Annotated in this window: 34 protein-coding genes and 1 tRNA gene; 27 read left to right on the forward strand and 8 right to left on the reverse strand. The window is 60.4% G+C overall.

The annotated features are described in order from the left end of the window. Positions 1–150: 150 nt before the first annotated feature. The 5 genes from DXD16_RS07445 (at position 151) to DXD16_RS07465 (ending at position 5,281) form a co-directional block, all read left to right on the forward strand. Positions 151–1,185, forward strand: a complete 1,035-nt coding sequence (locus DXD16_RS07445) for an SIS domain-containing protein (protein ID WP_117655658.1) — start codon at positions 151–153, stop codon at positions 1,183–1,185. An 81-nt stretch (positions 1,186–1,266) separates the two neighbouring features. After that, a complete protein-coding gene (locus DXD16_RS07450) occupies positions 1,267–2,040 on the forward strand; it encodes a PTS sugar transporter subunit IIC (RefSeq protein ID WP_117563725.1) in 774 nt (257 codons plus the stop codon). Then, on the forward strand, positions 2,040–2,888 hold the full coding sequence (locus tag DXD16_RS07455) for a PTS system mannose/fructose/sorbose family transporter subunit IID (RefSeq protein WP_192924133.1): 849 nt from the start codon (positions 2,040–2,042) through the stop codon (positions 2,886–2,888). The genes DXD16_RS07450 and DXD16_RS07455 overlap by 1 nt, the downstream gene beginning before the upstream one ends. A gap of 552 nt (positions 2,889–3,440) precedes the next feature. Beyond that, a complete protein-coding gene (locus tag DXD16_RS07460) occupies positions 3,441–4,106 on the forward strand; it encodes a PilZ domain-containing protein (protein ID WP_158551649.1) in 666 nt (221 codons plus the stop codon). A gap of 5 nt (positions 4,107–4,111) precedes the next feature. Continuing rightward, positions 4,112–5,281 carry a hypothetical protein gene (locus tag DXD16_RS07465; protein ID WP_117655660.1) on the forward strand — a complete coding sequence of 390 codons (1,170 nt, stop codon included), beginning with the start codon at positions 4,112–4,114 and terminating at the stop codon, positions 5,279–5,281. Between the two features lie 48 nt (positions 5,282–5,329). On the opposite strand, the gene DXD16_RS07470 is transcribed toward DXD16_RS07465, so the two are convergent. Next, on the reverse strand, positions 5,330–5,842 hold the full coding sequence (locus DXD16_RS07470) for a hypothetical protein (protein ID WP_117655661.1): 513 nt from the start codon (positions 5,840–5,842) through the stop codon (positions 5,330–5,332). Between the two features lie 399 nt (positions 5,843–6,241). Here DXD16_RS07470 and DXD16_RS07475 point away from each other — a divergent pair, with 399 nt between their 5' ends. After that, positions 6,242–7,039, forward strand: coding sequence for a hypothetical protein (locus DXD16_RS07475; RefSeq protein WP_117655662.1), 798 nt, complete (start codon positions 6,242–6,244; stop codon positions 7,037–7,039). Positions 7,040–7,121: 82 nt separating this feature from the next. After that, a complete protein-coding gene (locus DXD16_RS07480) occupies positions 7,122–8,072 on the forward strand; it encodes a hypothetical protein (protein WP_117655663.1) in 951 nt (316 codons plus the stop codon). Between the two features lie 89 nt (positions 8,073–8,161). Here the strand turns inward: DXD16_RS07480 and dcm are convergent, their stop codons facing one another. Next, positions 8,162–9,424, reverse strand: a complete 1,263-nt coding sequence (gene dcm, locus DXD16_RS07485) for a DNA (cytosine-5-)-methyltransferase (RefSeq protein WP_233502670.1) — start codon at positions 9,422–9,424, stop codon at positions 8,162–8,164. Positions 9,425–9,565: 141 nt separating this feature from the next. Between dcm and DXD16_RS07490 the strand changes: the two genes are divergently transcribed. Beyond that, positions 9,566–11,071, forward strand: coding sequence for a Sau3AI family type II restriction endonuclease (locus DXD16_RS07490; protein ID WP_158606178.1), 1,506 nt, complete (start codon positions 9,566–9,568; stop codon positions 11,069–11,071). Positions 11,072–11,164: 93 nt separating this feature from the next. Here the strand turns inward: DXD16_RS07490 and DXD16_RS07495 are convergent, their stop codons facing one another. Beyond that, on the reverse strand, positions 11,165–12,514 hold the full coding sequence (locus DXD16_RS07495) for an ATP-binding protein (protein ID WP_158606179.1): 1,350 nt from the start codon (positions 12,512–12,514) through the stop codon (positions 11,165–11,167). 44 nt (positions 12,515–12,558) lie between these two features. Further along, positions 12,559–13,257, reverse strand: coding sequence for a DUF5710 domain-containing protein (locus tag DXD16_RS07500; RefSeq protein WP_117655666.1), 699 nt, complete (start codon positions 13,255–13,257; stop codon positions 12,559–12,561). 407 nt (positions 13,258–13,664) lie between these two features. On the opposite strand from DXD16_RS07500, the gene DXD16_RS07505 reads away from it, so the two are divergent. Beyond that, positions 13,665–14,678 carry a hypothetical protein gene (locus DXD16_RS07505; protein ID WP_117655667.1) on the forward strand — a complete coding sequence of 338 codons (1,014 nt, stop codon included), beginning with the start codon at positions 13,665–13,667 and terminating at the stop codon, positions 14,676–14,678. Between the two features lie 362 nt (positions 14,679–15,040). On the opposite strand, the gene DXD16_RS07510 is transcribed toward DXD16_RS07505, so the two are convergent. Beyond that, positions 15,041–15,115 (reverse strand) — tRNA-Val (locus tag DXD16_RS07510). A 231-nt stretch (positions 15,116–15,346) separates the two neighbouring features. Between DXD16_RS07510 and DXD16_RS07515 the strand changes: the two genes are divergently transcribed. The 11 genes from DXD16_RS07515 to glmM all read left to right on the forward strand — a co-directional run bounded on the left by DXD16_RS07515 (position 15,347) and on the right by glmM (position 29,439). After that, positions 15,347–16,231 (forward strand): hypothetical protein, encoded by an 885-nt coding sequence (locus DXD16_RS07515; RefSeq protein ID WP_117655668.1) that lies wholly within the window; start codon positions 15,347–15,349, stop codon positions 16,229–16,231. 11 nt (positions 16,232–16,242) lie between these two features. Next, positions 16,243–17,079, forward strand: coding sequence for a hypothetical protein (locus tag DXD16_RS07520; RefSeq protein ID WP_117655669.1), 837 nt, complete (start codon positions 16,243–16,245; stop codon positions 17,077–17,079). A 13-nt stretch (positions 17,080–17,092) separates the two neighbouring features. Next, complete coding sequence (locus DXD16_RS07525; protein ID WP_117655670.1) at positions 17,093–18,079, forward strand: hypothetical protein; 987 nt, start codon at positions 17,093–17,095, stop codon at positions 18,077–18,079. Between the two features lie 2 nt (positions 18,080–18,081). Then, the gene (locus DXD16_RS07530; protein WP_117655671.1) at positions 18,082–18,885 is read left to right on the forward strand and encodes a hypothetical protein; all 804 of its coding nucleotides are present in this window, start codon (positions 18,082–18,084) and stop codon (positions 18,883–18,885) included. 60 nt (positions 18,886–18,945) lie between these two features. After that, positions 18,946–19,695 carry a signal peptidase I gene (locus DXD16_RS07535; RefSeq protein ID WP_117655672.1) on the forward strand — a complete coding sequence of 250 codons (750 nt, stop codon included), beginning with the start codon at positions 18,946–18,948 and terminating at the stop codon, positions 19,693–19,695. Beyond that, the gene (locus tag DXD16_RS07540) at positions 19,688–21,397 is read left to right on the forward strand and encodes a hypothetical protein (protein WP_117655673.1); all 1,710 of its coding nucleotides are present in this window, start codon (positions 19,688–19,690) and stop codon (positions 21,395–21,397) included. The genes DXD16_RS07535 and DXD16_RS07540 overlap by 8 nt, the downstream gene beginning before the upstream one ends. Before the next feature lie 69 nt (positions 21,398–21,466). Next, positions 21,467–23,704: a DUF2357 domain-containing protein gene (locus tag DXD16_RS07545; protein WP_117655674.1), complete on the forward strand. Its 2,238-nt coding sequence runs from the start codon at positions 21,467–21,469 to the stop codon at positions 23,702–23,704. Then, positions 23,704–24,414 carry a signal peptidase I gene (locus DXD16_RS07550; RefSeq protein WP_117629006.1) on the forward strand — a complete coding sequence of 237 codons (711 nt, stop codon included), beginning with the start codon at positions 23,704–23,706 and terminating at the stop codon, positions 24,412–24,414. Before DXD16_RS07545 ends, DXD16_RS07550 begins: the two co-directional genes overlap by 1 nt. Positions 24,415–24,539: 125 nt before the next feature. Further along, positions 24,540–25,562: a DMT family transporter gene (locus tag DXD16_RS07555; RefSeq protein WP_199408161.1), complete on the forward strand. Its 1,023-nt coding sequence runs from the start codon at positions 24,540–24,542 to the stop codon at positions 25,560–25,562. Between the two features lie 149 nt (positions 25,563–25,711). Further along, a complete protein-coding gene (locus DXD16_RS07560; RefSeq protein WP_117655675.1) occupies positions 25,712–28,024 on the forward strand; it encodes a DUF4012 domain-containing protein in 2,313 nt (770 codons plus the stop codon). Between the two features lie 83 nt (positions 28,025–28,107). Then, on the forward strand, positions 28,108–29,439 hold the full coding sequence (glmM, locus tag DXD16_RS07565; RefSeq protein ID WP_117655676.1) for a phosphoglucosamine mutase: 1,332 nt from the start codon (positions 28,108–28,110) through the stop codon (positions 29,437–29,439). A 226-nt stretch (positions 29,440–29,665) separates the two neighbouring features. Here glmM and DXD16_RS07570 read toward each other — a convergent pair whose 3' ends face one another. Further along, positions 29,666–31,240 carry a carboxypeptidase M32 gene (locus DXD16_RS07570; protein WP_117655677.1) on the reverse strand — a complete coding sequence of 525 codons (1,575 nt, stop codon included), beginning with the start codon at positions 31,238–31,240 and terminating at the stop codon, positions 29,666–29,668. A 504-nt stretch (positions 31,241–31,744) separates the two neighbouring features. Here DXD16_RS07570 and pheS point away from each other — a divergent pair. The 6 genes from pheS to DXD16_RS07600 all read left to right on the forward strand — a co-directional run bounded on the left by pheS (position 31,745) and on the right by DXD16_RS07600 (position 39,341). After that, positions 31,745–32,821, forward strand: a complete 1,077-nt coding sequence (gene pheS / locus DXD16_RS07575; RefSeq protein ID WP_055250566.1) for a phenylalanine--tRNA ligase subunit alpha — start codon at positions 31,745–31,747, stop codon at positions 32,819–32,821. A gap of 180 nt (positions 32,822–33,001) precedes the next feature. Further along, positions 33,002–35,455, forward strand: a complete 2,454-nt coding sequence (gene pheT / locus DXD16_RS07580) for a phenylalanine--tRNA ligase subunit beta (RefSeq protein ID WP_117655678.1) — start codon at positions 33,002–33,004, stop codon at positions 35,453–35,455. A 246-nt stretch (positions 35,456–35,701) separates the two neighbouring features. After that, complete coding sequence (gene cbiM / locus DXD16_RS07585) at positions 35,702–36,784, forward strand: cobalt transporter CbiM (protein WP_117655679.1); 1,083 nt, start codon at positions 35,702–35,704, stop codon at positions 36,782–36,784. Then, the gene (locus tag DXD16_RS07590; protein WP_117655680.1) at positions 36,762–37,598 is read left to right on the forward strand and encodes an energy-coupling factor transporter transmembrane protein EcfT; all 837 of its coding nucleotides are present in this window, start codon (positions 36,762–36,764) and stop codon (positions 37,596–37,598) included. The genes cbiM and DXD16_RS07590 overlap by 23 nt, the downstream gene beginning before the upstream one ends. A gap of 44 nt (positions 37,599–37,642) precedes the next feature. Further along, on the forward strand, positions 37,643–38,413 hold the full coding sequence (locus tag DXD16_RS07595) for an energy-coupling factor ABC transporter ATP-binding protein (RefSeq protein ID WP_117655681.1): 771 nt from the start codon (positions 37,643–37,645) through the stop codon (positions 38,411–38,413). A 79-nt stretch (positions 38,414–38,492) separates the two neighbouring features. Then, positions 38,493–39,341 carry a hypothetical protein gene (locus DXD16_RS07600; protein ID WP_117655682.1) on the forward strand — a complete coding sequence of 283 codons (849 nt, stop codon included), beginning with the start codon at positions 38,493–38,495 and terminating at the stop codon, positions 39,339–39,341. On the opposite strand, the gene DXD16_RS07605 is transcribed toward DXD16_RS07600, so the two are convergent. Together DXD16_RS07605 and pyk are read right to left on the reverse strand one after the other, a co-directional pair. After that, the gene (locus tag DXD16_RS07605; protein ID WP_147326470.1) at positions 39,338–40,411 is read right to left on the reverse strand and encodes a hypothetical protein; all 1,074 of its coding nucleotides are present in this window, start codon (positions 40,409–40,411) and stop codon (positions 39,338–39,340) included. The genes DXD16_RS07600 and DXD16_RS07605 overlap by 4 nt on opposite strands. Before the next feature lie 422 nt (positions 40,412–40,833). Then, on the reverse strand, positions 40,834–42,294 hold the full coding sequence (pyk, locus tag DXD16_RS07610; RefSeq protein WP_117637393.1) for a pyruvate kinase: 1,461 nt from the start codon (positions 42,292–42,294) through the stop codon (positions 40,834–40,836). A gap of 442 nt (positions 42,295–42,736) precedes the next feature. Here pyk and DXD16_RS07615 point away from each other — a divergent pair, with 442 nt between their 5' ends. Beyond that, positions 42,737–45,418, forward strand: a complete 2,682-nt coding sequence (locus DXD16_RS07615) for a cation-translocating P-type ATPase (RefSeq protein WP_117655684.1) — start codon at positions 42,737–42,739, stop codon at positions 45,416–45,418. Positions 45,419–45,566: the final 148 nt, after the last annotated feature.

The raw sequence follows: 45,566 nt of genomic DNA on the forward strand, positions 1-45,566 counted from the left end.
CCCTAAGAGCAAACCACCCCTTTTAGGGGTGGTTTTGATTAAAGAAAAATCAAAAAAAATCTGAAATAGTTCTTGCATAGTTAGTTATATAAAGTATTATAACGTCATGGGATGAATGAAGGGTTCATCCAAGTGAGTTAGGAGTAAGGGATGTTCAATTTCGATGAGCCTCGTTACGAGAAGGTTGTGAGCGATGCCCTCGCTCTCCGTCCTCAGATTGAGGCTGCCGTGGACGAGGTCTGCGAGCAGGGTTATTCCAACATCTTCTTCATCGGCTGCGGCGGCACCTGGGCCCACACGCTCCCGATGAAGTATTGGGTCGAGACCACCACGGCCGACGTCGATGTCCACTGCGAGATCGCCGCAGAGTTCCTCGCCTGCCCGCCCAAGACCTTCAACAAGGATTCTGTCTGCGTCTTCTCCACCCGTACCGGCACCACCCCCGAGATCATTGAGGCTGCCAAGTTCTGCCAGGAGCAGGGCGCCCGCACGCTGATGTATGTCTCCAACGACAACACCCCGGCCACCGAGTACGCCGATTACAAGTTCTTCAGCTTCGCCGAGGACGACGTTCTGTGCGAGGCCATCTACACCTACCAGATCACGCTGGTCGCCCGCTTCCTCAAGAACGCCGGCGCCTTCCCCAAGTACAACACCTTCATGGAAGAGTTCGGCAACATCGCTCCGTACCTCATCAAGGCCAAGGACGCTCAGGACGAGCGCTGCGCCGCCATGGCCGAGGACTTCAAGGACACCGATTACCACATGGTGATTGGCTCCGGCATGCTCTGGGGTGAGGCCTACGACTACGCCATGTGCATCCTCGAGGAGATGCAGTGGATCAAGACCAAGTCCATCCACGCCGCCGAGTTCTTCCACGGCACCATCGAGCTGTGCGAGGAAGGCACGAGCCTCATCATGCTCTACGGCGAGGATGACACCCGTAAGCTCATGGACCGCGTGGACAACTTCACTCACATGCTCGCCGACGAGAAGGGCGTCAACGTCCGCGTGAACAAGTTTGACACCGCCGAGGTCGAGCTGCCGTTCAGCGACCCCGAGTTCCGCAAGATCGTTTCCCCGATGGTCACCTACACCATCACCGAGCGTCTGAGCTGCCATCTCGAGCACGTCCGTAACCACCCGCTCACCACGCGTCGTTACTATCACCAGATGAACTACTAATCCTCTCAAATTGCTGCGGTTGTCTGCAGGCGAGCTGCGCAGAATGCCTCGCCTGCAGACCTGTTTCTGGGGTTGATCGAAATGGTTGTCCAGTATCTTCTAGTTGCACTGGTCGCATTTATTGCGTCCATGGACGAGCAATTATTTGGCATTACGATGCTTGGTCGTCCGCTGTTTACGAGCCTGTTTGTCGGCTTGATCCTTGGCGATGTCCAGCAGGGCGTTATCGTCGGCGCTGCTTTGGAGTCCATGTTCATGGGCGCCATCATGGTCGGCGCGGCGGTTCCTCCCGAGGTCTATGCCTCCGGCGTGCTTGGCTGCGCGTTTGCCGTCATTACGGGTACGGGCACGGCAACTGCAGTCGCGCTCGCCCTTCCCGTCTCCGTCTTCCTTCAGGTGTGGCGCAACTTCTGCTACGCCGTTCCGGGTGCCTTTGCCTGCAAGAAGATTGAGACCGCTCTGGCAAATCGCGATCTTGCCAAGGCGAATCTGTACCATCTGACCATCGTGCCGCTGTCGATTGGCATTCCGTCTGCACTGCTGGTGTTTGGCTCGCTGTTCTTTGGTGCCGACCTTATCAACAATGCGCTCAACGCGATTCCGCAGTTTGTGATGGACGGCCTCAACGTTGCGTCCGGCGTCATGGTCTGCATCGGCTTCGCTCTTCTTATCAGGACCATGGGCGATAACAAGCTCCTTCCCTGGCTGTTCCTGGGCTTCATTATGGTCATCTACCTCAAGATGGACGTGGTCGGCGTCGCCGCAGCTGCCATTTGCGTCGCGCTGCTCCTGGCCTTCCGCGAGGGCTCGTCCGGTCCGCAGACGGTTGCTGCAGATGAAGAGGAGGACTTCTAATGGCTATCCAGAACACCGACCTCAAAGAGGCCAAGAAGGACGCGATTATGACTCCCGATATGTATCGGAGCATGTTCCTTCGCCAGTTTACGAGCCAGTGCTCGCAGTCGTACGACAAGATGATGGCAATGGGCTTCATGTACACCATTCAGAAGCCCCTGCGAAAGATCTATCCCAACGACGACGATTACTATGCGGCGCTCGATCGCCATACCGAGTTCTTTAACATCACGCCTCATGTGCTTCCGTTTGTAGCCGGCCTAACGGTTTCGATGGAAGAGCAGGCGGCTGCCGATAAGAACTTCGACACGTCCTCGATTAACGCCATGAAGGTCGGCCTTATGGGACCGCTTTCCGGCATCGGCGATTCGTTCTACTGGGGTACGTTCCGCGTGGTTGCCGCCGGCATTGGTATTGGCATCGCTTCGACGGGCAACCCGCTCGGCCCCATCGTGTACGCGCTCATCTACTCCGTGATTAACTTTGCAACGCGTATCGTCGCCGCCCATCTGGGTTACGACTTGGGAACCAAGTTTTTGCAGCAGTCCGAAGAGAGCAACCTTATGTCTCGCATGACGCATGCTGCCGGTGTTCTCGGAATGACCGTTATCGGCGCCATGATTGCGGCACAGGTCTCGCTGTCCACGGCTTTGACCTTTGACGTGGGTGGTTCGGAGATTGTCCTGCAGGATCTGTTCGATTCGATCTTTCCCGGTCTGCTGCCCTTGCTGGCAACGTTCGCTTGCGTTGCCCTCTATAAAAAGGGCGTCAAGACCATTTGGATCATCTTGGGCATCTTCGCAATCTGCATCATCGGAACGGGCTTGGGAGTGTTCGCGGCGGCGTAATGTTGACTGCAATGCTCGCGCGTTGGATAACTAACTGACCGTTTGAAAACGGGGCTCGGCGTAAGGCCGGCCCCGTTTTTTATTTGAGGGATTTTCCGACCGTCCAAAAAATCACACTCGTCCATCACTCACGCATCTCTCATCTCTCATTCGTCACTAATACGAGAGATAACAGAAAGACGAGAGATAAATATGAGAGATAACAATGCTGCAAGGTGGCTAGGGGATCGAGTCAAAGTTCCCGTATACATGAGTTTACCTGCGCGAACGTGATTTGCTTGAACCGATAACGGCATTTTTGTCTCTCATCTCTCACTCATCTCTAAGCTGAAAGATAAATGAGAGATGGCTGAGAGACAGACAGACGGTCTGTCGGGGGACATGCATCGCTGCCAGATTGATGCCGCGCACAGAGCGGCTGCGCGTTCACCCGTGCCCCACATCCCGCCATTTCGCGCACTGCCCACCGAAACCTGCGGCAAAGCAGTTACAATAGCCCAATGTGCATCGCGCACGACGATGATATCGGCGCCCGCGACTAGGGGAGAATACATGGCAGAGCAACAGATAACGCCGGGGACTAAGCTTCAGGTGGCATTCGACGTGCCCATGGGCCAAAAAACCGACTTCAACATGCTCGCCACGTACAAAGAGGACCTGGACGAGGCGTACTTTCTTATGAGCGCGCCCATGCTTGCCGGCAAGCCGCTGCTCATGGACGAAAACCAAAAGCTGCTGCTGCAGTACAAAGTAGGCGAGGAGACGTTCGTGCTCGCCGGCTATCCCGAGGCAGTCGAGAAAAAGGGCATCCGCACCTATTGGAAAATGCGCAAAGTCGCCGAGCAGCGCAGCTTTGTCAAGCGCCGCGACGAGCGTTTTAAGGTCGCCATGCGCCTGACCTACCAGCGCGACAACGCGCCGACCCCCGAGCCCGAGGACGCCATGACCATCGACGTCTCGGCCGGCGGTCTGGCTATCTACCTCAACGATTACCCCGACGTGGGCGAGGCCCTGGCCGTGCAAATGCCCACGATCCGCCTGCAGGGCGAGCGCCACGAGCTGCCCGAGCAGCTGGGCATCGTGTGTTGGGTGCGCCGCGCGCCCAAGGGCAGCCTGTACCGCAACGTCTGCGGCCTGCAGTTCCGTTACGCCGACGACATGGAGCGCGAGCTCGTCAAAGAATACGTCGGCTACATCCGCGCCAAATATAAGCTCTGATCGCCATGGCACTGTTCAAGCGTAACGACAACAAAGATCAAGCTGCCGAGGATTTGGCCGAGGGTTTGACCGAGGACCAAGCCGAGGACGCGCTACAGGACGCTCCCGGCGCTAACGCCGAGGACGCGCCCGGCGAGGACTCCGCGCCCGACCAGCCCCCCGCCTCCCGCAAGCGCTTCGGCAAGCCCAAGTCCAAGCCCAAACCCAAACCCAAGCGCAAGCCCAAGCGCGACTTGCGCGGCGTGGTGCGCATCGAGGAGCTGGAGCAGGCGCTGGCCGACCAGGACCTCGACGACATCGACCCCGACGCGGTCGTGTCCATGTACATGCCCAAGCGCCGCATGGAGCGCATCGGCACGGCGCTGCTGCGCATGGACAAGCTACAAAAAGCCCTCGTGGTGCTGGCGCTTGCCTTTGGCGTGCTGTTTGCCCTGTCGTTTATGCAGGAAAACATGGGTAACTTCACCATCAACCTCAACCGCCTGGAGCTGTTCCGCCGCGGCGTGGCCATTGCCGACAATGGCGACTTTAACAACGCCACCGCGCGCCTGGCGGCCGACGCCGTGGACAACGGCACCAATATCGCTGCCGACGACCTGCCCGACAACCTGGATAACATCGACGGCAGCCACAACGGCAAGAACTATGTGGCGTACACCTTCTATATCCGCAACGCCGGCAAGACCGATCTGGGCTACAGCGCCAAGCTCAAGGTGGTCAGCGCCAGCAAGGGCGTGGAGAAGGCGGCGCGCGTGCGGGTGTACCGCAACGGCGAGCCCACCACCTATGCGGCGGCAACGGCCGACGGCAGCCCCGAGCCCAACACCGAGCCGTTTGCGTCCAAGGACGTGGTGACGACCATTAGCCACAAGAACTTTCGCGTGGGCGATGTGGACAAGTACACCGTGGTCATTTGGCTGGACGGCGACGACCCGGAGTGCGTGGACAAGATCATCGGCGGTGCGGTGGAGTTTGGCTTTGACTTTGATTCGTCCGAGACCGACGACTCGAGCCTGTTCATTAAATTCGTGCAGGATATTGCCGACACCCTGACCGGCAACGACCCCATTAGCGCGAGCGGCAACGAGGCGCCCGATTACTACAAGGAACACAACGTGACCTGGAGTAACCGTCGCAACCAAAAGAACTCGCCCGCGGGGGACGGGGACAAGTAGAACGAAGAAGCGCCGGGCCGGGAGTGATTTCCCGACCCGGCGCTTTTGTTATGCGGAGGCGTTGTCGGCGGAGGTAGCGCCGTTGCCAGCGGCGTCGTCCAGCAAGAACAACCGCAACGCGAGCTTGATCGCGTAGCCCGGTTTGACCTGCACCGGATCTCTCATGCGCTCGCCCAGGTCGCCGCAGTAGGCATAGATGTCGCGGATCAGATCCGCGCCCGAGAGCGTGAACATGTAGCCCGCGTCCGAAAGCGCGTTGGGCGCTGCGGGCAGCCCCGCGGCCGCACAAAAGCTCGCGAGGTCGGAGCCCATGACGGCCTTGTAGTCGATCGCGGCGCCACGGTCCCGGGCGGTCTGCTCCTGCTCGCGGGCATATGACAACGCCGCCGCCAGCACAAAGCTGGGTGTGGGCGCGTTGACGTCGTCGGTGGTGGCGACGAGCTTACCGGCCGCTCGCGTGACCAGCCAGGCAACTTCGCGCTGACAACGAACGGCTTTGCGCGTCACCGGCTTGATCGATCCGGCAGAAACGCTTCCCTTGGGTTGATTGGCGGCAGCCATGGGGCCCTCCCAACAAATAGCGAGCTAAGCAGGTAAAAATACACGTTCTGCACCAGTATAGCGAGTGGGGAAGGGCTAGGGGCAAAGCTCGGCGAGGGGTGTGAATATGCTGGCATGGCGCTGCGGTCGCAAACCTTAAGAGGGACTTATAACTTTGCGGGAGCGCGTAGCCAGATAAGGTAAACAGCGTTTGCACAGTTCCATACCCAAGTCCAAGGTAGACCCATGAATCTGCCGGAATGTAGGCTCCCGAAAACTCATAAGGAAATCGTAAGAATTATGGTATCCTCAATTCCAAATTTTAAGGATGGGCAAGCAACATCCAACACGAAAGCACGGGCTCCCCTTCCGGGCTTCTCGGGGGTCATCTGGGATGAATGGGGAAAGAAAGGGGTCCGTATGGATACCAAGGCATTAAAGAAGCAGATGGGCGCCGCCATCGCCATGGTGCTGGTAGCAGCCGTAGCATTGGGCTCTGCCACGTTCGCATGGTTTGTGACGAACAGCAAGGTTGACGCCACCACGAGCACGATTTCCGCTCAGTCGAACGCGGCGTTTATGACCATCACGAATGGTACGACGGGCGCAAGTGGGGTTGATACCACTACAGTCGCTACTAATGTCGAGAAGAAAGCTCTCTTCCCCGCGACTTACGGCGAGGAAACCGGTGCCACTAAGGGACAGTGGATGACTGGTTTCGGTAAGGGTCTTGATGACGGTACGCTTAATAGTACACTCGAGCTTTGCAAGGACCCGAACAATGCCGAAACCGCTGGATCTACTGCTGCAGCAGTGAAGGGCAGCTATGCGCTTCAGCAGGACTACAACATCAGCTCTAAGGGTCAGAATCTGACTAATCTCGAAGTTGATAAAGTCGAAGTTTCCAAGAATGCAGCGTCAAACTCTGAGCTCATGAAGGCCTTGCGCGTGCTGGTTACGAACGATAGCGGGAACACTTGGGTAGTATACGGACAGAAGGCGAACTCGACTGAGTTCGAGGTTAAGCTTACTTCTGCCGATCAGAATGCCGCTGTAACTCTTGGCAATATCACCGCTGGTCAGGATACTGCAGTCCATGTTTACCTTTACTACGAGGGTAAGGATGCTGTAGTTAAAACCACGAATCTTGAGAATAACCAGTTGACCGATACTGCAAAGATGACGGTTTTCTTTAAGGCTCAGGCAGCCAACAAATAGTCTGTGTTTGTACGCTGGCTTAATAGGGCAGGTTCCCAGCCCGGGATCCTGCCCTTTTCCGTAACGAAGGGAGGCGACGGGTATGCACGATTCAGTAAAGAGGCTCAAGGTTCAGCTTGTTGGGGCAGCGTTGACCGTCGTCGTCTCGGCGGTGGCGCTTTCTGCGACTACCTACGCATGGTTTGCCGCCAATAATAGGGTTCATGCAACTACGAGCACCATCTCCGCTCAAGCGAATGGCATGGTACTCCAAATCGTTGAGGGTGACACACCCGACCACGGCTCCGATACCTCCACGGTTGCTTCTGCAACCGGTCACGAGATTAGCCCGTCATCGACGAACGATGCCAAAAACTGGTACGTTCCCCAAGGCTGGCAGGGTGTTAATGTGAGCACCTATCAAAAAGTCGACACATCCATTTCGGGTGAGGCTCCCGGTAAGTACACCATTCAGGGCAACGATTACTATGCATTCACCGCTGCGAATTACACGCTGTATACCGTGGCGAACACGGGCGTTGCCGACGTGTATTTGGACGCGAGCAACGGCTCGCCCATTACGATTACGCAGCATGGCGGCACGCAGGAATGGTTCGATAAAATCAAAGGCAGCCTGCGCGTGGGCATTGTGATCAACGGTGTGTTGCGCGTTGTCTATGCGCCAACTGCTCCCTCGACAACCGATTCGGGCAACGACGTGGCTACCGTTGCAGGTTGGTCGTGCGTCGACTCCGAATCTCTAAACAAGGTTGTTGCTCCTACGTATTTACACCTTTCTGGCACCGATTCGCTTGATCAAAACGGCGATAACTGGGGTGCCACGAAAGCGGGCGAAGCCTACATTAAGCCGAACGGCAACGCGCAAAAGGTCGCTTCGAGCGTCAATTACAGCGGCACGAACATGAAAGTTGTCGTTTGGATGGAGGGCACCGACAGCGATTGTCAGAATATGTCTGGCCTCGATGTGGGCGAAGGAAGCCCGACCTTTGACGTAACGGTCAGCTTGGTCGGCATCGTAGCCGATTCAAAGTAGTGTAAACGCTGCTAGCAACTTTGATAAAAGACGAGGGCCAGTTCAGAATCGAACTGGCCCTCGTCTTGTTTGTGCCAATAGTGGTTCGACTACAGCCCGTACACCTCAACCATGGCTTCACCAATACGGTGAGGCACGCCGGTGACAAGCGCGTTGCCCATGCAGAAGGCTCGATGGCCATCGGTCATGCCGGTGTCGGTCCAGCCCTTCGGGAATCCCTGGAGCTGGTCGAGTTCGTCGGGAACAAGACGACGGAAACGACCGTCGGGGCACTCGATGACATGCTTAAAGCGGCTGGCTCCCGTGCCGCCTTCGCCCGTGAGAATCGTACGGCTTGGTTTGTCGATAGCATCCGGGAAGCTCATGGCACCCTCTGAATACGTATACGTAAAACCGGTTTTCTTATTGGTGCGCTCTTCGCGTTTGCTGCCCTTGAGGTAGCGCCAATCGGGAAGCTTTTCGTCAGAGATGTAGAACTGCTCCGGAACATTCGCCTCGTCGACAAGCACATCGCCAAGCACGCGGCGCTGGCCGTGATAGTCCTCAGCGAAGTCGCAGGTCAAAACGTGGCAGCCTTGCATGACACCGGCATTCTTGAACTGGGAAGTCTTCTGTCCAACGCCAAAACGAGTCGAGTTTTCATAAGGATCAGGCAGAACATCGAGCTCGGCCATTTCGTCAGGATAGATGGCGGGGAAGGCCTTGGCCATGACGCCGTTGTGCATGCGATCGACAAGATCAACCTTGCCGGCGTTCTTCTCGCAGAAGATGTAAACGCGCTTGCGACGCTGGGGGAAACCGTATTCCGCGGAGTTGACCACGCGCCATTCGACGGTGTAGTCGAGGTCGGCAAGGCAGCTCAAGATGATGGCGAAATCGCGACCGCGCTGAGATGCGGGCGACTTGAGCAGGCGATCAACATTCTCAAAGAGCCCGAAGCGGGGCTTCTTCATCTCGAGGAAGTGATAGATGTCCCACCAAAGGACACCTTTCTTGCCCTCGATGCCGTGTGCCTGATTAAGCGGACGTGCGACGGAGTAATCCTGGCAAGGGAAGCCGCCAACGACCATATCGACGTCGGGGATTTCAATCTCGCCGGCTTCAGCTTGTTCCATGACTTTATTGATATCTTCGTTGACTACGGAATCCTCGCCAAAGCGGTCCATATAGCAACGTGCCGCGAACTGACGGGCCTTGGTTCCGGGCGGTTCCCACTGGTTGGCCCAAATGGTGCGAAAGGGGCCGGCGGGCTTCATGTAAAACTCGGGATGACGCGGGTCGGCATAGCCTTCAAGACCCAGACGAAATCCGCCGACGCCCGCAAAAAGCTCGGCAATGTTAATCTCAGACACGTTTCTCCAATCGCTGCTGTGTCCGTTTATGGTGCTCACAACAATAACCGATCGAGCGGACAAGATCAAGACCTCAATTTGATGGAGGAAATTGCTGCCCTGAACTACCATGGGGCTAACTGCGACTTTCGGAGGTACCTCATGTCCAAAAAGCACCTCGATTTCAAGCGCATGCTTGATGATACCGATTTTTCTGACCCCTCTAGCATCGAGCGGTATGCTGCCAATCTCGACGGGATGACGTTTCGCGATATTCTCGAGCTTGGCATTGCGCCGGAGGGAGAGAGTGCGCCCAAGGACTTTGGGTCTAAGAAGTACAAGGGCGGTATGGGAACCCTGATCGAGGAGCGTTACTTTGGCTACAAGGCCAACAGCGATGATCGACCGGATTTTCCCGAGGCGGGCGTCGAGCTCAAGGCAACATGCTTCGACGTGCTCAAGGATGGCCGCAAATCTGCTGGCGAGCGTCTTGTCTTGACGATGATTCCCTACGATCGTCCCGTTTCTCTCGACTACGACAGTTCGCATCTCAAGACCAAGCTCAGCAATATCCTGCTGATTTACTACGGCCGCGATCGTTTCATCGATAAATACGACCAGCGCATTGAGCGCGCGGTCATGGTTCGTCTGCCCGAAGAGGACATGAAGATCATTCGCGCTGACTACGAGAAGATCATTTCGTACATTCAGGATGGTCGAGCGGACGAGCTATCGGAGGGCATGACCACCTACTTGGGCGCCTGCACAAAGGGTGCAACCGAAGCGACGATGTGGGTTGACCAGTATTACGAGTATTTCAATACCGATACGGGTGAGATTGAACGTCGTCGTGCAAAGCGTCGCGCTTTTTCACTCAAGCGCTCGTACATGGACTATGTACTTCACACCTATGTTCTCGGTGCCCCGCGTGTCGGCGAGAGCATCGTTCAGGCTGGCGACGAGTCCGTTGATTTCGAAAGCTATGTAACTGGACTTATCGAGCGACACTATGGCGAAACCGATCGCCAGATTGCGGAGCAGTGCGGCCTGGAGTATACGGGCAACAAAGCGCAATGGACAACACTCGTTTATCGAATGCTCGGCATTAAAAACAATGCCGCCGAGGAGTTCGTTAAAGCAGGGATTAGCGTCCGTGCTTGTCGCGTTAATAAGAGGGGGCATATTGAGCAGGCAATGTCTTTCCCTCCGTTTGAGTTTAAGCAGCTAATCAACGAGGATTGGGAAACGTCTTCCTTCCGTGCGCGCCTTGAGACCAACCGTTTCTTCTTTGTCGTGTTCCGTGAGGACCACGAGGGGGAGTGGCGTCTTGACCGCTGCCTATTCTGGGCAATGCCGGCAAACGAAATCGAGGGTCCCGCAAAGGCTTGCTGGGATGAGACGCGAAAGGCCATTCGCGAGGGCGTTGAGCTCAATCCGTATCGGGATGCAAGCGGAAAGCTCAAGGTGACCAACAATCTGCCCGGTATGGCCGACAATCCAATCGTTCACGTTCGCCCGCATACGTCGAAAGCCGCGTATAGATTCGCCGATGGAACTGAAATCGGCGATATCGCGAAGAACGCCTACGAGTTGCCTGACGGACGCTGGATGACCAGGCAATCGTTCTGGTTCAACAAGAGCTATCTGGAGCGCATCCTGGGGCTGTAGCCTCCGAGACAGTTGCTCGGCAGCCAAGCCCTTTGGACTTAAAACTTCAAAAGTGCTGATAGGCGGGCCTTCGGTCTTTTTGAATTGCCCGCCCTACGCCCGCAACGCTCCAATGGGGAACACGTAGACGTCGTGTTCGGCATCGTAGCGGCAGAAGGGCGAGGTCGCGGTAACGACGGCGCAGAACTCCGGCTGAGGGTTGCGTGCGGCAGGGTTCAGGGCGACCTTGCGACGTAGGCGTTCGATGTTGTGGATTCCGTCGCTTACCTTGGATTCGCCTAGTTTGATTTCTATTGCTGCCCAGCGGCCATCGTTCAGTTCGATTATGGCGTCAACCTCGAGCCCGTCGGAATCGCCGTAGTAGTGGAGCGAGCCTGGGTGCGAGCCGGGCAGGCATGTGGTGTAGACGCTTAGATCATGAATGCACAGAGACTCAAAAAGCAAGCCAAATGTCTGGCCGTCTGCAAGGAGCCTCTCGGGATTCATTCCGAGCGCGGCTGCGGGAATGGAGGGGTCGACGAAATAACGTTTTGGCTTGGTGCGCAGGCGAGACTTGGCGCGGACGGGTGCATCCCAGCCGGGAAGATTTACGATCGCATACATGCTCTCCAGCATATCGAGGTAAAACGCCACGGTCGAAGTTGCTGGCTGGGCGTCGCTGTCGCCCAGCGATGCGTCTAATGCGATGGTATTGAGCGTGGCTGAGGTCGCAACGTTGCGTGCAAGCGAGGACACAATGCGTCGCGCCGTGGACCCAATGCCTCCTTTTTGTGGAACGCTAACTTCGTACATGGCGTCAAGATATTGGTTAACGACCTCTGCGGCCATCTGAGAGTTCGCCCCGACAAGCGCCGGCCATCCCCCGCAACAAATTGCGTCGGCCAGCATCGAGAGCGAACCTGTATAGGCGGAAGGTTCGAATGATCCATCGAATAGGTTTTTCAGCGAAACGGACCCCGTCGAAAGTCCGCGTTCCCAAAGCGTCATGGTGCTCATGTCGAGACGCGCTATGCGACCGGCGCCGCTGTGGGTAACAGAATTCTTAGCCGGCGTTGACGATCCAGTGAGGATAAAGAGGCCCTTCTCGCCGCCGGATGCATCTACGGCGCGGCGCGTGGCATCCCATGTTGCGGGGGTCTCCTGCCATTCGTCGATGACGTGCGGCTTATTGCCCTGAAGGGCGAGCGAAGGATCGGCTTCGACCAACGACTTTACGTTTGGGTCGTCAAGATGGATGACACTCTCGCCGAATGCGAGTGCGGTCCATGATTTACCGCACCATTTGGTGCCCCGAATCTCGACAGCCCCAAATATCTGGAGCAGTGTTTGCAGCCGTTCGTCCAAAAGGCGAGGACGGTAGGATTTGGGCCGTTCCGAACCATAAGAAATCATAACTAGATAAACCTCGCTATCTGGGCATACTCGATTTTCGAGGATAATCATACTTGATTTTCGAGGATTTCCGCACTCGATTTTCGAGCTTTGCCCTACAGGTAAATCCCATCGCATAGGGGTTTGTGGAACTGGGTGTGGTGGTCGCGTGCCCAGGTAAAGAGCGCCTGGTCAAAGTTGTCCTGGCTGGCGGGGATGCCAAAGACGCCGGCGACTTCCACGCGCACGAACTCCAGCGCGGGCAGCTTGTTGATGGCCGTGAGTGCAAACGGCGACGTGGGCTCCTCGAACAGGTAATGGCTGCCTTGCAGCGCGCCGCAGGCGGTGCAGGTGCTAGCGAGCGATACGGTCTTGGTGGTGCGCGACGTTACGGGCTTGTAGCCGCAGCGCTCGCGCAGGTAGTCGCGGATCTCGGCCGGCACGCAGCCCAGCGCGGGGACGATGACTATGGCGTTGGCGCGGGCGGTGTCGATCGCGATGTGCCCCGCGTCGTCCATGGCGAGTGCAGCGCTGGGCACAGCCTTGCTGCCCGAGTCCTCGGCCACCCGATACGGAATGCCAAAGGCCGCGACCGTCGTCTGCTCGTGGCACTTCCAGCATTCGCGCTTGCCCAGTACCAGATAGATGTAGGGCGCGCTGGGGTCGGAGCGATCCACGCCGGGCAGCCACGCGGCAAAGGGCTCGGGGTTGACGCCATCGGGCACGTACCAGATCTTCTTGACCCGGTCCCATTTGGCGCCCAGGGCCTTGGCCTTGTCTTTGTGCGAAAAGGGAACATCGAGCTCGGTGCGCATGGCGGCTCCTTTGTGCGGCTTGCGGTGCATGTGCTCCAAGGATACCCCAGCGCTGGGTGTGTGGTCGCTAAACGAGCATTTCGACCGTCCGAGAAGTCGCGGAGCATTTTGGCGAGGGCGTGCCGTCAAGCAAATGGGCAAGTGTTTGGTCAGCTTTTGCTCAGTTGAGCGGCAACCTTGCCAAAAGCTTGACGGATTTGCATTTAGACGTCGACGAATGAACACTTTGGGCGCGCTGCGGCTAAAAACCGCTGGTCGTTTGCCGAAAACTCGCCAGGGTCGCGAGTCGCCGCCGACGCGCGTGCTATCTTCGCGCCATGGGTTACTTTATCGTTTCACATAACGCTGCGTTGGCGCTTTTGGCGCACCTGCCGAACCCTCGTTTTGGGGATTCGGAACCAGAGGTCGTGTCGATTGCAGGTGCCTGTGCGCTGTTGGACCAAGAGGCGCAGGACTTTATCGATCGCTATGATCTGGGGATCCAAACGCTGGATTTGCTGGTGCCATCGCGTGCCGACCGTCGGCAGAGCAAGCATGTTAAGACGCACCTGTGCACCAACGAGCTCCCGGCGGGCTCGTTTATCTCGCTGGGCCACTGGATGGGCGACCTGGATGCGTATGTGTGCTCCCCCGAGCTGGCGTTTGTGCAGGTTGCGCACGACAGCTCTGCGGCCGAGACCATCTATGCCGGCTATGCCATGACATCGAACTACCGGTTGGATAACCTTGCTCCCGGTGGGGTGACAAGCAGGGATGGGGGCATGCGCGATGGCAGGCTCACGACGAAGGAGCTCATTGCGGCTTATATCGAGGCGTCCCCAAAGGTGAGGGGGCTTGCGAAAGCAAAGGCGCTGCTTGCGTATGTGATCGAGGGGTCGCGCTCTCCGAGGGAGTCGGGTCTGTGCATGTTTATGTCGCTGCCTGCGCGCTACGGCGGGTACGCATTGGGCAAGGCCGAGCTCAACAAGAAGGCTTTCATTCGCGATGGACTCAACGATGGGCGCGAGCGCAAACTGCGCGTGTTGGAGCGCACGCCCGACATTACGCTTACGGCTAAAGTTGAGGTAGGCAGGGATAAAGTAAAGGCCGGGCTGCTGCCAGAGGTGCTGGCCGCGATGGTCGACTACGACAGCGATGCCATTCATGACGGCCGCGAGAAGATCCACAAGGATGCCGAGCGCCGCAACGAGTTGGAACTGCTTGAGGGAGTAGCGTATTTTACGGTGACAACCGACCAAGCAAATGACTACGACAAGCTCGTTCGGCTGTGCGAACGCATCCGACGGAAGCTGCATCGGAATAAGCGCCCCATCTTTAACAAGGCGATGAGTGCAGAGCAGCGATATTTTGCCCATGCGCGTGCCGAAACGAAGCGATTTTGGCTCTGGCAAGCCGTTATCGATGCGCATCAGTATTGGTAGGGGCGGTAACAGGGGGTTAGAATTAGCGGCCATATATCCAGGTCTAATACTTTTCCCGAGAAGTGAACGAGCCAGAATGGACCCCCGAAACATCGACACTTTTAGGGGCCCGTTTCCTGCGGTTTTGCTGCTGGAATCCTGCGGTTTTGACGTCAAAAAGTGTGGATGCTCCAGGGGTCCAAATAAGCTCGTTCACTTCTCGGGAAAAGTATTAGACCTCAATTTAAAGAGGGTTACTTATATGTGACTGCGAGACCCATTCGGGTCTGATCGTGGCGATTGCTGGGGCTGTTTGGGCGATTTGGGCTCGGCCGGCGCAAAACAAAACAGCTCAGAGGCGAAGCCTCTGAGCTGCGAACATTTGGTGGGCGTTAGAAGATTTGAACTTCTGACCTCTTCCGTGTCAGGGAAGCGCTCTCCCCCTGAGCTAAACGCCCGATCAAGGGTGCGCGAGTGCGCAGAGAATAATATAACGGAGCTCCCACCCGCTGGCAAGAACTATTTTTTAAAAAGCGGCAACTTGCGACCCTATCGGCTCCCGATCCGGCGTGAGCAGGACGCGAAAAGTCGCGTTTGTACCCCCGATGAACTGCACATTCGCGTAAAATATTCCCATTATGGGCAAATGGTGTCCAGGTAGTTTACGATGCGGCATCTGGGGGAGGGACATGTCGGACGCGCGCTCACTGCGAAAACAGTTCAATCGCATGCTCGCCACGTTGCTGGTTGCCCTTGCTGCTGCCGGAGCCGTAACATATGCTTGGTACATCTACAACGCCAACCGCCACATCACCGACGTCAAGATGGCCGCCGGCACGGGCGTGACCTTCCTCATCTCCAACGAGTACGACGGCGAATACAAGACCAACGCCGGCCTGAGCTTTTCGGGCCTGCTCGATCCCGTCTCGACCGACAACGTGCTCAACGGCTTCCAAAAGGTAACGGGCTTTACCGGCGAAACCACCCAGGACTCGCTCTTTGCCAGCATGTTTGGCGCCGCCGAGCATTCCGACTACTACAAGACTTCCCTGTACCTGGCCACCAACTCGGCCGCGACCGACGTGTACCTGTCGGGCATCGACTTTACCGAGCAGGACACGGCAAACCCCATCTCTACCGCTCTGCGGGTGGGCCTGGTTACCTATGCGCCGGGGCAGGGCGATACCGTTACGGGCCAGTACATCTTTGAGGTCTCGGGCGAGCGCAATCCCCAGGCGCGCTACAACACGCTCGACGGCAAGGATGCCGGCGAGAACGAGCAGAATCACCTGGTGCTCGACAGCACCCGCTCCGATGGAACAACGGTTCATTTTGATCAGCTTACCAGCGCAAACTTTTGCGACTACAACGAAGACACCGGCGTAGTGAGCCTTAAGCAGGCCACGACCAAGATCTGCAGCCTGCCCGCCGCGGCCGAGGGCACCAACCGCAGCACGCCCGTGCGCGTGGATGTGTACGTGTGGCTGGAAGGCTGCGACCCCGACTGCACCAACAACCTGGCCACCACCAGCCTGCAATCGCTGGCGCTGCGCTTTGCCGGCAAGCGTTCGTAAGGGGGCCAGGGATGAGTGCATCGAACATCAAAGATGTCCTAAGCTCGCGCCGTCGCATGGTTGCTGCGGCCGCATGGATGCTGGTGCTGGTGGCCGCCCTGAGCGCCGCCACCTACGCCTGGTTTAGCAATTCGCGCTACACCAACGTGACGCCCGTGGCGCACACGGTAAGCGACGAGGGCTCCGACTTGCAGATTGGCCTTTCGGCCAACGGGCCCTGGGACACAACGGCAACGCTTGCCGCCGCCGACAAAACGCTCTATCCCATCTCGACGGCAGACCTTTCCCGTTTTTGGCGCGGCACCTTCCAAAATGCCGCGGGTATCACGACCGACTATGCCGACTGCACTGCGCAGCTGGACGACTACGCCCTTTCGGGCACGCTGTACCTTAAGGGCAGCGATAGCGCGCTCAACGTGTACCTGTACCAGGGCCAGATGGGCATGACGAGCGACCCGCAGCTGCTGGCCGCACTGCGCCTGGGCTTGGTGATCACGACTGCGTCGGGCACGCAAACGCATATCTTTACCTGTGACGACTTGGGCAATACCGCAGGCGCCACCAACAGGCGCACCACGGCGCAGGACGGCGCGGTCGTAGCGGGTGCCGCCTCGGGCTGGAGCTACACCGCCGACCCGGCCCGCGCTATTAGTTCTTACAGCATGGATGGCACCGGTGACACGCCCACGCCGCGCGCGGGCGCCACGCCCATCTGCACGCTGGCTGCCAACGAGGTGGCAAGCGTTCGCTACGTTGTATACATGGAAGGCTGCGACGCCAATTGCATCGACGAGGCCCAGGCCCGCGATGTGGTGCTGCAGCTTGCCTTTGCTGCGGCCAAGGCGTAAGGGGGCGAGCGACGTGAAAGATCAGAAGCGCATGCCAGCAGATAGCTGCGAGGCCAAAACCCAGAGCGAGAGCCCCGCGGTTCCCTCCAGCGTAGCCGCCGAGTGCCAGGTCCTCGAGGGCGCTGCCGCCCGCCGCCACGCTCGCCACGCGCGTGCCTACATCGCGCTCGTTATGGTGGCGCTCGCCGCCACCTTGGGCGCCGCGACCTACGCCTGGTTTACCAACAACATGAAGGTCAACACCAATTCGGTGAGCGTGCACAGCGACACGTCCAAGCTGGTGCTGGAGCTGGGCGACGCCGATCGCGGCAGCTGGTCGCAGCAGGGTGATGTTTCCCTGACTTCCAATGCGACTGGCGCCGTGACGCTCTATCCGGTCTCGACCTTCGATCTCAACGGCTTTGCTGCCTGCGCGCAAAACAACTCCGCCGGCGATGCCACGGTGTTTGAGCAGGCAAAAGACAACGGCTCCGCGTTCTACCACGGCTGGATCAATCTGCGCCCCACCATTACCGGAACGGGCGCCAGCAAAGTAAAGGGTAAGGTCAGCTTGTATCTGGCCGAGTCGTTGGTTCCCCAGGGTGTCGATGCCGAGCTGCTGCGCGCGGCTCGCGTGGGCATAAAGATCTCGAGCGGCAACCAGGTGCTTGCCACCAACATCTTTGAACTCGACGGCTCCGATAGTGGTCACCGCGCCGAGCACCCGGCGACTGTCCCTGCAGGCCTGGCGGGCTACACCGAGGGCATGCTCCTGGGCTGGCAAAACGGCCAGCTCGCTTGCGGTGCCAACGTGACACAGGACCCGGCCGCCTTTACGCTGGACACGAGCGAGACGGCCGAGCGCCCACAAAACACGCTCGCCACACTGGGGCTTGGCCAGACCTATCGCCTGGACATCTATTACTACATCGAGGGCACCGACCCCGATAGCGCCGACTACCTGCATCAAGACCCGGGCACCCTGCACCTGGCCCTCTTTGCGACCCTGGACGGTGAGTAGCCATGACGCGTAAGCAACCCGCCGCCAACTGCACGCCCGCCACCGGCAAGCCCAACGCCGCCGCGCCCGCCGACACCGACCTGCGCCGCAAGCTCACCACCACCGTGGTACTGGTACTGTTTGCCCTGGTGGCGATAGCTATGGCAACCTTTGCCTGGTTTTCCATCGCCGATAGCGCCAAAACCCGCATGCTCATGATCGACGCCAACGCCGACGGTTCGCTGCGCTTTGACCTGGACGAGCATGCCACGTTCGACGAATACGTCCACAGCCTGGGCTTCGACCAGATCTCGGCACGCATCGCCAGCGAAAAGGGCGTGGACATCGATGCATCCAGGCTCAAGCCCGTCACCACGAGCGACTACCAGACTTTTACCTTCGAGGACGGCTCCACCGCCGATCCCGCGACCGGCGCCTACTTGGAGTTCACGCTGCACTTTATGAGCAGTACGGACCTGCGCGTTCGCCTGACCGGGCAGGACGGCGACGGTGGCGCGTCCGGCACGCGATTTAGCTCCGACACGCAGGGCATGGCAAGCGCCATGCGCATGAGCTTTACCGCCGACGGCCACACCTGGGTCTACAACCCCAACGGAGGCGGGGGCTCGTCCGGTTCGGCCACCGTCTTTGGGCTCGACTCGGGAGTAGCGAACGCGGCCAGCGACATGTTCGACCTAATAAAAGATACGGACAAGCCGGTAACCGTTCGCATATGGCTCGAGGGAACGGACCCAAATTGCACTAATATGCTAAAGGGAGCTAACTATTCGGTTTCGATGCGCTTTGAGGGCATCGAGGAACAGTAGATATGCACGGCGGCCATCGGGCCGCGCACGACCTAGTCAGACACGGTAGTAAGGGACATCATGCAATCTGTTAAAAAGGCCGCATCCATCGCACTGAGCGTCGTCATGTGGATCATCATCCTGGTGGCGGCCCTGTACGCGTTTACCACGCTCGCCACGCGCGAGGACGGCAGCGTCTCGGACATCGCCGGCTTCACCCCGCTCGCCGTACAGTCCGACTCCATGGCGCCCACGTTTAACAAGGGCGACCTCATCGTCATCAAAAAGTGCGACACCTCCAAGCTCGAGGTGGGCGACATCGTGACGTTCCACACCATTATCGACAACGAGTACGCGCTCAACACGCACCGCATCGCCGCCATCGACGAGGTCAACGGCATGCGCAGCTTTACCACCAAGGGCGATAACAACGACGTGGCCGATTCGCACATCATCAGCGACGGCGACATCGTGGGCAAGTACGTGTTCGCGCTGCCGCAGATGGGCAAGGTCATGGACTTCCTGTCCAGCTCCATGGGCTTCCTCATCGTAATCGTGCTGCCCATGCTGCTGTTCTTTATCTACCAGGTGTATCACCTCATCGTGGTTGGCATGAACCTCAAGCGCGCCATGGCCGAGGAGGACCGCCTGGCCGCCGCGGCTGCCATCGTGGATGCCGAGGGCAAGGGCGCTGACGCCACCGTCACCGCCGATAACGCCGCCGAGCAGCTCGCCCAGGCCGAGGCCAAGCTCGAGGAGGCCCGTCGTCTGAAGGCCGAGGCCGAGGCGGCGATGAACGCGACCAAGCAGGAGGATACCGACGGTGAGTGAGTTTCTGGGATTTGCCTGGGAGCTGCTGGCAAAGGTCGTCTACAACGTCGTTGCCGTTGTGAGCTCCATCCTTAACCTGCTGGTGTTTGGCTGGGTTGAGTACTTCAACATCTTTATGACCTACTTCACCACGTTTGACCTGGTGGGCAAGATCGGCGCGGTCATTCTGTTTGCCATGCTCATCGCGGTCCCCGTGCTGATCGTGGCCGTTCTGATCCACCACTACCGCATCAACCGTCGCCTGCATCGCGACGACACGTCCAACAAGGCGCTCTATCGCGAGATCGGCCGCCTGAACAAGCAGGTGCTCGACCTCATGGACGAGAAGAACAAGCTGCTGGCGCTCAAGGTCAATGCCATGGGCGGCACCAAGCAGATTCCGTACGTGGGCGCCTCGGCCCTGGCCGACGACCACCTGCCCACGGTGGGCAACGTGGTGGGCGCCGCTGCGGGCGCGGGCACGGTCGCAGGCGCGGCACCGGGCGAGGCCGTCACGGCCGCCGTGGTGTCGGGCAACGCATCGCTCGCGCTTGACGGCGCGGGTGTCAAGGACGCCGCGGCCGCCATGGCCAAGGCGACCGTCGAGGCCAAGACCCTTGCCGAGGAAAAAGAGATCGCCCAAGCCAACCGCTTCCCCAAGCTGTCCCTGGTGGACCTTAAGTACCGCGACTGGGAATCGCCGGTCTACGACGATGCCATCTCGCTGGAGGACTTTGTCGACAGCTTCCGCGCGTTTGCGTGCAGCCAGATGAAGCTCTACTACACGCCCGAGATCATCCGCCGCTTTGTGGCCGGCATGGCCGCCTCCAAGCTGCTGATCCTGGAGGGCATCTCGGGTACCGGTAAGACGTCGCTGCCCTACAGCTTTAGCCGCTACTTGGACAACCCCGCGACCATCGTTTCGGTGCAGCCGAGCTTCCGCGACCGCACCGAGGTGCTGGGCTACTTCAACGAGTTTTCCAAGCGCTTTAACGAGACCGAGTTCCTCCGCGCCGTGTATGAGGCGGGCCTTCGCCAGGACCCGTCCATGATCGTGCTCGACGAGATGAACCTCGCCCGCGTGGAGTACTACTTTGCCGAGATCCTGTCGGTGCTCGAGATGCCCAGCCACGACGAATGGGTGCTCGACCTGGTGCCCACCCAGTGGGCCGCCGACCCCAAGGCCCTGCACGACGGCAAGCTCACCATTCCCGACAGCCTGTGGTTTATCGGCACGGCCAACAACGACGACTCCACCTTTACCATCACGGACAAGGTGTACGACCGCGCAATCCCCATCGAGCTCAACGAGCGCGCCGACGCGTTTGAGTGCGAGCCGCACGAGCGCGTGCACGTGACGGCCGATCACCTGCAGTATCTATTCCAAAAGGCCAAGGTCGAGTATGTGATCGACGAGGAGCTGCTCCAGAAGATGCACAAGCTGGACCAGTACCTGCAGACCCGCTTTAAGCTGGCCTTTGGTAACCGTATCATCAAGCAGATGTACGACTTTATCCCCGTGTACGTGGCGTGCGGCGGCACCGAGCTGGGCGGCATGGACTACATCATCGCCCGCAAGGTGCTCAAGAAGTTTGAGTCCATGAATGTGAGCTTTGTGCGCGACGAGATGAAGGGCCTGATCGAGTACATTGAGAAGACCTTTGGCGAGGGCGGTCTGCCCGATTCCGTCATGTACCTGCAGCGGATCCAGAATTTCTACTAATGTCGTAAGCGCGGGGCGACGTGATGTCGCCCCGCCCCTTTCCGATCGATCCAATCTATGGAGTAACCCATGTCCGAGACCATTCAGGACCTCTATACCAGCTTCTCCGAGCAGATGGAGCCCATCCAGGAGGACAGCCGCTACTTCCGCTATCTGTTTGAGATGGCGCAGGCCTCGGGCACCACGATCGAACAGCAGCGCGAGGAGCTCGTCAAGGTGGTGGACGAGGAATGGATCAGCATGATCGAGGACTCGCTCGACGCCATCAACACCATCATCGAAAAGCCGCGCCGCTTTATCACCACCGAGGAAGAGGTGGTGCCGGTCTCGCTCGCCAAAAAGATCAGCGCCGACAGCGTTCGCCATCTGAGCCAAAACACGCAGTTTTTGGCGCCGAGCGACGACGGCGGAGTTCACCCCACGCGCATCCTCAATGTCAATACCGTTGAGACCTACGACCTGTACGAGAACCGCTTTATCTACCACCTGATTCAGCGCCTGCTGACGTTTGTGGACAAGCGCACCGACGTCATCTTTTGGTCGACGGGCAACGAGATCCGCAACCGCTTTAAGATGCACAGCACTATCGATGACGCGTACGAGCAGATCGAGTACAGCGTGGAGATGACGGTCAAAAACCGTCAGAGCTTTGCCGAGAACGACGCCGACAACATGGACGTCTTTATGCGCATCGACCGCGTGCGCCGCCTGGTCATGGCGCTGCGCGGCGCGTCGTTCTGCCAGATCATGAACGGCTGCAGCGCGGTCCGCAGCCCCATTCAACGCACCAACCTCATCATGAAAGACCCCAACTACCGCAAGTGCTACCAGCTGTGGCAGTTTATGGAGCGCTATGACAAGGTGGGATACAACATCGACGTGCAGCAGCAGGCGCTGGCGTTCGATGACGAGTACATGGTGCAGATGTACACCAACCTCATCAACAACTACGCCGTCTTTAAGAGCCTGACCGATGACGAGCGCAACCTGCAGGAGCTTGAGAGCGTGCAACACGCGCCGGTGGCGCCTAAGTTTATTAAGGAGATCAAGGAGGTGCAGGTCGATAGCCCCGACCTGCCCGATGTCGAGGTCCGCCGCGTGTTTGTGGAGGAGGTCACGCAGGCCCAGCTCGACGCCGAGCAGGCGCTGGCCGAGGCGCGCGAGCAGATCGAGGAGCTGCAGGGGCAGGTCAAGTCTTGGAAGGTTCAGGCCCATGCGCTGACCGACGAGCGCGACGACCTGGCCGACGAGCTGGACGAGGCAAAGACGCGCGAACTGGCGCTGACACAGCGTGCTCAGATGGCCGAGGCTGATGTTGAGGAGCTGCGCGCTTCGCTGGAGGATGTCGAGGCGGGCAAGAAGGCTGCCGAGGCCGACGCTGTCGAGGCGCGTGAGACCGCGGCGGCGCAGCTTGAGCAGATGCGCGCCGAGGCCGATGCCGAGGTGGCTGCCGCCCGGGCAGACGCGGACGCCAAGGTTGCTGCCGCCGAGCAGGCGGCTTCCGAGCAGGTCGCGCAGGTTAAGAGCGATGCTACTGCGGCCCTGGCCGCCAAGACGGCGGCCGACGCTGCCGAGCTGCAGGCCACCAAGGACACTGCTGCGGCCGAGCTCGCCGCCGTGCGCGAGGCGTCTGCCAAGGAGCTCGCCGAGGTGCATGCCAAGCTGGATGCCGCCAAGTTGCAGATTGAGGAAGTGCGGCTGGCGGCCGAGCGCGATGCCCGTGCCGCGCAGGAGACTGCCGACGTCGCCGCGGCCGAGGCGGAGCAGAAGCTCGCCGACACCGTTGCCGCGGCCGAGGAGAAGGTTGCTGCCGCCCAGCAGGCCGCCGATGCTGCGATCGACGCCGCCCGTGCTGCCGCCGATTCTGCCGTTGAGCAGGCTACGGTGGATGCCAGCGAGAAGGTCGCCGCTGCCGCTGCCGAGCGCGATGCCGCCGCGCGTGCCGCCGAGGAGGCTCGTGCCGACGCCGACGCGCGTATCGCTGCAGCTGAGCTCGAGGCGGGGGAGCGTATTGAGCAGGAGCTCGCCGCCGCAAAGGCCGCGCACGAGCGCGAGCTCGAGGCCGCCCGCGCGGAGATGCAGCAGCGCTTGGCCTCGTTGGCGCACGAGCTGGAACAGGCCGAGCGCGATCGCGCCCGCGCCGAGCGCCGTGCCGAGGGCAACAGCCTGTCGCGCTATCTGCTGGCTCGCTTGCGCGGAGAGGCCGCCGAGGGCGATGTCGCCACGACCGTTGAGGGAGATGAGACCGACGTTTCGGCATCTGACGCCACTGACGTCGAGCCTTCCGCAAAGGACGCCGACAAGTGATGAAGCACGTGCTCCGCGTGATCAACGTGCTGGCGACCGTGGTGATCCTGGTCGCCTTTGTGGTGCTGCTGCGCACGGTGTTCACGCCCGCCGGCGAGATCCCCACCATCATGGGCTATGGCTTTATGCGCACGCTGACCGGCTCTATGGAGCCGGCGATTCCCGTGCACTCGTTTATCGTCGTCGATACCGACAACAGTCAGGCCTACCAGGTGGGTGACATCATCACCTTCCATTCGTCCGATGACGCGCTGGAGGGTTCACTCAACACGCACCGCATCGTTGCCGTGGAGGCCGCGGCCGACGGCACGCCGGTCTACCGCACCAAGGGCGATGCCAATCCGGTCGAGGACGCCGCGCCCGTGCCCGCCGCCGACGTGGTGGGCCGCGTGGTCTTTGTCTCGGCGGGGCTGGGCGTGGTGGTCTCGTTGCTCACCAATCCGCTGCTGTTCTTTCCGCTTATCGTGGTGCCGCTGATCGTGCTGCTGGTGCTCGAGATTCGCCATATGGTCAAGACAACGCAAGAGGTGGCACGCGCCGAGGACGAGGCCGCCCTGCGCGCAGCCGTGGAGCAGATTCGCGAAAAGCGCCGTCGCGAGCAGGAGGAGCAGGGCGACGCCGGTGACGAGGGCGATGCCGACGGTGGCCATACCGATGAAAGTGCGGAAGCCGATCCCGGCGCCCCAGGCGATTCCAACCGCTCGGCATAGCTTATCCGCGCCTTTCGTCCTTGCAATTTGGATGCTCGTAGATGTTCCGAATCGCCCGCATTTCCATATCAATATTCGTGCTACAGTTTGAGCGCTTTGTTGCCAATTGATTTCGGGGGAGTGGAATGGAACAGGAGCGCACAGCGCAGCGTGCACGTAAAAAGGCTTCGGTGCCGATGACGGCGGCGGCCGATTTTGTCGTGCCCGAGGGAACTGACGAGCTTAGCCGCAGCACCCGCCGCGCATGGCGCGACCGCCTCAACGATGCCCAGACGCGCAAGATGGCCCTGGGCACGCTCGCCGCGTTTGCCGGCGGTACGTTTTGGGGTTTTTCTGGCACCAGCGCCAGCTACCTCTTTGACGTGTGCCATATCGAGACGTTTTGGCTGATGAGCGTGCGCCAAGTTATCGCTGGCCTGCTCTTTATGTTCGTTGTGCTCAGAAAAGACCGCGACCGCTTGATCGAGCTGTGGACTACCCCCGCCGATCGCAAGCAGCTTATTCTGTTTACGATCTTTGGTCTGCTGTTCAACCAGCTTTGCTATCTGTCAGCCGTGCGCCTGACCAACGCGGGCACCGCGACCGTCTTCCAGTGCCTGCAGCTGGTGGTCGTCATGGGGTATGCCTGCGTCACCGCGCATCGACTGCCGCGCACGCGCGAGGCTCTTGGCATTTTGCTCGCATTGGGCGGAACGTTTTTGATCGCCACGGGCGGCGACCCCAGTACGCTCAGCATCTCGCCGATGGGCCTGCTCGCGGGCCTTTTGTGCGCAGTGGGCGGTGCCTGCATAGCAATCATCCCTGCCGGAATCCTCAACAAATACGGTAGCCCGGTCGTCACGGGCTCGGCCATGCTTTCGGCGGGAATCGTGATGAGTATCTTTACCCAGCCGTGGGCGCATATGCCGGCGCTCGGCCCCTCGGGTGTCGGCGCGCTCGCGATATTTATTGTGGTGGGGTCGTTCTTCGCCTATATGTTCTACATGCAGGGCGTTAAGGAGATTGGCTCGGTGCGCGCGAGCCTCCTTGGAACCATGGAGCCGGTTTCGGCCACCATCACCAGCGCCCTTATGCTGGGAACGGTGTTTTTGCCCACCGACCTGGCGGGCTTTGCCATGATTATCGCGATGGTGTTTTTGACGGTGTAGCTGGCGCCGCCGCCAGGACGGAAAAGGTGTTGTGCCGCATTTTCGCCAATTGATGTCCGTGTCTGGAGTTTAGCTGTCGATGCTCAAAATGCCATAAACTAGTAACGTTATGGACTTTTTCATTGCGACTCAATTGCGAGGATTTCTTTATGGCTGGTAATCACTTTAAGGGCAGCGATAGCGGTCGTCCTGCAGTTCCGCCGCGTCCGAACGGGGCTGGTAAGGCCGGCACGCCGGGCGGCGCTGGACAGGGCGGTTCCGGTAAGCGCGTGTCCCCGGGCGAGACGGCGATGTTTACCGCTCTGTACGAGCAGTCTCAAAAGGCAAAAAAGACCGGCCGTGCAAGAGGGAATGTCTTTGCGGGCGGTGCAACCTCCGCGTCGCAGCCGAGCGGGGCTCCTTCGGTACCTGCGAACAACGCAGGTGCTGCCAACGCCGCAAATGCCGCCGGCAACGTTAATGCCGGCAAGGCCGCCAACAATACTCCCTCTGCCGGTGGCGCGGGGCTTACGGGTAACCTTGGCACGATTTACACCGGTGCCTCCGAGACTGGCGCGTTCGCCCGCCTGGATGATAGCGGTGCCCAGTTTGCGGGCTCGGGTTCCAAGGAAGATTATTACGATTTTGGCTTGAACTACGGTAGCGACGCTTCGTCGAGTTCGACCTCTGACGGTCTGGTCCGTCATCGCCATCGCAAGGGCGAACGCAAAAAGCGTCACACCGGCGCCATTATTGCCGCTGTAGTCGCGGTGCTTCTCGTTGCGCTTGGCGCAAGTGGCTTTATGCTGCTTAACTCGGCAAAGACCGTAAAGAGCGAAGCGAAGGAGGCTGTCGAGATCGTCGGTGGCCTTAAGGACAAGGTCACGTCGGGCGATTTTTCGACGCTGCCTGACGACGCGAAGAAGATTGATGAGCTTTGCGACAGCATGAAGGCGGAGACCTCGAGCCCGCTGTGGACGGCGGCTTCGTTTATCCCGGTGTATGGCAGCGACATCAATGCGGCCCGCACCATGATCGACGCCCTGTCCGATGTCTCGAGCAATGCGCTGGTTCCCATGGCCGATAACCTTTCGCAGGCCACGCCCGGCAAGCTGTTTCAGGACGGCATGATTAACGTGTCCGCGCTGCAGGCGGTCGCCGATTCGCTTTCCAGCAGCTCGAAGGTGTTCAAGAGCGCCAACGAGAAGATCCAGGGCATTGGCGATACTCATATTTCCCAGGTGACCGAGCTGGTCGATAAGGCCAAGGACGGCTTTGCCACCCTCAACGGCGCGGTTGACGCGGCGGAGAAGGTCGCCCCCGTCCTTCCCCAGATGCTCGGCGCCAACGGCCAGACGCGCAACTACCTTGTGTACGCCATGAACAACGTCGAGATTCGTGCCTGCGGCGGCTTTGGCGGTTCGCAGGGCCTGATTTCGGTCACCGACGGCCAGATGTCGATTGGCGAGTTTGTTCCCCGCATTGGACTCAGCGAGGATGAGGCAGTCGAGAGCGTCGACGAAGAGGATGAGGCGCTGTTCGGCAACCACAGTAACCTGTACAACTCGGGCAATACCTATTCGCCCGATTGGCCCCGCAACTCGCAGCGTGTCGCCGCGCTGTGGAAGTCCCAATATGGGCAGGACGTTGATGGCGTCGTCGGCATCGATCCTGTGTTCTTGCAGTACCTGCTGGGCCTTGTCGGTAATGTCTCGCTGCCCGATGGTACGGTCGTCGACGGTACCAACGCGGCGAAGGTTCTCATGCACGATGTGTATTGGAACTATCCGGTCGAGGAATCGGACGGCATCTTTGCGGCTGTTGCCAGCGCCGCCTTCGACAAGATTCTCGGTGGCATCGGTGACGTCGACGTTACAAAGCTTGTCGGTGCATTCGAGCGCGGTGCCGAAGAGGGCCGTCTGATTGCTTGGATGAGAAACGATGATGAGCAGAATGCCATCAAAGAGACGGGCATTGACGCTTCGCTACCCGATCCGGATGATCCGAGTGCCGATCCCGTTGCCGGCGTTTACTTTAACAACCTGAGCTTCTCCAAGCTCGACTGGTACCTGAACGCTGATACGCAGATTGGCCAGGGCGTCAAGAACGGCGACGGCACGTGCTCGTATCGCATCACCGCTACCCTGACGAACATCATGACGCAGGAGGAGGCAGGCAAGCTGCCCGATTACGTCGCGGCGAGCGCGCCCGATGCCGCGCGCGACGACGAGCGTCTGAATGTCTCGTTGTTTGCCCCGACGGGCGGCAACATCAGTGACCTTACGGTTGAGGGCACCCAGTTTGGTCTTGGCGCCGCTACGTGGCATGGAATCCCCTTCTATTCGGGCACCGTTGACCTGCATGCTGGCGAGACGACGACGATCACATATACGCTGACCACGTCGGCCGAGGCGGGGGACAAGCCGCTTACGCTGCGTCAGACTCCTACATGCCAGGCGGCTCGCGACAGCGCGTCGGCGTAGGGTTTTTCTGGTAGCGCAGATAATCGAGTACCATTTTGGGGCGGACAGGCAATCTGTTCGCCCCTATTTTGTAAGGAGAGCGCATGAAGTACTTTGGCACCGACGGCTTTCGCGGTGAGGCCAACGTTGGGCTGACGGTAGAGCACGCTTATAAGATTGGCCGTTTTGTGGGCTGGTATTACGGCGCCAACCGCGAGCGCAAGGCGCGCGTGATCGTGGGCAAGGACACCCGTCGCTCGAGCTATATGTTCGAGGCGGCGCTGGTGAGTGGCCTGGTCGCGAGCGGTGCGGACGCCTATATGCTGCACGTGATCCCCACGCCGGGCGTAGCGCATCAGACCGTGGAAGGCTGCTTCGATTGCGGCATCATGATCAGCGCGAGCCACAACCCGTTTTGCGATAACGGCATTAAGCTCGTCAACAGCGACGGTTTTAAGATGGACGAGGACGTACTGGAGCTCATCGAGGACTACATCGATGGCAAGAGCGAGGTGCCGCTGGCCACGGGCAACCACATCGGCGCCACGGTGGACTACATGCAGGGGCGCAACCGCTATATCGCCTCGCTCATTGCGAGTTCGAATTTTTCGCTACAGGGCGTCAAGATCGGTCTCGACTGCGCCAACGGCTCGGCGTCCTCGGTGGCCAAGCCGGTGTTCGACGCGCTGGGCGCCGACGTGCGCGTGATCAACGCCGCGCCCGATGGCTTTAACATCAACGTCGACTGCGGCTCCACGCATATGGAGCGCCTGCAGCGCCACGTGGTGGAGCAAGGCCTGGACGTGGGTTTTGCCTATGACGGCGATGCCGACCGCTGCCTGGCCGTGGATGAGCGCGGTCGCGTGGTAGACGGCGACCAGATCCTGTACGTGTGCGGCGTGTATCTGAACAAGCACGGTCGCCTTTCGGGCGGTACCGTGGTGCCGACGATCGCCAGCAACTTTGGTCTGGTCAAGTCGCTGGAGCTTGCCGGACTGAGCGCCGTGACCAGCGGCGTGGGCGACCGTCACGTGTATGCCAAGATGCGCGAGGGCGGCTACAGCCTGGGCGGCGAGCAGACGGGCCATACGATCTTTGGCGATATCGAGCGCACGGGCGACGGCATTATGACCTCGCTGCGCGTGATGGAAGTGATTCGTGCCGAGCGCGAGACGCTCTCGCAGCTCACGGCTCCGTGCAAGCTGCTGCCGCAGGCGCAGGTTGCCGTGCGCGTAGCGGATAAGGACGCCGCGCTGGGCAACATGGGTGTGCAGGCCGCCATCGCCGAGGCCGAGGCATCGCTGGCGGGCGAAGGACGCGTGCTCGTGCGCAAGAGCGGAACCGAGTCGGTGATTCGCGTTTTGGCTGAAGCCCCCGACCAAGCAGCTGCCGACACCGCCATGAAGCGCATCGCCAACGCACTCGAGGCCTTGTAGCTACGCGGTTTTACCAAACCGCGTAGCTGCTCGACGCTGCAAACGGCCCCAAGCGGCAATCTGACGTTCAATTTCAAGGGCGCGACCAGAAGGTCGGCGCCCTTTTATTCATTGGGGACGTTCTTAAACGACCAGTCATTAAAGAACGTCCCCAATGACTAGGTGAAAAAGGGGCGCCGCGGGATAGATCCTGCGGCGCCCCCTGTGTTGGTGTGTTGCTTAAGCTTTACAGCTCGTAGAGCGTGGTGAACTTGTCCTGCAGGTAGCTGCAGTAGTAGCGGGCGTCAAAGGCCATGCCGCACGCGCCCTTGATGAGCTCCGGCGCGTCCTTGGCGCGGCCCCACTGCCAAATGTGCCCGCCGAGCCAGGCGCGGACGGGCGCCAGATCGCCGCTCGCGCAGGCGCCATTGAGGTCGACACCGTCGCGGCACATGGCCGGCACAAACATGGCGTCGTAGGCGCTGCCCAACGCATACGTGGGGAAGTAGCCAAACGATCCGCCGCTCCAGTGCGTATCCTGCAGACAGCCGCGCGTGTCGTCGGGGACGGGAATGCCCAGGTACTCGTCCATTAAGCGGTTCCAAAGCGCAGGGATGTCCTTGGCCGTGGCCTCGCCGGCAAACAGCATGCGCTCGATCTGGTAGCGCACCATAATATGCAGCGGGTAGGTGAGCTCGTCCGCCTCGGTGCGGATCAGCGACGGCTGCGCAATGTTCACGGCGCGGTAGAGCGTGTCCTCGTCCACGTTGCCGTAGACTTCGGGCGCGTGACGGCGCAGCACTTCGAGCAGCGGTCCCATAAAGGCGCGGCTGCGGCCAACGGTGTTCTCAAAGAAGCGGCTCTGGCTCTCGTGGATGCCCATGGAGGTGCCACCCTCAAGACAGGTGCGCGCATAGGCAGGATTGACACCCAGCTCGTACATGGCGTGCCCCGCCTCGTGGATGATGCTGTAGACGTTGGAGATACAGTCGTCCTCGTAGATGTGCGTGGCGATGCGCGCGTCGCCCACCGAGAAGCCCTCGCTAAACGGGTGCTCGGTAAAGGCAAGCGTGGTGTCGTCCAGGTTCAGGCCGACAAGCTTCATCAGGTCGAAGCTCATGGCACGCTGGGCGGCCTCGGGCACGCGGGCGTGCAAAAAGTCGGCAGCCGGCTGCTGGCCGCGCTCGCCGATGGCGTGCACGAGCGGCACGACCGTCGCCTTGACCTCATCGCAAAACGCGTCGAAGCTCTTGGCGGAAAGGCCGCGCTCGTACTGGTCGAGCCAAACATCGTATGGGTCGCGCTTGGGGTCCATGAGCTCGGCCTGATGCTTAAGTTGGGCGACGATTCTATCCACATAGGGCTCAAAGCTCGCCCAGTCATTGGCCGTCTTGGCCTTGTGCCACACGGCGTCGGCCTCGCAGGTGAGCCTGGTCCAGGCCTCGGCTTCCTCGGTGGGGATGACGCTTGCCTCGCGCTGGTCGCGGCCGAGTACGCGAATCTCGTCGAGCAGCTGCGGGTCGTCGATCTTGCCGCCCGCGACGGTCTCTCGTGCCAGCGAGCGCACAAGTTCGACAGACTTTTTGCTGGTCAGCAGCTTGTGATGCTCGCCAGCAAGGGTGCCCATAGCATCGGCGCGGGCCGCGGCGCCGTTGGCGGGAGCAATGGTCGCGCCGTCAAACTCGGCAATCTTGAGCAGGTACTCGCGAGTCCACAGCTTGCCCTCGAGCTTACGGAATTTTTTGACAGCCTTATCGACCTTCATGCCTTTGGGCGTCTTATCCGCTGCGGGCTTGGCCATCTTATCCTTGTTCTTTCCCATACCTATATCCTTGATCTCGCAGACCGGACGCCACGGGTGGGCGTACGGCCAGTTTGCACAGCTACCTACCTTGTACCCAGTGCGAACAAAACGGAACGCGGCGATATGCTCGCAGAATGTGTTATCCTATAGCCCAATGCGTTGACGGAGAGGGTTTTGCCCGCCGCGTCGCCGGCAAGAGAGGGAAGGTCATGGGCTGCAAGCCTTCCTGCGGTGGCAAGGGCCAAGCGTTCACTCCCGAGCAGCGACCTCAACGGGCGCGCGGCTAGCGGCGGCGAAGCCCCAGTAGGGAAGCCGTGAGCCTCGCGATAAGGGGTGCAGAGTGGGCACGGCGGGCCAGACATCCGCTGGGTCAAACAAGGTGGTACCGCGGAATTCAACCGTCCTTGGGCAATGCACATGCCCGAGGACGGTTTTTTGTTACCGAACCGGGCCGCGCATCCGCAGCATCGGGCGGCGTCAGCCGTCCCGGAGCGCGGATGCGCGAGAGACGAAAGGGAAGACATGAGTCTGATTGATGATCTGGTCAAACTCGAGGAAGAGGCCAAGGAGCTCGTCGCAGGCGCCGACGACGCAGCCAAGCTCGAGGCTGCGCGCGTTGAGCTGCTCGGCCGCAAGGGCCGCATCACCGGCCTGATGCGCATGATGGGCAAGCTCGCCCCCGAGGATCGTCCCGTGATGGGCAAGCGAGCCAACGAGATGCGCCAGCTGATTGAGGGCATGCTCGACGAGCGCAACACCGAGATGAAGGCCGCCGCCCTCAAGCGCGCACTGGAGCACGACGCCGTCGACATCACGCTGCCGGGCATCCGTCCGCAGATCGGCCACCAGCACCTGATCAAGCAGATCATCGAGGAGGCCGAGGACATCTTCTGCGGTATCGGCTACACCGTCGAGTCCGGCCCCATGGTCGACACCTCCTACTACAACTTCACCGCGCTCAACGCCCCCATGGATCACCCGAGCCGCTCGGCCCGCGATACCTTCTACGTGGTCGACAACAACCCCGGCAGCGTCGCGCACCCCGAGGCCCACGCCCACGGCGAGTCCGACGTGCTGCTGCGCACCCAGACCTCGGGCGTGCAGATCCACACCATGGAGTCGCAAAAGCCGCCCATCTACATGATCTGCCCGGGCACCGTCTATCGTCCCGACACGGCCGACGCCTGCCACCTGCCGCAGTTCAACCAGATCGAGGGCCTGGTCGTTGACGAGGGCATCACCTTTGGCGACCTCAAGGGCACGCTCGACTACTTTGTTAAGTGCATGTTTGGCGAGGATCGCAAGACGCGTTACCGCCCGCACTTCTTCCCCTTCACCGAGCCTAGCTGCGAGGTGGACGTGAGCTGCCACGTGTGCGGCGGCAAGGGCTGCAACTTCTGCAAGCATAGCGGCTGGATCGAGATCCTGGGCTGCGGCATGGTTGACCCCAACGTCCTGATCAACTGCGGCATCGACCCCGAGAAGTACACCGGCTTTGCCTTTGGTATTGGCGCCGAGCGCGTCGCGGCCCTGCGCTACGACCTGCCGGATCTGCGAACCCTGATGACGGGCGATATGCGCTTCTTGAACCAATTTTAAGTTGACCTGTCCCGGCGGCTTCCCGAGCCACCACACCTTGCCTTTCAATCGTCGGTTGCGTACCTAAGTACGCGGCCCTCCTCTTTCAAGGCAATCTGCGGCACCTCGGAAACCCGTCTCCGTAGCTGGAGTTTTCCGACTGTTTATTGCAGGCGTTACAGATGAAAGGAGACCAGTTAGATGCGCGTTTCTTACGACTGGCTCAAGACCATGATCGATATTCCGGAGGATCCCAAGACTCTTTCGGACGAATATATCCGTACCGGTACCGAGGTCGAGGCGATCGACACCGTGGGCGAGTCCTTCGACCACGTGGTGACCGCCAAGGTGCTCACCAAGACCCCTCACCCCGATAGCGACCACATGTATGTGTGCTCGGTCGACGTGGGTGACAAGAACCTCGACGCCGACGGCAACCCCGCTCCGCTGCAGATTGTCTGCGGCGCGCAGAACTTCGAGGCCGGCGACCATATCGTCACGGCCATGATTGGCGCTGTCCTGCCCGGCGACGTCAAGATCAAGAAGAGCAAGCTTCGCGGTGTCGTGTCCATGGGCATGAACTGCTCCGCGCGCGAGCTCGGCCTGGGCGGCGACCACTCCGGCATCATGATCCTGCCCGAGGACACGCCCTGCGGCATGCCGTTTGCCGAGTACGTGGGCTCGAGCGACACCGTGCTCGACTGCGAGATTACGCCCAACCGTCCCGACTGCCTGTCCATGATCGGCATGGCCCGCGAGACCGGCGCCATCTTCGACCGCGATTTCCACGTTAAGCTGCCCGCCATCAAGGCCGAGACCGGCCGCGCGACCGACGACGAGCTTTCCGTCGAGATCGCCGACGAGGGCCTGTGCGACCGCTATGTCGCCCGCATCGTGCGCAACGTGAAGGTCGGCCCGTCGCCCGACTGGATGGTCAAGCGCCTTAACGCCCTGGGCGTGCGTCCGCACAACAACATCGTCGACATCACCAACTACGTGATGATGCTCACCGGTCAGCCGCTGCACGCCTTTGACCTGGACACCTTTGCCGAGCGCGATGGCCACCGTCGCGTGGTGGTTCGCGCCGCCCAGCAGGATGAGAAATTCACGACGCTCGATGGCGAAGAGCGCGTGCTCGACGCCGGCATGGGCCTTATCACCGACGGCGAGCGCCCCGTGGCGTTGGCCGGCGTTATGGGCGGCATGGATTCCGAGATCGAGGACGACACCGTCGACGTGATGGTCGAGAGCGCTTGCTTCAACGCCGGTCGCACCTCGCACACCAGCCGCGATCTGTCGCTGATCTCCGACGCCTCCATTCGCTTTGAGCGCCAGGTTGACGAGACTGGCTGCGTGGATGTCGCCAACGTTACCTGCGCGCTCATCGAGGAGATCGCCGGCGGCGAGGTTGCTCCCGGCTATGTCGATGTTTTCCCCGCGCCCAAGACCATCGACAGCATCAAGCTGCGCCTGGCCCGCGTGCATGCCATCTGCGGTGCCGACATCGAGCCCGATTTTATCGAGCGTTCGCTTACCCGTCTGGGCTGCACCGTCGAGCGCGACGGCGAGGACTTTATGGTTACCCCGCCGAGCTTCCGTCCCGACCTGCCGCGCGAGATTGACCTGATCGAGGAGGTCCTGCGCCTATGGGGCATGGGCCGTGTGACGGCGACCATCCCGGCTGCCAAGAACCACATCGGCGGCCTGACCCGCGAGCAGAAGCTCACCCGCAAGGTCGGCGAGATCCTGCGCGCCTGCGGCCTCAACGAGACCACGACCTTTGGCTTTGCCGCCCCGGGCGACCTGGAGAAGATCGGCATGCCCACCGAGGGTCGCGGCTGCCCCGTGGTGCTCATGAACCCGCTGGTGGCCGAGCAGACCGAGATGCGTCGTTCGCTGCTGCCGGGCCTGCTGCAGTCCGTGGCCTACAACGAGGCGCACGGTACGCCCAACGTGCACCTGTACGAGGTCGGCAGCCTGTTCCACGGTCGCGAGAACGCCAGCCTGCCCAAGGAGACCAAGTCCGTCGCGGGTGTGCTCTCGGGCCAGTGGAGCGAGCAGTCTTGGAACATGAAGTACCGTAAACTGCGTTTCTTCTTTGGCAAGGGTATCGTCGAGGAGCTGCTCGCCCAGCTGCGCATCGAGAAGGTTTGCTTCCGTCCCGTCGAGGGCGAGGGCTATGCCTTTTTGCAGCCGGGTCGTGCGGCCGAGGTTCTGTCCGGCGGCACCGTGCTGGGTTGGGTCGGCGAGATCCACCCCGAGGCGCGCGAGGCCTGCGGCATCGACGAGGTTGTCGTTGCCTTTGAGCTTGACCTGGACAAGCTGATCAAGGGCGCCCGCAACCAGGAGAACTACCGCGAGTTCTCGCAGTACCCGGCCGTTGAGCACGACCTTGCCATTGTGGTCGACAATGCCGTGACCTGCGAGGATCTTGAGCGCCGTATTACCAGCGCCGGCGGCAAGCTGCTCGAGGGCGTGCGCCTGTTCGATGTCTACCGCGATCCCATCCGCATCGGAGCGGGCAAGAAGTCCATGGCCTTTGCGCTTACGTATCGCTCCGACGACCACACGCTCACCAGCGAAGAGGTCGAGAAGGCGCACCAGAAGATCGTCACCAAGGTATGCAAGGGCGTAAACGGCGAGGTCCGCGGCTAGGATTTGCGCTGGGGTATGGGTCAGCGGTGGTTGCCGCCGAGTCTTACGTGACCGCTATGCTCGATATAAGGCACCGTTGAGCCTGCATATATGACACGCGCATTACATAACGGCGTGCTGCTTTGTCGGCAGTGCGCCGTTTTGCTATGATAGCCCGCGGCGTGTTACGAATCTAACAATACGTAACACTCTTAAGGTGATTTAAGCGGCGTTGCGATTCCGTGCGCCGGCAACCGGGAGGCGTATATGCACATTCCAGACAACTACCTGTCTCCGCAAACCGATGCCGTCATGGCGGTGGCGATGGTGCCTGTTTGGGTCCACTGCATCAAAAAGGTGCGCGCCACGCTCGATCGCGAGCATATGGCTTTCCTGGGCATTTGCGCCGCGTTCTCCTTTTTGCTCATGATGTTTAACGTGCCGCTGCCCGGCGGTACCACTGGTCACGCCGTTGGTGGCGCGCTCATCGCACTGCTGCTGGGTCCCGAGGCCGCGGCTATCGCTGTCTCGGTCGCGCTGGCGCTGCAGGCGCTGCTGTTTGGCGACGGCGGCGTTCTGTCGTTTGGCGCCAACTGCTTTAACATGGCCTTTGTGCTGCCGTTTGCCGCTGCTATCGTTTTCCGTGCGCTCAACAGCCGTCTGCACGACAAGAGCTGGGGCACCTCGGTTTCTGCCATCGTGAGCGGTTGGGTCGGCCTGTGCCTGGCGGCCCTGTGCGCGGCAATCGAGTTTGGTATTCAGCCGATGCTCTTTACCAACGCTTCGGGCGCGCCGCTGTACTGCCCCTTCCCGCTGTCCGTGGCTATTCCGGCCATGTTGATCCCGCATATGCTGGTTGCCGGCGTGATCGAGGGCGTGGCGACGGCCGCCATCTACGGTTTCATTAAGAAGACGGCGCCGAGCATTATCGTCGGGTCCGAGGCCGTCGATGGCCAGCTTGCCGCCGATGGTACCGCCAAGAAGACTTCCCTGATTCCCACGCTCATTCTGGTCGCCGTGCTCGTGGTGGCCACGCCGCTGGGCCTGCTGGCCACCGGAGACGCCTGGGGCGAGTGGGACGCCGAGGGCGCCGCGACTGCCGTTCAGGAGGCTGGCGACGACAGCCTGCAGGCTTCGGTCGGCCTCGATACTCCGACCTTTGCCGACGCGCTGCCCACGGGTGATTACCTGCAGGCCTATTCCGAGGAACAGGGCCTTGGCTTTGCCGGCCAGGCTGCCATGTATATCCTTTCCGGTGTGATTGGCGTGGCGGTGCTCACCATCGCATTCCGCCTGATCTCGCTGACGGTCAAGGAAAGCGGTGCTCATGGCAATAGCCGAGCTGCCTAGCTGGCTTGCGGTCGAGCAGCGTTACGAGCCCGTGGGGGCTCGGCATCGTGTGATGCAAAAGAATGTCCTGCACCTGGCGAGCCTGCTTGAGCGGGTTCGCCTGGGTGGAGGCGCGCACGAGGGCGGGTCGATGGTCGACCGCGCCCTTTCTTGCGTTTCGGCTCCGGTGCGCCTGGTGGGGATGTTCGTTTGCGTCCTGTGCGTGTGTCTGACGCAAAGCCCGCTGTACCTGATGTTGATGGCGGCGATCGCGTTGGTGCTGGTCGCGGTGCGCCCCGCACGCGGGCTGCGTGCGACCTTTGTACCGGCGCTCGGCGCCACGGGGCTTGCGGTGGTTCTGGCACTGCCTGCCCTGCTGCTGGGCGCGTCTGCCACGGGCGCCATGCTCAAGATCGCGCTCAAGACCTTCATTAATGTGTCGCTGGTGCTGGGCGTTTCGTGGACGCTCTCCTGGAGCCGCATGTCGGCGGCGCTCAAAACGCTGCACCTGCCCGATGAGGTTATCTTTACGTTTGATATGGCGCTCAAGCATATCGAGGTGCTGGGTCGCACGGCGCACAATCTGTGTGAATCGGTCATGCTGCGCAGCGTCGGTTCCGCGCCTGCGGGTTTTTCGCGCACCGACTCGCTGGCGGGTATCATGGGCATGACGTTTATCAAGGCGATGGAATGCAGCCGCGCGATGGACGAGGCCATGCTTTGCCGCGGCTTCGCCGGCGTGTATCCGGCGCCTGCACGGAGCGGCTTTGGCTGGCGCGATGCCGTTTACGCGGCCGTTGTGGCGTTGCTCGCCGTGTTGTGCGCGGTGCTGTAGCGCGGTCGGTCGAACCGTCGATGTGAGTAGGGAAGGGCGACGTTTTGGCAAACGATACGAATAACGCGATGGGTGCGAGCGGTGCTGCCGGCGCTGAGACCACGCCGCTCATCGAGTTTCGCGACGTGGTGTTTTCCTATGCGGGTCATACGGTGGTCGACGGCGTTTCATTGCAGGTGAACCGTGGGGAGCTCGTTGCTCTGCTCGGTCCCAACGGCTGCGGCAAGACGACGATCATGCGCCTTATCAACGGCCTTGAGCTTGCGGACGCGGGTGCGTACCTGTTCGACGGGCATGCGGTCGATGCGGCATATCTCAAGGATTCCGCGACGGCCCAGCGGTTCCATCAGCGCGTGGGCTTTGTGTTCCAAAACGCCGATGCGCAGCTCTTTTGTGCCACGGTCGGCGAGGAAGTCGCGTTTGGCCCGGCTCAAATGGGGCTGCCGGCAGACGAGCTCGAGCGCCGCGTCCGCGATGCCATGGGGCTGTTCCAGGTTGCCGACCTTGCCGACGTCTCTCCCTATCAGCTCTCGGGCGGGCAAAAGAAGCGCGTTGCGCTGGCTGCGGTGGTGTCGATGAACCCGGATATCCTGGTGCTCGACGAGCCCACCAACGGACTTGACGAGGACTCGTGCGACATCGTGGTCAACTTTCTACTGGCCTATGTTGCTGCCGGCAAGACGGTCTTGATGAGCACACACCATCAGGATTTGGTGCGGCGCCTGGGTGCCCGCGCCATCTATATCGATCGATATCACCATGTGGTCGAGGCGCCGGTGTCGTCGTATGGAACCGAGAGCGGCGCTGCGGAATAGTTGCTGCGTAGAGCGTGCGTAGCCGCCCGCGCGGCTTTGCCGTGATGGTATAGTTATCCAGGTTTTTATGGGGGTGGCTATGCCAAGCTGGAACATTCATATCGCTCAGACGGAGCGTTTGCTGGAGCGCACCGGTGCGCTTGCCAATAGCGTGCGCGACCGCAATGCCTTTTTGTTTGGCTGCGTGGTTCCGGATATCTTCGTGGGCTATATGGTCCCTGGCATCGCTGATCCCATTCCGTATCGCATTACGCACTTTGCAAACCCCGAGCCTATCCCTAAGCCGCGCGAGCACGAGTTCTGGGATACCTATGTGGCGCCGCTGCTCAAAGGGGCGTCTGTTGGTACCCCGGCTGCCGCGACCTCGATCGCCGAGGAGCGCGAGCGACTCAATCGGGTGCATTATCCCCAACGCTACAAGGACGCCGAGCCGGTTGCCGGTCCCGGTGCTAGCGAGCTTTCACTCGCGCCCGATGACGTGGCGCAGTCGCTGCTCGATCTGACGCTGGGCGTTTGGTCTCACCTCGTGGCCGATACCGTGTGGAATACGCGCGTGAATCAATACCTGGAGGCGCACGGCGGCAAGCCGTGCGAGGAATTCCGCATTAAAAAGCAAGGCGACTTTGACTGGTTTGGCAAGACGCTCGGCATTGTTTCGATTCCGCGCGCGACCGATCGCCTGTATACTGCGGCGACGCGTTTTGGTCAGTATCCCATCCATAAGGAGTATGTGCTCAAGACCATTGGCGTTATGCACGAGATTGTACGCGAAAACCCCGGAGAGCCCGATCATCCGCCGTATCGCTTGCTAACCGAGGAGTTTTTCGATGCAACGTTTACCGAGGTCGTCGAGCTAACTGAGGAGGGATTTGCCGCCCGCGTCGAATCGCCCGATGTGCCCGCGCTGCCCCTGATCGCTAGCTGCTAGCTGGCCGGCCCGGCAGTGAATAGCTCAACCCAATCGACCAACAGCTCCCGCCGAAGGGTATCTTCGGTGATGCGTTCTTGGTCGGTCTTTGGGATGTAGGGGAGCCCCGCCTTTTTATGGATGAGTTCGGCGATGTTGTTAAAGCTCTTCGTGTCTTTGATTTGCTCATAGGTTATCTGGATAACGTCATAGCCCATGCTGGTGAGGGCGGTGGTGCGCTCGGCATCGGAGAGACTTGCCGCTTCGCCATCGTGGGCGGAGCGGCCTTGGCATTCAAGGATGACGCCCATGCTGTCGGTGGCGCTTTCGATGAGGATATCGGCGTAGCAGCAGGTTTTGTCATACAGCGAACGCGCGGCTTCGCTGAGCGGGATGCGCGCGTTATTGGTGATGTCGATGCCCAGACCGCCCTCATCGCGGGGGAGCGAGATGAGAATTGACGTCTGGACTTCAAAGGGCGAGGCGGTCTGTCCTGTCATGCGTTCGGCGGCCCAGCGGAGCTGCTTAACGCCGCGCAGGCCTGCGGCCTGCTTGGCGAACGCGGCGATATCCGCTGCGGTAAGAAGCGGCGTGCGCTTCCACAAGTTGGTGTCATTGCCCTTGGTGTCGTCAACTCGCTCCCAGCCGCAGCTGGGCGGAATGAGCTTAAGCGAAATAGCTTCATCGAGTTGTTGTTGCGTTCGCTCGCAGGGCTTAAACACTGCAAAGGAGCCGCACATCTCGTAGCAAGCCATGAGTAACTGGCTGCGTGAGACCTGCGTGGCAAGGCTGAGCAGCGTGAACTCCGGTGAAGTGACATCAAACCCATGCTCAGTCTGCCTAAACGACCCAGGAGGCGGCTCTTGGGTCAGGAGGTGCGATTTAAACAGGCTTCGCGACCCGGATTGTGCCCGAGTGAATACAAGCCTGTGAAGCGGTGTGTGAAGCAGGTCTTTTACAACTGCATGACTTCCGAGGCCGCAACATCTGCGATCCATATTGCCAAGGCTAATGGCGGGGTAAAGGCCTAATACCTGCGGCGGGATACGGTGATAGTAAAAAGCGGATTGACCGCATAGCGTCAGGTCCATGATATCCTCCTGGTCGAAATGTGCTTTTGGACCGTGCGATGCCAGCGTCAATCCGGAAGTATGCGGCAAAATCTGAATCCTATGAGCAGACCTGGCTTTTAAGGCCAGTTTATCAGGCATTTTGTTGCGAAAAAACAGGGCGTGCTCGGGGGTCTCAGAATTTGCCGCATACTTCCGAAAACCAGGTCGATCTGGCTCCTGCTAAAACGATTTAGCAGCGTCGGGTAAGGTGTGGTTTCGCCATCGGGCGAACATTTCCGCAGCAAGAAAGTTCATTTTTAGGGCTTGGAGGGGCGATTTGGACTCATTTGGTAAAGAAATGAGTGCGTGTCATGCTGTGCAGTGGGCACTGGCACAGAAAAAGGGCCCGGAAGGCGAAGCCTTCCGGGCCCTTTGCAATGCAGTGTGCTTGCAAGTGTGATTTAGCGCACCTGAGCGACGTAAGCGACGTTGGTCGAGGAGACCTTGTCCTCGAGCTGGACGCTCATGCGGGGATCGCCGGCGGTGGCGACGGTCAAATCGCCGGCCTCGACGTAGCCGAGCTCCTTAGCGGTCTCGATCGCCTTGACGATCGTGCCGTTGACGGTGCCCTGGGTAATCTCGGCCTGATGCGGGATAACGCCCCAGTACATAATCATCTGCTGGACGGCCCACTCGTGGCGGGAGAACGCGCAGATCGGCATGTTGGGACGGAAGTGCGAGATCAGGCGAGCGGTACGACCGGTGGTCGTCGGCACGGTGATGCACTTGGCGCCAACGGTGGTAGCCATGTTCACAGCGGACATACCCACAACGTTGTTGACAACGCGGGTGCCGTGAGCATCGGCCGGAACCTCGAGCGGAGCGTGGGCCGGGAGGTACTTCTCGGTCTCGAGAGCAATGCTGGCCTGCATCTTGACGGCCTCGACCGGGTACTTACCGGCAGCGGACTCGCCAGAGAGCATGACGGCGTCGGTGCCGTCGTAGATGGCGTTAGCAACGTCGGCAACCTCGGCGCGCGTCGGGCGCGGGTTCTGCTGCATGGAGTCGAGCATCTGCGTAGCGGTGATGACGGGCTTGTAGGCCGCGTTGCACTTGGCGATGATCTCCTTCTGGATGTGGGGAACGAGCTCGGGCTTGATCTCGATGCCCAGGTCGCCACGGGCGACCATGATGCCGTCGGAAGCCTCGAGGATCTCGTCAAAGTTCTCGACGCCCAGGGCGCACTCGATCTTCGGGAAGATCGTCACGTGCTCGCCGCCGTTCTCGCGGCAAAGCTTGCGGATGCCACGGACGGACTCGCCGTCACGGATGAAGGAAGCGGCGATGTAGTCGATGTTCTCGGTCAGGCCAAAGAGGATGTCCTGACGATCGCGCTCGGTGATGGCGGGCAGCGAGATGTTGACGTTGGGCATGTTGACGCCCTTGCGCTCGCCGATCAGGCCGTCGTTCTTAACGACGCAGGTCATGTCCTGGCCGCTGACGGACTCGACCTCGAGGGCAACCAGGCCGTCATCGATCAGGATGAGGGAGCCCTTCTCGACCTCGGAAGGCAGAGCCAGGTAGTCGAGGGAGATGTGCTCAGCGGTGCCGTGGAAATCCTCGGACGTGGGCTGAGCGGTGACGACGATCTTATCGCCGGTCTTGACGGCAACCTTCTTGCCGTCGACCAGAAGGCCGGTGCGGACCTCGGGGCCCTTGGTGTCGAGCAGGATGCCGACAGGCAGACCGAGCTCCTTGGAAATACGGCGGACGCGCTCGATGCGACCGTGGTGCTCGTCGTAGGAGCCGTGCGAGAAGTTAAAACGGGCGACGTTCATGCCCGCCTTGATCATCTCGCGGATGGTCTCGTCGCTATCGCAGGCGGGACCCATGGTGCATACAATCTTAGTGCGCTTGTACATTCAGACCTCCATCTGACATCGTCTTGCGCTGATAGATAAACCATAAGAAATAAAACCGAGATGATTATAACGAAATGCCGACCGAATACCCCAAAAAATCGACCGTATGCCGAAATGGAAGTTCATTTTTTGCGGGAAAAACGGTATATGAAAAATCTTTACCAACCACTCCAACCGCTGCTATCTGGGAGATATGTCAGTTTGGCGATGTGCCGAAGAAAAAACGTTTTACCAATGTTGAGCATCACACGGTCTGCACCGTTGCGTGCGGACCATATTTCCAAACCGATTGTTTTGGCTAGACGCGTCGCTTTGGGGTACCATAGCTCCACTATCAACTGCCGCTCAGCACGGCAGCCTTGATGAGCCCTTGCCCTTCTCCTGGGAATTATGATCGGGCATCAATCTGCTGAGTGGCCCGAATCCCAGGAGGGGACTCTATATGCAAAAGGAATACCTGTCCGCCGCGGCGGAGGTGCTCAGCGACCAAGGTGTCGATGAGAACCTCGGCCTGAGCAACGACGAGGCGTCTTCGCGCCTCGCCAAGACAGGCCCTAACAAGCTCGAGGAAGCCGAGAAGACACCGCTGTGGAAGCGTTTCTTTGAGCAGATGGCCGACCCCATGGTCATCATGCTGATCGTTGCCGCCGTCATCAGTGCGCTCACGGGCATGGTCAAGGGCGAGCCCGACTTTGCCGATGTTGCCATCATCATGTTCGTCGTTATCGTCAACTCGGTGCTGGGCGTGGTCCAGGAAGCCAAGAGCGAGGAGGCCCTCGAGGCCCTGCAGGAGATGAGTGCGGCGCAGTCCAAGGTGCTGCGCGACGGCAAGCTCGTGCACCTGCCGAGCGCCGAGCTCGTGCCTGGCGATGTGATCATGCTCGAGGCGGGCGACTCCGTCCCGGCCGACTGCCGCGTGCTCGAGAGCGCCACGATGAAGATCGAAGAGGCCGCGCTCACCGGCGAGTCCGTGCCCGTAGAGAAGCACGCCAACGTGATCGAGCTCGCTGCGGGCACCGATGACGTGCCGCTCGGCGACCGTAAGAACATGTGCTATATGGGCTCCACCGTCGTGTACGGCCGCGGTCGCGCCGTCGTGGTCGGCACCGGCATGAACACCGAGATGGGCAAGATCGCCGGCGCCCTGGCCGAGGCCAAGGAAGAGCTCACGCCGCTGCAGGTGAAGCTCGCCGAGCTCAGCCGCATCCTCACCATCATGGTTATCGTCATCTGCGTCGTCATCTTTGGCGTTGATATCATCCGCCACGGCGTGGGCAACGTTCTTACCGACCCGACTGCCCTGCTCGACACCTTTATGGTTGCCGTCTCGCTCGCCGTCGCCGCCATCCCCGAGGGCCTGGTTGCCGTCGTGACCATCGTCCTCTCGCTTGGCGTGACCAAGATGGCCAAGCGCCAGGCGATTATCCGCAAGCTCTCTGCTGTCGAGACCCTTGGCTGCACACAGACCATCTGCTCCGACAAGACCGGTACCCTTACCCAGAACAAGATGACCGTCGTCAAGCACGAGCTCGCTGCGCCCAAGGAGAAGTTCCTGGCCGGCATGGCGCTGTGCTCCGATGCTCAGTGGGACGAGGAGCTGGGCGAGGCCGTGGGTGAGCCGACTGAGTGTGCGCTCGTCAACGATGCCGGCAAGGCGGGCCTCACTGGCCTGACTGCCGAGCACCCGCGCGTGGGCGAGGCCCCGTTTGACTCGGGCCGCAAGATGATGTCCGTGGTCGTCGAGACCCTTGACGGCGAGTATGAGCAGTACACCAAGGGCGCGCCCGACGTGGTGATCGGCCTGTGCACCCATATCTACGAGGGCGATAAGGTCGTCCCCCTGACCGAGGAGCGCCGTGCCGAGCTCGTGGCCGCCAACAAGGCCATGGCCGACGAGGCCCTGCGCGTGCTGGCGCTGGCAAGCCGCACCTACACCGAGGTCCCGAGCGACTGCAGCCCCGCTGCGCTCGAGCACGACCTGGTCTTCTGCGGCCTGTCCGGCATGATCGACCCTGTCCGCCCCGAGGTCGCCGACGCCATCCGCGAGGCCCACGATGCCGGTATTCGCACCGTCATGATCACGGGTGACCATATCGACACCGCCGTGGCCATCGCCAAGCAGCTGGGCATCGTCGCCGATCGCAGCCAGGCCATCACCGGCGCCGACCTCGACCGCATGAGCGACGAGGAGCTCGACGCGCACATCGAGGATTACGGCGTGTACGCCCGCGTCCAGCCCGAGCACAAGACCCGCATCGTCGAGGCCTGGAAGTCGCGCGACCAGATCGTGGCCATGACGGGCGACGGCGTCAACGATGCCCCGTCCATCAAGCGCGCCGACATCGGCGTTGGCATGGGCATCACCGGTACCGATGTCACCAAGAACGTCGCCGACATGGTACTTGCCGATGACAACTTCGCTACCATTATCGGCGCCTGCGAAGAGGGCCGTCGCATCTACGACAACATCCGCAAGGTCATCCAGTTCCTGCTTTCGGCCAACCTTGCCGAGGTGTTCTCGGTGTTTATCGCCACGCTCATCGGCTTTACCATCTTCCAGCCGGTGCAGCTGCTGTGGGTGAACCTGGTCACCGACTGTTTCCCCGCGCTCGCGCTGGGCATGGAGGATGCCGAGGGCGACATCATGAAGCGCAAGCCGCGCAACGCCAAGGACGGTGTCTTTGCCGGACATATGGGTCTGGACTGCGTGGTCCAGGGCCTAATCATCACCGCGCTGGTGCTGGCGAGCTTCTTTGTGGGCGTGTACTTTGACATGGGCTACATCCACATCGCCGATATGATCGCCGGCAATGCCGACGAGGAAGGCGTGATGATGGCGTTCATCACGCTCAACATGGTCGAGATTTTCCACTGCTTCAATATGCGCAGCCGTCGTGCGTCGCTGTTCACCATGAAGAAGCAGAACAAGTGGCTGTGGGCTTCCGCCGCGCTGGCACTGGTGCTGACGGTGATCGTGACCGTGCAGCCGACGCTTGCCGAGATGTTCTTTGGCCCCGTGACGCTTGAGCTCAAGGGCGTTGTCGCTGCCCTGGGCCTGGCCTTCCTGATCATCCCGCTGATGGAGATCTACAAGGCGGTCATGCGCGCGGTCGAGAAGGAGTAGGTCGAAAGGCCATCCTTCCCACCGGCCCGACCGCCTGCGGGGTTTCTTCCTCGCTGGTCCTCGCGCTTCGCGCTGCGGGATCGCTCGGAAGAAACCCCTCCCGGCGGTGAACTGCGCCCCAATTCTTGGACGGGCTAATAAGCGGCCT

It is taken from the genome of Collinsella sp. TF11-5AC (assembly GCF_003436775.1).
In the GTDB taxonomy this organism is placed as follows: Bacteria; Actinomycetota; Coriobacteriia; order Coriobacteriales; family Coriobacteriaceae; genus Collinsella.

Excerpts from the sequence above, each read along its gene's own strand:
- DXD16_RS07515 (WP_117655668.1), top strand. The coding sequence starts at position 15,347 with ATGTCGGACGCGCGCTCACTGCGAAAACAGTTCAATCGCATGCTCGCC.
- DXD16_RS07600 (WP_117655682.1), top strand. The coding sequence starts at position 38,493 with ATGCCAAGCTGGAACATTCATATCGCTCAGACGGAGCGTTTGCTGGAG.
- pheS (WP_055250566.1), top strand. The coding sequence starts at position 31,745 with ATGAGTCTGATTGATGATCTGGTCAAACTCGAGGAAGAGGCCAAGGAG.
- DXD16_RS07550 (WP_117629006.1), top strand. The coding sequence starts at position 23,704 with ATGAAGCACGTGCTCCGCGTGATCAACGTGCTGGCGACCGTGGTGATC.
- cbiM (WP_117655679.1), top strand. The coding sequence starts at position 35,702 with ATGCACATTCCAGACAACTACCTGTCTCCGCAAACCGATGCCGTCATG.
- DXD16_RS07450 (WP_117563725.1), top strand. The coding sequence starts at position 1,267 with ATGGTTGTCCAGTATCTTCTAGTTGCACTGGTCGCATTTATTGCGTCC.
- DXD16_RS07545 (WP_117655674.1), top strand. The coding sequence starts at position 21,467 with ATGTCCGAGACCATTCAGGACCTCTATACCAGCTTCTCCGAGCAGATG.
- DXD16_RS07460 (WP_158551649.1), top strand. The coding sequence starts at position 3,441 with ATGGCAGAGCAACAGATAACGCCGGGGACTAAGCTTCAGGTGGCATTC.
- glmM (WP_117655676.1), top strand. The coding sequence starts at position 28,108 with ATGAAGTACTTTGGCACCGACGGCTTTCGCGGTGAGGCCAACGTTGGG.
- DXD16_RS07480 (WP_117655663.1), top strand. The coding sequence starts at position 7,122 with ATGCACGATTCAGTAAAGAGGCTCAAGGTTCAGCTTGTTGGGGCAGCG.
- DXD16_RS07445 (WP_117655658.1), top strand. The coding sequence starts at position 151 with ATGTTCAATTTCGATGAGCCTCGTTACGAGAAGGTTGTGAGCGATGCC.
- pheT (WP_117655678.1), top strand. The coding sequence starts at position 33,002 with ATGCGCGTTTCTTACGACTGGCTCAAGACCATGATCGATATTCCGGAG.
- DXD16_RS07530 (WP_117655671.1), top strand. The coding sequence starts at position 18,082 with ATGACGCGTAAGCAACCCGCCGCCAACTGCACGCCCGCCACCGGCAAG.
- DXD16_RS07535 (WP_117655672.1), top strand. The coding sequence starts at position 18,946 with ATGCAATCTGTTAAAAAGGCCGCATCCATCGCACTGAGCGTCGTCATG.
- DXD16_RS07465 (WP_117655660.1), top strand. The coding sequence starts at position 4,112 with ATGGCACTGTTCAAGCGTAACGACAACAAAGATCAAGCTGCCGAGGAT.
- DXD16_RS07555 (WP_199408161.1), top strand. The coding sequence starts at position 24,540 with ATGGAACAGGAGCGCACAGCGCAGCGTGCACGTAAAAAGGCTTCGGTG.
- DXD16_RS07560 (WP_117655675.1), top strand. The coding sequence starts at position 25,712 with ATGGCTGGTAATCACTTTAAGGGCAGCGATAGCGGTCGTCCTGCAGTT.
- DXD16_RS07520 (WP_117655669.1), top strand. The coding sequence starts at position 16,243 with ATGAGTGCATCGAACATCAAAGATGTCCTAAGCTCGCGCCGTCGCATG.
- pyk (WP_117637393.1), bottom strand. The coding sequence starts at position 42,294 with ATGTACAAGCGCACTAAGATTGTATGCACCATGGGTCCCGCCTGCGAT.
- DXD16_RS07590 (WP_117655680.1), top strand. The coding sequence starts at position 36,762 with ATGGCAATAGCCGAGCTGCCTAGCTGGCTTGCGGTCGAGCAGCGTTAC.
- DXD16_RS07615 (WP_117655684.1), top strand. The coding sequence starts at position 42,737 with ATGCAAAAGGAATACCTGTCCGCCGCGGCGGAGGTGCTCAGCGACCAA.
- DXD16_RS07570 (WP_117655677.1), bottom strand. The coding sequence starts at position 31,240 with ATGGGAAAGAACAAGGATAAGATGGCCAAGCCCGCAGCGGATAAGACG.
- DXD16_RS07500 (WP_117655666.1), bottom strand. The coding sequence starts at position 13,257 with ATGCGCACCGAGCTCGATGTTCCCTTTTCGCACAAAGACAAGGCCAAG.
- DXD16_RS07455 (WP_192924133.1), top strand. The coding sequence starts at position 2,040 with ATGGCTATCCAGAACACCGACCTCAAAGAGGCCAAGAAGGACGCGATT.
- DXD16_RS07475 (WP_117655662.1), top strand. The coding sequence starts at position 6,242 with ATGGATACCAAGGCATTAAAGAAGCAGATGGGCGCCGCCATCGCCATG.
- DXD16_RS07490 (WP_158606178.1), top strand. The coding sequence starts at position 9,566 with ATGTCCAAAAAGCACCTCGATTTCAAGCGCATGCTTGATGATACCGAT.
- DXD16_RS07470 (WP_117655661.1), bottom strand. The coding sequence starts at position 5,842 with ATGGCTGCCGCCAATCAACCCAAGGGAAGCGTTTCTGCCGGATCGATC.
- DXD16_RS07605 (WP_147326470.1), bottom strand. The coding sequence starts at position 40,411 with ATGGACCTGACGCTATGCGGTCAATCCGCTTTTTACTATCACCGTATC.
- DXD16_RS07495 (WP_158606179.1), bottom strand. The coding sequence starts at position 12,514 with ATGATTATCCTCGAAAATCGAGTATGCCCAGATAGCGAGGTTTATCTA.